Origin of the sequence: Stenotrophomonas bentonitica (assembly GCF_002887735.1) — a bacterium.
Lineage (GTDB): Bacteria > Pseudomonadota > Gammaproteobacteria > Xanthomonadales > Xanthomonadaceae > Stenotrophomonas > Stenotrophomonas bentonitica_A.
The window spans coordinates 1-56,659 of sequence record NZ_PKQP01000005.1 but is presented as its reverse complement, the minus strand read 5'-3'; the positions used below and the strand labels follow the sequence as shown (position 1 = coordinate 56,659).

General features: G+C 66.8%; 50 protein-coding genes, 1 rRNA gene and 1 pseudogene (1 of these 52 cut by a window edge). 20 read left to right on the top strand and 32 right to left on the bottom strand.

Annotated elements, in window-relative coordinates:
* Positions 1-471, bottom strand: the 5' portion of a protein-coding gene (glnE, locus tag C0R07_RS11135) for a bifunctional [glutamate--ammonia ligase]-adenylyl-L-tyrosine phosphorylase/[glutamate--ammonia-ligase] adenylyltransferase (protein ID WP_102788925.1). Its footprint begins 2,370 nt before the window's first position; 471 of the gene's 2,841 nt are visible here — the first part of the coding sequence; the start codon lies at positions 469-471; its stop codon lies off the left edge, out of view.
* A gap of 319 nt (positions 472-790) precedes the next feature.
* Between glnE and C0R07_RS11130 the strand changes: the two genes are divergently transcribed.
* A complete protein-coding gene (locus tag C0R07_RS11130; protein ID WP_102788924.1) occupies positions 791-2,305 on the top strand; it encodes an acetyl-CoA hydrolase/transferase family protein in 1,515 nt (504 codons plus the stop codon).
* Between the two features lie 40 nt (positions 2,306-2,345).
* On the opposite strand, the gene hglS is transcribed toward C0R07_RS11130, so the two are convergent.
* The 9 genes from hglS to C0R07_RS11085 all read right to left on the bottom strand — a co-directional run bounded on the left by hglS (position 2,346) and on the right by C0R07_RS11085 (position 13,229).
* Positions 2,346-3,713: a 2-oxoadipate dioxygenase/decarboxylase HglS gene (hglS, locus tag C0R07_RS11125; RefSeq protein ID WP_102788923.1), complete on the bottom strand. Its 1,368-nt coding sequence runs from the start codon at positions 3,711-3,713 to the stop codon at positions 2,346-2,348.
* 142 nt (positions 3,714-3,855) lie between these two features.
* A complete protein-coding gene (locus tag C0R07_RS11120; RefSeq protein WP_102788922.1) occupies positions 3,856-4,407 on the bottom strand; it encodes a hypothetical protein in 552 nt (183 codons plus the stop codon).
* Entirely contained in the window at positions 4,404-5,156 is a 753-nt protein-coding gene (locus C0R07_RS11115; RefSeq protein ID WP_019185962.1) for an HAD family hydrolase, read from the bottom strand. Before C0R07_RS11115 ends, C0R07_RS11120 begins: the two co-directional genes overlap by 4 nt.
* 109 nt (positions 5,157-5,265) lie before the next feature.
* Entirely contained in the window at positions 5,266-5,682 is a 417-nt protein-coding gene (locus C0R07_RS11110) for an EF-hand domain-containing protein (protein WP_102788921.1), read from the bottom strand.
* Positions 5,683-5,901: 219 nt separating this feature from the next.
* Positions 5,902-6,279, bottom strand: a complete 378-nt coding sequence (locus C0R07_RS11105) for a hypothetical protein (protein ID WP_070471525.1) — start codon at positions 6,277-6,279, stop codon at positions 5,902-5,904.
* A 43-nt stretch (positions 6,280-6,322) separates the two neighbouring features.
* The gene (locus C0R07_RS11100) at positions 6,323-7,060 is read right to left on the bottom strand and encodes a M15 family metallopeptidase (RefSeq protein WP_102788920.1); all 738 of its coding nucleotides are present in this window, start codon (positions 7,058-7,060) and stop codon (positions 6,323-6,325) included.
* A complete protein-coding gene (locus tag C0R07_RS11095) occupies positions 7,014-8,591 on the bottom strand; it encodes a serine hydrolase domain-containing protein (protein WP_254427823.1) in 1,578 nt (525 codons plus the stop codon). Before C0R07_RS11095 ends, C0R07_RS11100 begins: the two co-directional genes overlap by 47 nt.
* A gap of 95 nt (positions 8,592-8,686) precedes the next feature.
* Positions 8,687-11,713 carry a TonB-dependent receptor gene (locus C0R07_RS11090; RefSeq protein WP_102788919.1) on the bottom strand — a complete coding sequence of 1,009 codons (3,027 nt, stop codon included), beginning with the start codon at positions 11,711-11,713 and terminating at the stop codon, positions 8,687-8,689.
* Between the two features lie 43 nt (positions 11,714-11,756).
* Positions 11,757-13,229 (bottom strand): transglutaminase-like domain-containing protein, encoded by a 1,473-nt coding sequence (locus C0R07_RS11085; protein ID WP_428991901.1) that lies wholly within the window; start codon positions 13,227-13,229, stop codon positions 11,757-11,759.
* A gap of 145 nt (positions 13,230-13,374) precedes the next feature.
* Between C0R07_RS11085 and C0R07_RS11080 the strand changes: the two genes are divergently transcribed.
* The 7 genes and pseudogenes from C0R07_RS11080 (at position 13,375) to C0R07_RS11050 (ending at position 20,709) form a co-directional block, all read left to right on the top strand.
* Positions 13,375-14,820 carry an SH3 domain-containing protein gene (locus C0R07_RS11080; protein ID WP_254427822.1) on the top strand — a complete coding sequence of 482 codons (1,446 nt, stop codon included), beginning with the start codon at positions 13,375-13,377 and terminating at the stop codon, positions 14,818-14,820.
* The gene (locus C0R07_RS11075) at positions 14,821-15,927 is read left to right on the top strand and encodes a dipeptide epimerase (RefSeq protein ID WP_019185970.1); all 1,107 of its coding nucleotides are present in this window, start codon (positions 14,821-14,823) and stop codon (positions 15,925-15,927) included.
* Positions 15,928-16,048: 121 nt separating this feature from the next.
* Entirely contained in the window at positions 16,049-16,897 is an 849-nt protein-coding gene (locus tag C0R07_RS11070) for a MurR/RpiR family transcriptional regulator (protein ID WP_019185971.1), read from the top strand.
* Positions 16,898-16,914: 17 nt separating this feature from the next.
* Positions 16,915-17,673, top strand: a complete 759-nt coding sequence (locus C0R07_RS11065; RefSeq protein ID WP_102788916.1) for a L,D-transpeptidase family protein — start codon at positions 16,915-16,917, stop codon at positions 17,671-17,673.
* Positions 17,637-18,971 carry an amino acid permease gene (locus tag C0R07_RS11060; protein WP_102788915.1) on the top strand — a complete coding sequence of 445 codons (1,335 nt, stop codon included), beginning with the start codon at positions 17,637-17,639 and terminating at the stop codon, positions 18,969-18,971. The genes C0R07_RS11065 and C0R07_RS11060 overlap by 37 nt, the downstream gene beginning before the upstream one ends.
* A 105-nt stretch (positions 18,972-19,076) precedes the next feature.
* The gene (locus C0R07_RS11055; RefSeq protein ID WP_102788914.1) at positions 19,077-19,424 is read left to right on the top strand and encodes a hypothetical protein; all 348 of its coding nucleotides are present in this window, start codon (positions 19,077-19,079) and stop codon (positions 19,422-19,424) included.
* A gap of 136 nt (positions 19,425-19,560) precedes the next feature.
* Positions 19,561-20,709, top strand: a pseudogene (locus C0R07_RS11050) (PQQ-dependent sugar dehydrogenase).
* A gap of 68 nt (positions 20,710-20,777) precedes the next feature.
* Here C0R07_RS11050 and C0R07_RS11045 read toward each other — a convergent pair.
* The 4 genes from C0R07_RS11045 to folB form a co-directional block, all read right to left on the bottom strand.
* On the bottom strand, positions 20,778-21,437 hold the full coding sequence (locus tag C0R07_RS11045) for a hypothetical protein (protein ID WP_390329240.1): 660 nt from the start codon (positions 21,435-21,437) through the stop codon (positions 20,778-20,780).
* Positions 21,438-21,553: 116 nt separating this feature from the next.
* The gene (locus tag C0R07_RS11040) at positions 21,554-23,728 is read right to left on the bottom strand and encodes a glycoside hydrolase family 3 N-terminal domain-containing protein (protein WP_102788913.1); all 2,175 of its coding nucleotides are present in this window, start codon (positions 23,726-23,728) and stop codon (positions 21,554-21,556) included.
* A 138-nt stretch (positions 23,729-23,866) separates the two neighbouring features.
* Complete coding sequence (locus tag C0R07_RS11035) at positions 23,867-25,141, bottom strand: mechanosensitive ion channel family protein (RefSeq protein ID WP_019185978.1); 1,275 nt, start codon at positions 25,139-25,141, stop codon at positions 23,867-23,869.
* Between the two features lie 26 nt (positions 25,142-25,167).
* Positions 25,168-25,536 carry a dihydroneopterin aldolase gene (folB, locus tag C0R07_RS11030; protein WP_019185979.1) on the bottom strand — a complete coding sequence of 123 codons (369 nt, stop codon included), beginning with the start codon at positions 25,534-25,536 and terminating at the stop codon, positions 25,168-25,170.
* Between the two features lie 394 nt (positions 25,537-25,930).
* Here folB and C0R07_RS11025 point away from each other — a divergent pair, with 394 nt between their 5' ends.
* The gene (locus C0R07_RS11025) at positions 25,931-26,584 is read left to right on the top strand and encodes a hypothetical protein (protein WP_167390360.1); all 654 of its coding nucleotides are present in this window, start codon (positions 25,931-25,933) and stop codon (positions 26,582-26,584) included.
* A 24-nt stretch (positions 26,585-26,608) separates the two neighbouring features.
* Here the strand turns inward: C0R07_RS11025 and tsaD are convergent, their stop codons facing one another.
* Positions 26,609-27,634, bottom strand: a complete 1,026-nt coding sequence (gene tsaD / locus C0R07_RS11020) for a tRNA (adenosine(37)-N6)-threonylcarbamoyltransferase complex transferase subunit TsaD (RefSeq protein ID WP_070471538.1) — start codon at positions 27,632-27,634, stop codon at positions 26,609-26,611.
* A gap of 167 nt (positions 27,635-27,801) precedes the next feature.
* On the opposite strand from tsaD, the gene rpsU reads away from it, so the two are divergent.
* Both rpsU and C0R07_RS11010 read left to right on the top strand, forming a co-directional pair.
* Positions 27,802-28,017, top strand: a complete 216-nt coding sequence (gene rpsU / locus C0R07_RS11015; protein WP_002808376.1) for a 30S ribosomal protein S21 — start codon at positions 27,802-27,804, stop codon at positions 28,015-28,017.
* Positions 28,018-28,153: 136 nt separating this feature from the next.
* Positions 28,154-28,600, top strand: coding sequence for a GatB/YqeY domain-containing protein (locus C0R07_RS11010; protein ID WP_102788912.1), 447 nt, complete (start codon positions 28,154-28,156; stop codon positions 28,598-28,600).
* A 69-nt stretch (positions 28,601-28,669) separates the two neighbouring features.
* Here C0R07_RS11010 and C0R07_RS11005 read toward each other — a convergent pair whose 3' ends face one another.
* Positions 28,670-29,605 carry a hypothetical protein gene (locus tag C0R07_RS11005; protein ID WP_235318883.1) on the bottom strand — a complete coding sequence of 312 codons (936 nt, stop codon included), beginning with the start codon at positions 29,603-29,605 and terminating at the stop codon, positions 28,670-28,672.
* A gap of 147 nt (positions 29,606-29,752) precedes the next feature.
* Here C0R07_RS11005 and C0R07_RS11000 point away from each other — a divergent pair, with 147 nt between their 5' ends.
* From C0R07_RS11000 to C0R07_RS10985, 4 genes are all read left to right on the top strand, one after another.
* Positions 29,753-30,667: a YihY/virulence factor BrkB family protein gene (locus tag C0R07_RS11000; protein WP_019185984.1), complete on the top strand. Its 915-nt coding sequence runs from the start codon at positions 29,753-29,755 to the stop codon at positions 30,665-30,667.
* Between the two features lie 63 nt (positions 30,668-30,730).
* Positions 30,731-32,461: a DNA primase gene (dnaG, locus tag C0R07_RS10995; RefSeq protein WP_102788911.1), complete on the top strand. Its 1,731-nt coding sequence runs from the start codon at positions 30,731-30,733 to the stop codon at positions 32,459-32,461.
* Between the two features lie 73 nt (positions 32,462-32,534).
* Positions 32,535-33,005: a beta-lactamase hydrolase domain-containing protein gene (locus C0R07_RS10990; protein WP_026070218.1), complete on the top strand. Its 471-nt coding sequence runs from the start codon at positions 32,535-32,537 to the stop codon at positions 33,003-33,005.
* A gap of 52 nt (positions 33,006-33,057) precedes the next feature.
* Positions 33,058-34,056 (top strand): bile acid:sodium symporter family protein, encoded by a 999-nt coding sequence (locus C0R07_RS10985; RefSeq protein ID WP_102788910.1) that lies wholly within the window; start codon positions 33,058-33,060, stop codon positions 34,054-34,056.
* Positions 34,057-34,109: 53 nt separating this feature from the next.
* Here C0R07_RS10985 and C0R07_RS10980 read toward each other — a convergent pair whose 3' ends face one another.
* Genes C0R07_RS10980 through C0R07_RS10960 form a run of 5 tightly spaced genes read right to left on the bottom strand, consistent with a single transcriptional unit; the run spans position 34,110 to position 38,459 of the window.
* Positions 34,110-34,940, bottom strand: coding sequence for a calcium-binding protein (locus C0R07_RS10980; protein ID WP_254427821.1), 831 nt, complete (start codon positions 34,938-34,940; stop codon positions 34,110-34,112).
* 60 nt (positions 34,941-35,000) lie between these two features.
* Entirely contained in the window at positions 35,001-35,894 is an 894-nt protein-coding gene (cyoE, locus tag C0R07_RS10975) for a heme o synthase (RefSeq protein ID WP_046272851.1), read from the bottom strand.
* 4 nt (positions 35,895-35,898) lie between these two features.
* Entirely contained in the window at positions 35,899-37,110 is a 1,212-nt protein-coding gene (locus C0R07_RS10970; RefSeq protein ID WP_102788908.1) for a COX15/CtaA family protein, read from the bottom strand.
* An 11-nt stretch (positions 37,111-37,121) separates the two neighbouring features.
* Entirely contained in the window at positions 37,122-37,697 is a 576-nt protein-coding gene (locus C0R07_RS10965; RefSeq protein WP_102788907.1) for a hypothetical protein, read from the bottom strand.
* 27 nt (positions 37,698-37,724) lie between these two features.
* The gene (locus tag C0R07_RS10960) at positions 37,725-38,459 is read right to left on the bottom strand and encodes an SURF1 family protein (protein ID WP_102788906.1); all 735 of its coding nucleotides are present in this window, start codon (positions 38,457-38,459) and stop codon (positions 37,725-37,727) included.
* A 57-nt stretch (positions 38,460-38,516) separates the two neighbouring features.
* On the opposite strand from C0R07_RS10960, the gene C0R07_RS10955 reads away from it, so the two are divergent.
* Complete coding sequence (locus C0R07_RS10955) at positions 38,517-38,735, top strand: twin transmembrane helix small protein (protein ID WP_019185993.1); 219 nt, start codon at positions 38,517-38,519, stop codon at positions 38,733-38,735.
* A gap of 40 nt (positions 38,736-38,775) precedes the next feature.
* On the opposite strand, the gene C0R07_RS10950 is transcribed toward C0R07_RS10955, so the two are convergent.
* The 6 genes from C0R07_RS10950 to C0R07_RS10930 form a co-directional block, all read right to left on the bottom strand.
* Positions 38,776-39,651: a cytochrome c oxidase subunit 3 gene (locus C0R07_RS10950; protein ID WP_019185994.1), complete on the bottom strand. Its 876-nt coding sequence runs from the start codon at positions 39,649-39,651 to the stop codon at positions 38,776-38,778.
* 20 nt (positions 39,652-39,671) lie between these two features.
* Positions 39,672-40,262, bottom strand: a complete 591-nt coding sequence (locus C0R07_RS10945; protein WP_019185995.1) for a cytochrome c oxidase assembly protein — start codon at positions 40,260-40,262, stop codon at positions 39,672-39,674.
* Positions 40,259-40,393 carry a hypothetical protein gene (locus C0R07_RS20225; RefSeq protein WP_261798216.1) on the bottom strand — a complete coding sequence of 45 codons (135 nt, stop codon included), beginning with the start codon at positions 40,391-40,393 and terminating at the stop codon, positions 40,259-40,261. Before C0R07_RS20225 ends, C0R07_RS10945 begins: the two co-directional genes overlap by 4 nt.
* Before the next feature lie 8 nt (positions 40,394-40,401).
* Positions 40,402-42,012 (bottom strand): cytochrome c oxidase subunit I, encoded by a 1,611-nt coding sequence (gene ctaD / locus C0R07_RS10940; RefSeq protein ID WP_019185997.1) that lies wholly within the window; start codon positions 42,010-42,012, stop codon positions 40,402-40,404.
* 64 nt (positions 42,013-42,076) lie between these two features.
* Positions 42,077-43,018: a cytochrome c oxidase subunit II gene (gene coxB, locus C0R07_RS10935; protein ID WP_102788905.1), complete on the bottom strand. Its 942-nt coding sequence runs from the start codon at positions 43,016-43,018 to the stop codon at positions 42,077-42,079.
* 11 nt (positions 43,019-43,029) lie between these two features.
* On the bottom strand, positions 43,030-43,506 hold the full coding sequence (locus C0R07_RS10930; protein ID WP_019185999.1) for a DUF2244 domain-containing protein: 477 nt from the start codon (positions 43,504-43,506) through the stop codon (positions 43,030-43,032).
* A gap of 276 nt (positions 43,507-43,782) precedes the next feature.
* Between C0R07_RS10930 and putA the strand changes: the two genes are divergently transcribed.
* Entirely contained in the window at positions 43,783-47,022 is a 3,240-nt protein-coding gene (putA, locus tag C0R07_RS10925) for a bifunctional proline dehydrogenase/L-glutamate gamma-semialdehyde dehydrogenase PutA (protein ID WP_070471545.1), read from the top strand.
* A 92-nt stretch (positions 47,023-47,114) separates the two neighbouring features.
* Here putA and C0R07_RS10920 read toward each other — a convergent pair whose 3' ends face one another.
* Positions 47,115-47,759, bottom strand: a complete 645-nt coding sequence (locus C0R07_RS10920) for a hypothetical protein (protein ID WP_102788904.1) — start codon at positions 47,757-47,759, stop codon at positions 47,115-47,117.
* Between the two features lie 184 nt (positions 47,760-47,943).
* Positions 47,944-49,287, bottom strand: coding sequence for an outer membrane protein transport protein (locus C0R07_RS10915; protein ID WP_102788903.1), 1,344 nt, complete (start codon positions 49,285-49,287; stop codon positions 47,944-47,946).
* Between the two features lie 226 nt (positions 49,288-49,513).
* Here C0R07_RS10915 and C0R07_RS10910 point away from each other — a divergent pair, with 226 nt between their 5' ends.
* Entirely contained in the window at positions 49,514-50,206 is a 693-nt protein-coding gene (locus tag C0R07_RS10910; protein WP_070471546.1) for a rhomboid family intramembrane serine protease, read from the top strand.
* Between the two features lie 156 nt (positions 50,207-50,362).
* On the opposite strand, the gene C0R07_RS10905 is transcribed toward C0R07_RS10910, so the two are convergent.
* Positions 50,363-51,883: a S41 family peptidase gene (locus tag C0R07_RS10905; protein ID WP_102788902.1), complete on the bottom strand. Its 1,521-nt coding sequence runs from the start codon at positions 51,881-51,883 to the stop codon at positions 50,363-50,365.
* A gap of 127 nt (positions 51,884-52,010) precedes the next feature.
* Positions 52,011-53,336, bottom strand: coding sequence for a murein hydrolase activator EnvC family protein (locus C0R07_RS10900; RefSeq protein WP_428991903.1), 1,326 nt, complete (start codon positions 53,334-53,336; stop codon positions 52,011-52,013).
* Positions 53,337-53,433: 97 nt separating this feature from the next.
* Between C0R07_RS10900 and C0R07_RS10895 the strand changes: the two genes are divergently transcribed.
* Together C0R07_RS10895 and C0R07_RS10890 are read left to right on the top strand one after the other, a co-directional pair.
* Positions 53,434-54,096 (top strand): hypothetical protein, encoded by a 663-nt coding sequence (locus C0R07_RS10895; RefSeq protein WP_046272917.1) that lies wholly within the window; start codon positions 53,434-53,436, stop codon positions 54,094-54,096.
* 54 nt (positions 54,097-54,150) lie between these two features.
* Positions 54,151-55,881: a M28 family metallopeptidase gene (locus C0R07_RS10890; RefSeq protein WP_102788900.1), complete on the top strand. Its 1,731-nt coding sequence runs from the start codon at positions 54,151-54,153 to the stop codon at positions 55,879-55,881.
* A 594-nt stretch (positions 55,882-56,475) separates the two neighbouring features.
* On the opposite strand, the gene rrf is transcribed toward C0R07_RS10890, so the two are convergent.
* A 5S ribosomal RNA gene (rrf, locus tag C0R07_RS10885) occupies positions 56,476-56,590 on the bottom strand.
* Positions 56,591-56,659: the final 69 nt, after the last annotated feature.

Below are 56,659 nucleotides of genomic sequence, written 5' to 3'. Positions count from 1 at the left end.
GCTGCCGTCGGCCGCGCGGACCACGCCATGGCGGCCGGTGAATTCCTGCTCCAGCGCGGAAAGCGCGAGCTGCAGGCATTCCTCCGCCAGGCGGGTGGCACCGGCGAGCGTGGCCGGAACGTCATCCAGCCCGGTCAGGTCGCGCCAGATCAGGCGGGTGGAGGCGGCGGTGCGATAGCGGCGCAGGCGCTGCTGCCATTCGCTGGGCTGCAGTGGATCCAGTTCCGGCAGCGGCAGCGGGGGGCAGCCGTCCTGGGTGAGATGCGACAACAGGGCCGGCTGGCGGCACAGGGTGTCGATGGCGAAATCGCTGGTGACGGCCAGCGCGCGCACGGTGTCGAGTACCGGCGCCGGGGGCGGCCAGTGGCCGCCATCGGTCAGCGACAGGGCCAGGCGGGCCAAGGCGCGATCAACCAGGGGAACAAGGGCGTCGGGGACGCGCGCGGGCGCGGCAAGGTCGGAAATCGGCATGGGGGGATTATGCCGGTCGCGTGTCGACACGGGAGACCCCATCGGCACCCCGGTACTCCGGAGGCGAGACATAAAAAAGCCCGCTTGCAGCGAACTGCCAGCGGGCTCTGCTCCCTCCCCCACGTCGGGATGCAGGTCGATCTTCTAGGGTCGGCGACGAACTTGCACGCTGCACTGCAAAACAATACTTGCGGGTACAGAAGAAGGTGGAATACCTGAACAGGGAGGCAGTGGCGTGAAAACGCCATCCCACCAAGGTAGAACCCCTGCCACTGCGCGGATCGCCGATAATGGAGATCCCCCCAAAAACGTTGTCGTCATGTCTGTCGATCGCATTGCAAACGCGCATCTGCGTGACCGCGTTGTCTCCGCCGAAGCTGCCGCCGCCCTGATCCAGCCGGGTGAAACCGTCGCCATGAGCGGCTTTACCGGTTCAGGCTACCCCAAGGCGGTGCCGGTCGCGCTGGCGCAGCGCATCGAGGCGGTGCACGCCCAGGGCCTGCCCTTCCAGATCAGCCTGATGACCGGTGCCTCGACCGCGCCGGAGCTGGATGGCGCGCTGGCCAAGGCCGATGGCATCGCGATGCGCATGCCCTTCCAGAGCGACCCGGATGCGCGCAACCGCATCAACGAGGGCAAGCTGGATTACATCGACATCCACCTCAGCCATGTCGCCCAGCACGTGTGGTTCGGCTTCTACGGCGATATCGACACAGCGGTGATCGAGGTCTCGGCGATCCGCGAGGACGGCTCGCTGGTGCCCTCCACCTCGGTCGGCAACAACAAGACCTGGCTGGACCTGGCCAAGAAGGTGATCGTCGAGGTCAACGAATGGCAGCCGGCCGGCGTGGACGGCATGCATGACATCTACTACGGCACCGCGCTGCCGCCGCACCGCAAGCCGATTCCGCTGGTGCACGCCAACGACCGCATCGGCGAGACCGCGCTGCGCTGCGACCCGGACAAGATCGTGGCCGTGGTGCGCACCAACGGCCCGGACCGCAACAGCCCCTTCAGCCCGATCGACACCACCAGCGAGCAGATCGCGCAGTACCTGATCGAGTTCCTCAAGCACGAAGTGGCCAAGGGCCGCCTGCCGGCCAACCTGCTGCCGCTGCAGAGCGGCGTGGGCAACATTCCGAACGCCGTACTGGCCGGGCTGGCCAAGAGCGGCTTCCGCGATCTGAGCGCGTTCACCGAGGTGATCCAGGACGGCATGCTCGATCTGCTGCGCGATGGCGTGCTGAGCTACGCCTCGTGCACCGGCTTCGCGCTGAGCCCGCAGGCGAACGAGACCTTCAAGGAACACATCGATTTCTACCGCGAGCGCATCATCATGCGCACACAGGAAATCTCGAACCATCCGGAGCTGGTGCGTCGCCTGGGCTGCATCGGCATGAACGGGATGATCGAGGCCGACCTGTACGGCAACGTCAACTCGACCCACGTGATGGGCAGCCGGATCATGAACGGTATCGGCGGCTCGGGCGACTTCGCGCGCAACGGTTTCCTGTCCGCGTTCCTGAGTCCTTCGACGGCGAAGAACGGCAGCATCTCGGCGATCGTGCCGATGGTCAGCCATGTGGATCACACCGAGCACGATGTGTCGGTGATCGTCACCGAACAGGGCCTGGCCGATCTGCGCGGGCTGACCCCGCGCAAGCGGGCGCGGGTGGTGATCGACAACTGCGCGCATCCGGATTTCCGCGATCAGTTGAACGACTACTTCGACCGCGCCAGCCGCGAGAGCTATGGCAAGCACACCCCGCACCTGCTGCCGGAAGCCTTGTCGTGGCACCAGCGCTGGCTGGATACCGGGACGATGAAGGCGTAATCGTCCAAGGGTAGTGCCGGCCGCTGGCCGGCACCTTCCGTCAGGCAGTACGCAGGCTCGCCAGCGACTCGGCCTGCAGCCGCTCGTAGATCGCGAACTCGTCCTCCACCTTCATGCCCAGCGCCTGCTCGAAGGCATCGCGGTTGGCATGCGCGGCATAGGCACGTTGTTCGTCGCCGCCCAGGTTGGACTGGAAGATGCCTGCGGCGCTGACCGGCAGGAAATCTTCGTAGACGATCGGATCGGCGCTGGCCAGGCCAGCGGCGATCAGCGCTTCGGCCGGCAGGTCGCCGACTGCGGCCGGGGTGGCGCGCCCAGCATCGGTCAGGGCGTACCGGTAGTAGCCCAGGCCTTCGCGGCGCAGGGTGTCGTGGTCATCCGGGAAGGCGCTGAATGCCGCCGCCAGACGCGTCGGATAGTCCTGGCCGGTACTGCCGGCGCCGCCGCTGTCGCGCGCCTGTGCAAGCAGCTGGTCATACAGCGCGCGGCCCTTGGGTGTCAGCGCGAGGCCGCGCTGTTCGATCTCACCGAAACGCGCGGTATGCGTGCCGGCGTCGCCTGCATCGCCAGAGGGGAACTGCACGGTTTCTTGCAGCGCCTTGAAGCTGGTCTGGCGCAGCAGGATCGGGCAGCGGCGCGGTGGCGGGCCTTCGATCACGGCCTTGGCATCGATGCCGCGTGCAAGCATGCCGGCCTGCGCAGCGTCGATGTCCAGCGTGCGCGGGGTCAGGTGGTTGATGTGCGGGCCGCGGAAGCTGACCACATCGGCGATCAGCCGGTGCGCGTCGTGCAGCGCGTGGTAGGTGGCGAGCGAAACCGTCGCATCGCCATGCCAGCGGAAGGTCTCCAGCGCTTCGATGACGAAGCGGCGCGCATCGGCTTCATCCAGGCCACCCTCGCGTTCTGCCTGTTCGATCAGGGCCAGCGCGGCATCGGTGAAGATCCGGCGCTGGGCAAGGATGGCAGCGGACTGCTCACGCAGCGCGACATTCTCGATCAGCTCCAGGCGCAGCAGCGAGGTGAACACGCGGAACGGGTTGCGCGCCAGCGCCTGCGCGGTGCGTGGGCGGAAGGCGGTGGAATGCACCGGCACGCCGGCCACCGAGAGGTCGTAATACCCCACCGGGTACATGCCCATCAGCGCGAACAGGCGTCCCAGCGTCGCCAGTTCCCCGGCAGTGCCGACCCGGATCGCGCCATGGCGCTCCTGGTCGAGGCGGGCGCGTTCGTCGGTGCGGTCCAGCTGTTCGGCCAGCGCCGGGTTGGCGGTCAGCACGGCGTCGTTGATCTCGGCCACCAGGTCGACCAGCGTGCCGTACAGCGGCACTTCGGTGCGGTACATGGTGGACATCGCCTGGGCGAACAGGCTGCGGATATCGTCGGGTGAAACGAAACGGTCGGCGCTCATGACGTACTCGGCAACGGATCACGGGGAGGGACAGCAGTCGGCCATTGTCGCCGAGGCGGTGGCGCGCGGCGATCTGCACAGCAGCAAAGGTGAGCGACAGGGTAGCGCCACGCCATGCGTGGCTGCGCGGTGCATCATTGCGTCAGCGCGTCGCTGCGGCCGGTTCCGGATTGGCCGCCGCACGCTGGCGCTGCTCGCGGTTGCCGAGCTGGCGCTGCAGCGTGGCATCAAGGGTTACCGGGCGATCCCAGTGATCGTGGCTGGCGACGATGGCATGGCGCAGCGCGCGCCAGTGCAGGTTGGTCGGCGTGACCGGAAGCTCGGCGACCACGGCTTCCCAGCGCTTGGCCTCGCCCTCCTCCGGCACCGCGCGCGACCATTGCTGCACGCTCTCGCGGCAGGAACGTTCGATCACGTGGGCCCAGAAACAGGCGAAGTAGATGTCGCCCGCCTGCCAGCCGTGGGTGTGCATCAGCGCGGCGATGTAGCCGCGCGAGACCCCGGCGTAGCGCGATACTTCATCCAGGAAACTATCCGGGTAGCGCTCGGCGTAGTGGTTGATGTCCTGCAGTTGGGTATCCACCCAGGCATCCCCGGTGTCCACCACGTAGGCGGCGGACTTCTCCGGGGTCTGCTCGGCCGCCGCCGCCCAGGGCAGCATCAACAGCAGCGCGAGCAGCCCGGCGCGCATCATCCGGCCTGCGCCGCCTTGGCTTCGATGGTGCGCAGCGCCTGCGGCCACTCGAAGGCGGTCGGTGCATCGACCATGCGCGGCTCATCGTCGGCGACGCCATGCTGGGTTTCGTGCGCCCAGGTCACCGCGTACGGGGTGTGGATGCCCCAGCCGCCCAGGGTGATGACCGGCTCGATGTCCGAGCGCAGCGAATTGCCGACCATCACGAAGCGCTCGATCGGCAGATCGAACTCTTCCAGCACGCGGGCGTAGGTTTCCGGGTCTTTCTCGGAGACGATCTCGATGCGCGGGAACAGGTCGCGCAGGTTGGCCAGCTTGATCTTGGCCTCCTGGTGGAACAGGTCGCCCTTGGTGATCAGCACGACCGGGTAGTCGCGGGCGATCTCGGTGACCGACTCACGCACGCCATCGATCAGCTCCACCGGATGGCGCAGGGTGTCATGGCCGATATCGAGCATCTGCTGCAGGTCGCGCGCGCTGATGGTCTGGTTGGTGATCTCGATGGCCGCTTCGACCATCGACAGGGTCATGCCCTTCACCCCATAGCCGAACACGCCGAGATTGCGCTGCTGCACTTCCAGCAGGTGGCGCGCGGTCTGGGTGTCGTGCACGTCGATATAGCGCGACAGGATGTCGAGGTAGTCCTGCTCGGCCTTGCGGTAGTAATCCTCGCTCTTCCACAGCGTGTCATCACCGTCAAAACCAACCAGGCCGATAGCGCCTTGCGGCGTGGGCAGGGAAGTCATCATCGGCCAAGGATACCAACAGCGGCGCAGCGGCCCCACCCCGGCGGCGCATAAAGAAAGGGCGGCCGAAGCCGCCCTTTCCCCCTCACTGCGCTACCGGTGTCCCCGGTCCTTACCTGCTCTGCTGGGCGCCCGTATCGGCGGCCTTGCCCTGCTGGGCAGCCACGTACGCCTTGTATTCATCCGGCGAGAGCTCGCCGTCCTTGTTGGTGTCGGCCTGGTCGAACACCTGGGCAAGACCCGCGTTCACCTGTGCCTCGGCCTTGCTGATGGTGCCGTTGCCGTCGGTATCAACGCTGGCCCAGGTCTGGCCACCGCCACCACCGGCCTGCGCGGAGGCCTGCGCTGCGGCGTTGGCCGCGGTATCGGCTGCGTCACCGGCCTGCGCTGCCGCCTGCTGTGCCTGGGCGGCCTGATTCTGCGCCTGCGCGGCACTCTGCTGTGCCGACTGGGCCATCGCCGGAATGGCCAGCACACTGCCTGCGGCGACGATCAGGGCGATCAGGGGCTTGCGGTTGCGAATAGTCATTGGGGTGGTCTCCTTGGTAGGTATTGCGCGGCCTGTTGTTTCCGCACGGCCCCACACTGCCACCCTGTTTGTGAATCGATATTGGGCCTCAACCGCCTTGCGCACGCGGTCTTAACCACCCCCACGAAAGGGTGCATTACCGCGGTGGTTAGCCGCAGGTGAGCGGTTGGTAATGCGCCCATTCATTGGCCCCGGATTTAACCGGATGCGAACGCAATCTCACGCGGTGTTGCTGTTTTTTTCGCCTGAGCGGGAACTGAATACAAGCCAGCCCAACGCAACACCACCGATCGCGCCGGCCACTTCGAGCACCACGCGCGAGCCCAGCTCGTTTGGATCATGAATACCGGCCAGGAACAACCGCGCATACAGCGGCGACTCCAGCCGCATCATGCCCATGTAGAAGAGATTCCACGCATCGATGCCGGCCGAAGCCACCACCGCGATCACGCAGGCCCAGCCGATCGCATGCCCGTCGGTCCAGCCTGCCCAGCGGCACAGCCGGTGCCACAGCGCATACACCAGCAGTCCGACCAACAGCGCGATCAGCCCTGCCTCCAGCGTTCCCAGCAATCCGAAGTGCAGTGGCAGGTTCATCGTGGTCCGATCAGGCGGTCAGCGCACAGTGTAACGGCGCGCCTCAGCGGACCGGCACGTCGTAGGCGGTGCTCGGCGCGGGCTCGGGCTGCAGGGTGAAATGCCACCACTCCATCGGGTAGTTGGCGAAGCCGCGGCGAGCCATTGCCTGGCGAAGCTGCTGGCGGTGGCTGCGCTGGGCCGCGCTGATCTCCGGCGCGTCGGTATGCGCGCGCGGGCCGAAGAAGTCGAAGTCGGTCCCCATGTCCACAGGGGCGCAGGATCCGCTGCGGCAATCGAGCAGGGTCAGGTCGACCGTGGCAGCCCGGCTGTGGCCGGAGGTCTCGGCGATGTAGTCGCCGAGCAGGGCCGGCTTGTCGATGTCCGGGTACTGCTGCGCCTTGCGCGACCGCTCCGTGGGATCATGTGCCCAGGCGACGAAGGCCGTCACGGCGTGGGCCGGCCGGTAGCAATCGTAGATCCGCAGCGCGAACCCGTCGGCACGCAGGTCGGTCTCCACCTGCGCCAGCGCGGTGGCGGCCGGAGCGAGCAGATAGCACTTGGGCGCGTCATAGCCGGGCACGCGCTGGCCGGTGAAATTGTCCGGGCCGGCGTAGCGGATGTCCTGCTCGATCGCCGGTGCCAGTGTGCGGATGTCGACCAGCCCGGCCTCGGCGACATCGCGTGCGGGCGAGACCGTGACCGCCGGCGCCGCGGCGTGGGCACTGCCGACCAGCAGCGCCAGCAGCAGCGCGCTACGGACAATCGCCGATGCGGGTGAAGTGCAGGTCCTGGTAGTCATAACTGAAGTCGATCTCCGGATCGATCGCGGCCAAGGTCAGGGTGGGTGGCGTACCTGGCTGCAGCTGCAACCAGGGCTCAGCATCGGCCCCGAGCGTATCCCACTGCACCAGCCAGCGCGCGCCGAGCTGCATGACCTGGCCGCGCAGCCTCGGCGACTTGGCCACGCTGAAGCGCAGCGTGCCCTGCTGCGGGCAGAGCAGGGCCTCGCCCAGCCATGGATCGCGATAGCGGCCCTGCGCGGCCGCCGTGGTGCGAAGCGGGGCCGGACGACGCGCACGGGTATCCGGGCGCACCTGCCCGGCCTCGCGGCGCCCGGCGCGCTCCTGCGCGAGCAGGGACAGATAGTGCTCCACATCTGCACCGTCATCCGGCGCGGTGTAGTGCTTCAACGCCGCCTGCATCAGCGCGGTGCGTGCATCTTCGGCGTCGCTGTTGATCAGGATCACCACGCCCACCTTGCGGTCCGGCAGCAGCGCGAGCGAGGAGTACATGCCCGACAGCGTGCCGGTATGGGCCACCTTCCACTGCCCGTCCATGTCCGACAGGCGCCAGCCATAGCCATAGGCGGAGACGTGCGCGTCGTCCCAGCGGCGCTGCCGCTCGCCCAGTGGCATCGGCATGTGCGCGGTCCACAGCGCGCGGCGCTGCACCGCGCCCAGCCACCCGGGTACGCGCGCGGGATCGAGCAGCACCTGCATCCAGCGGGTCATGTCGCGCAGGCCGCAACGGATGCCGCCGGCGGCCATCGAAGTCAGATCGGGGCTGAGGTCGCCATCGGCACCGCGCACCACGCTGCGACCGTCCTTCCGTGTATGCGGCTGGGCAACATTGCCGACCGCCGTGACCGACCACGCGCCGACCTGGCAGCGATCCATCCCCAACGGCACGAAGACCTCCTCGCGCAGCAGTTGATCGTAGGGCTTGCCGCCGGCGGCAGCAGCGACTTCACCCGCCACCACATACATCAGGTTGTCGTAGGCATAGCCGCTGCGGAAGCTGGTGACCGGCTTGAGGTGGGCCAGCCCGGCGATGATGTCCTGCCGGGTAAAGCGGTTCGGCTCGGGCCACAGCATCAGATCGCCCGCCCCCAGGCCCAGGCCGCTGTTGTGGATCAGCAGGTCGCGCACCTGCATCTGCTGCGTCACCCACGGGTCATGCATGCGGAACTGCGGCAGGTACTTGATGACCGGGTCGTCCCAGCGCAGGAGACCGCGGTCGACCAGCCGGGCCAGCAGCGCGGCGGTCATCGCCTTGCTGTTGGAGGCGATCTTGAACAGGGTGTCCGGGTTGATGGCCTCGCCCTGCCCGGCCTGGCGATCACCACGGGTGCCGGTGAAGACAACTTCCCCGTCTTCGACCACGGCCATGGCGATGCCGGGCAGGTGTTCATGGGTGACAGCCTGATCGAGCAGCCGATTGAAGGTGTCGGCCGGATCGGCTGCCCATGCGCTGGGCGCGATGGCCAGGGTGCAGGACAGGCCAAGCGTGAGGAGGCGGGATGGGATACACGGTGAGGTGCGTGACTGCATGGAGTCCCTCGTCATGACCGGAGCGCGTGCAACCGAAGCCGCCCGTGGAAGGCAGGTGCCGACCCACTGTCGGCACCTGCCACGTACGCGCCGGATCAGAAGTTCCAGGTCACCATCAGCTGCGTGTAGCGCGGTGCCTGCCAGCGGGTGCCGGTGTTGAAGGTGTTCTCGCGCACCTGGCCCGGCTGGGCCTCGTAGCGCTGGTGCACGTTGATGACGGTCTGGTTGTTGAACAGGTTGTAGACCGACAGGCGTGCGCTCAGGTCGATGCCCTCCACCGGCAGGCGCCAGGTGACGTTGGCGCCCATGGTCCACGTCCACGGCAGGCGACCGAAGGCACCACGGGGGCTGTACTCGAACTGGCGCTGGTCATACGGCCCCGAACAGTTCGCCACGCACAGCCAGCCTGTGCCGCCGCCGCTGCCTTCGCTGGAGGTGCTGCCACCGGCGACCGTATCGTTGGGCCACATCACGCCGAACGCCGTGATCGGGCCACCGGACAGTACCTGCAGCGTGGTGCCGAACGACCACTGCTCGTTCAGCGCATAGGCGGCGCGGAACTTGAACTGATGGCGGAAGTCGTTGAACAACGGCCCGTAGCGCTGGTTGTTGGACGGATGATCCCAATGCTGGACCATGCCGGTGTCGCCGTAGTTGGTGTCCGAGTTGACCGGGCCTTCGAAGTTGCCGTCGCTGCGCGACCACAGGTAGGACGCGTTGAACAGCCACTTCTCGTCCCACGCGCGATCGATCTGGAACTCCAGGGCCTTGTAGGTGCGCTTGGGCTTGGAGTAGCCGACCACCTCCAGGCTGCCGCCCTTGCGGTAGCCATCCTTGGAGGTATCGATGGTGATCCAGCCCTCGGTGGCGCAGCCGATGCTGGAGTCGCCCCAGATCGTCAGGCTCTCGCCCGGGTTGGCGATCGGCCACAGGGTGGTGCCGGTCGGCCCGCACGGGGTGTGGTTGATGCGCATGTCATCCAGCGCGCGGTCCATCTTGCGGTAGGTCGCGTTGACGCCCCACGACCACGCCTGGTTGATCATGGTCTGGAAGCCGAGGATGTACTCATCCTGGTAGACCGCCTTCAGGTCCTTGTCCACGCTCTGCCGCAGGTCGGCCGCGCCGGTGTTCATGCGGGTATCGACCGGGCCGATCTGCTGGCCGATGACCGGCGCCATGTACGGTGCGCCGGTGACCGGGTTGGCCTGCTGCTGCCAGCCGTTGAGCACGTAGTAGGAGTACTCGTCGGTGAGGCCACCGGCGAAGTTGACGTTGATGTTGTTGGTCACCGGCAGGTAGTAACGGCCGGCGTTGCCGAACAGCTTGGTGCTGCCATCGCCCTTCATGTCCCAGGAGAAGCCGAAGCGCGGTGCGATCAGGTCATCCATCTTGATGAAGGCGTCGCCATCGGCGGTGCGGTTCTCGAAGCGGTCCCAGCGCACGCCGAGGTTCAACATCAGGTTCGGGGTGATGTTCCAGATGTCTTCCAGGTAGAAGGCGTTGGCCTCGGTCTCGAAGGTGCCACCGGAGACGCGGTTGCGCGCGCGCAGCATCTCGGTCACGCCTGCGGGAACATAGGCATTGGCGCCGTCCCATACCTCATCACCCGGGCGGGCCACGTAGGCGGTATAGCTGAGCTGGGTCGGGCCCGGGTAGCGGGTGGACTGCTCGGTGGTCATCAACTCACGGTCCACGCCGAAGCGCAGCAGATGCGTGCCCAGCTGCCATTCGAAGTCCAGGCGGGCCACCTCGCGCGTGTCGTCGCGCTCGGCAACCGCGGCACCGGTAGGATGGCAGCCCGCGCGCAGGCCGTTGAGCTTGCCCAGGCGGGAGGCATAGCTGGCATCGGTGAACACCGGGCTGCACGCCTCATCGAGCGAGGAGTTGGTGAAGGCCCGCTGGTTGTTCTCGCCCACCATGGCGCGCGCGGTGAAGGTCTCGCCGAAGTGACCGGTGTACGTCGCCGACCAGTTCTTGCCGCCGGTCTCGGTGACCGAATCACCACCCCACGCGCCGATCTGGTCGTCATCCCAGTCGTAGTTGTACGCGCCGTTGGTGATCTCGCCTTCGTCGGAGAAGGCCAGCAGTGCCAGGCTGTGGTTGTCGTTGATGTTCCAGTCCAGCTTGGCGCCCCAGAAGCCGTTGTCGCTCTTGTTCTTGAACCAGCTCAGCGCATCGGAGGAGGTGTTGTGGCCGGTGTCGTTGCGGTCCTCATACATCGCGAACAGGAACAGCTTGTCCTTGATGATCGGACCGGCCCCCCACACGTTGGTCTTCAGGAACGAGTTGTTGTCGCGGCTTGCGTAGGAGTGCGGGGTGCCATCGCGGTGGAAGTGATCACGCGGGCTGGACCGCCATGCGCTGGGCTCGGCCGTCACCTCCACACCGCCCTGGAACTCGTTGGTGCCCGAGCGGGTGACCGCGTTGATCACACCGCCGGTGGAGCGGCCAAATTCGACCGAATAGCCGCCGGTCTTGACCTGGAATTCGTTGAAGAAGCCGAATGGCGCGCTGGAGAAGCCGCGGCGGGTATACATGTCGGTGACGTTCAGGCCGTTGATGAAGACCGCGTTCTCGGCCACCGAGGAACCGGCGAAGGACAGCCCCCCGAACGAGGAATTGCCGCCCACCACGCCCGGCGCCAGCAGCGCCACCGCCGACAGATCCTGCGCGACCGGCAGGCGCGAGAGCTCCTGGCGGTTCACGTTGAACGAGGTTTCCGTGGAATACACGTCCACGCGATTGACGACGCGGGTGCCGACCACCTGCAGCGCATCGAGGTTGACCACGCCGCCACTGCTGGCCAGGTTGACGGTGGTCGTACCACCGACCGCAACACTGACCGCGAACGGCTCGCCGAGCTTCTGGCCATCGCGGCTCACCTGCAGCTGGTAGTCGCCCACCGGTAGCTGGCCCAGGCGATAGCTGCCGTCGGCGCTGGCCGTCACTGTCCGGGTCAGGCCGGTCGCGTTGCTGACGACCGTGACCTGGTCACCGGCAGTGGCACGCCCCGCGACGGCACCGCTGACATTCTGTGCCGAAGCACTCATCGGTACCAGGCTGCCCAGACACGCCCCGAGCGCAACGCACAGCGCTGCCCGCTTCAATCGATTTACGTTCATTCCCTGCTCTCTCCTGCAGATGTGGAATCGTGGATACCGCCGTTTACCGCTTGGCCTCCAGTGGCACCACGTGCGACTGGACGTCGTAGTTCCATTGATCGAAATACAGGTTGCCGCCGGACCACTCGGCCTCGCCGCGCTGGGAATCCACCGTGTCCGACCGGAAGTGCTGCTTGGCCGGCACCAGTGGCTGGGCGTAGTCGTCGTTGAAGGCGATGCGATAGGCATCCAGCCCACCCAGATAGAAATCGCGCAGCGCGGGCTGCGGGCTGTCCAGGCGCCCGGTGGTGACATCCATCGGTACCCAGCCGTAGGGCGCCAGGTACAGCGCGCCCCAGTCATGCAGGTTGTTGTAGCCGACCGCATCGTCGGAATAGACCATGCCCGACTGCCAGCGCGCGGGGATGCCGTTCAGGCGCAACAGCGCAATCAGCAGCAGCGTCTGCTGCCCGCAGTCGGCGTGACCGGCGTGCAGCGCGTAGTCGCTGATGTTGGAGATCGTGGCGTACTCGCGGGCGCCGGCCCATGGAATCCGGTCCACGGCGTCGAACAGCTTCTGGACGATCTGGTAGGGATCGGTTTCGGTGCCGACCACCTGCTGCGAGAACGCGCGCAACGCCGGGGTGAACACCACGTGCGGCGCCTGCTCGGCGAGGTACGGCTTCAGCGCGGGATCGTCCGGCGTGGGCTGGACCCTGGCAGGATCGATCGTGATGTGCCGCGCGTACACGGTGACCGCGTAGCGGATCTGGAACTCGGTCGGGGTGCCGGCCACCGCCTTGCGTTCTAGGTAGGCGGTGCGTTGCAGCGCACTGTCAGGCGCCACCTGCGCGCCGGCAGGCGTACTCGCGACCCAGGTGATGTCTTCCTGCTGGCCGGCGATGGCACGCGGGTAGGGAATCCATGCGCGGATGGTTTCCCCGGCCGGCACGGCATCGGGCTTGACCACCAGCGACTGGGTCACCTCGATGCGGCGCGGCACCAGGCTGGTCGCGCCCGTAGCACGGGCGGCCGCGACGATCTCCTCATGGTGCGGGTGCAGATGCTCATAGGGGCCCTCCTTCGGCAGCGGGGCTTCGGGTGCCCGCCGGGCGCGCGCCTCGGCGCTGATCCGGAACAGGTTGGACGGCGCGCGCTTGAAGTAGCGGCGCTGGCCATCGATATCCAGGTGTTCGATCAGGCCGGCAGAATCCCAGCGCGCGAATTCGTCATCGCGAAGGTCCGGAATCTGCTTGCGCAGCTGCGCCTTGGCCGCCGCCGCGTCCAGGGTGAAGTCCAGTCGCATGCGGCGCATCCGCTCGCGCTCGAAGGCATAGGCCTGACGCTCGGCATCCGACAGGCTCGGATCCTGCAGGGCCGTGGCGATGTCGGCCTCGGCCTGCGCGAACGCACCGCGGTCGATGCCGGCGATCACGGTCGGCAACGCGAGCGGCGCGGCGGCCAGCCCCCACGGCATCGCCAGCAGACCAGCGCACAGGCACCAGACAGCAGGCAGAGGCAATCGCGGTTTGCGCATCACAGGATCCACGGCGACACTTCCCAGGTGCGGGTGGGGTAATCGCTGTGTAACACGGGCCTGATAGCCGGTCAATAATTTATTCTTGCTTTCGCCGAAAAAAGGAATAAATATTCCTGACGCTTCCGAGGAGGGTGACCGCGTGATGATCAAGGCTTCCCCCCACCGCCCCGTGCGGTCCCGCTGGTTGCCGCGCGCCGTGCTGGCGGCGGTCCTTGCGGCCACGCTGGCACCTGCGTGGGCCGAGGCGCCGCGTGCCGCACCCGGCGCCGACTTCGGCGGGGTGATCGCCCTGCGCGAGGCCTATCTCGCGCCCGGCTTCTGGGCCGACCGCCTGCCCGATCCGGACCGCGTGATCCTCGATCGCGCCGGTATCGCCGCACAGAACGCCCGCATGCGTGCCGAGGACACCTCGATCCACGATCTGCGCGCGTTGCCGGCGCAGCTGCCGCGCGAGCAGGTGCTGGGCAGCATCCAATCGCTCTCCAGGTGGCCCGAGCGCAGCTTGTACGGCCAGGATGGCAAGACCATCAGCGACCGGCAGCGCAGCGAGACCCTGGCCAACCTGGCACTCGCCGCGGTTCCGGCGCAGCGCCCGCTGCAGTATGGCCTGGTCACCCATCGCGCCGCGCTGCGCGCGTTCCCGACCGCGCTGCGGGTGTCCACCAGCCAGGGCGACACCGACATCGACCGCTTCCAGGAGTCGGCCCTGTTCCCCGGCGACGCGGTGGCGGTGCTGCATGAAAGCGCTGACGGGCGCTGGCTGTTCATCACCAGCGAACGCTACTCGGCGTGGATCGAGAAGCGCTTCGTCGGCATCGGCGACGCTGACACCGTGTTCGGTTACGGCCAGCATGGCCCGTACCGTGTGGTCACCGGGGCCACCGCGTTCACCGTGTACACGCCGGAGGAGCCGCGCGTGTCGCGGCTGCAGCTGGACATGGGCGTGCGCCTGCCGGTGATCGCCGACTGGCCGCTGGAGAAGACCGTCAACGGCCAGCAGGCCCACGCCGCGCATGTGGTGCAGTTGCCGGTGCGCGAGGCTGATGGCCGCCTGTCACTGGTGCCGGCACTGCTGCCGCGCTCGCAGGACACCGCCGACGACTATCTGCCGCTGACCCCGCGGACGCTGCTGACCCAGGCCTTCAAGTTCCTCGGCGAGCGCTACGGCTGGGGCCACGACTACGACACCCGGGACTGCAGTGGCTTCGTCTCTGAGATCTACCGCAGCGTCGGCGTGTTGATGCCGCGCAATACCAGCGCACAGGCGATCAGCCCGGCGCTGGACCGCATCGCCTTCAGCGCGAAGGACGGGAAAGCCACGCGCGACACGGCCGTCAAGCAGCTGCAGGTCGGCGACCTGGTCTACATCCCCGGCCACGTGATGATGGCGATCGGCCACATCGACGGCCGCACCTGGCTGATCCACGATACCGCCGGCGGTGGCTGGATCGGCGCGGATGGCAAGCGCGTGCAGGCCCACCTCAACGGCGTGTCGGTCACTCCGCTGGAGCCGATGATGGCCAGCGATACCGTGAGCTACATCGACCGCATCACCAACATCCAGCGCCTTCGGCCACAGACCCCCTGAATGAAGATCACCGACATCGAACTCGGCATGCTGCGCGTGCCGTTGAAGACCCCGTTCAAGACCGCGCTGCGCACCGTGGACACCGTCGAAGACGTGGTCGTGCTGATCCGCACCGACAGCGGCCATACCGGCTACGGTGAAGCGCCGGCCACGGCAGTGATCACCGGCGACACGCACGGCTCGATCATCGAGGCCATCGACGGCTTCATCAAACCGCGCCTGATCGGCGAGGACGTGGCCAACCTCAATCGGCTCTGCGGCCTGATCCAGACCTCGATGGAGCGCAACACCAGCGCCAAGGCCGCGGTGGAGATCGCGGTCTACGATCTGTGGGCGCAGCTGCACAACGCGCCGCTGTACCGGATGCTGGGTGGCGGCGACCCGGTGATCACCACCGACATCACCATCAGCGTGGACTACATCGACAAGATGGTGGCCGACTCGCTCTCGGCGATCGAGCGCGGCTTCGAGTCGCTGAAGATCAAGGTCGGCAAGGACATCGGCCTGGATATCGAGCGGGTCAAGGCGATCCATGCCGCCGTGCAGGGTCGCGCCCTGCTGCGCCTGGATGCCAACCAGGGCTGGACCGCCAAGCAGGCCGTGCACGCGATGCGCGCGCTGGAAGAAGCCGGCGTGGTGCTGGAACTGCTCGAGCAGCCGGTCAAGGCCGCCGACATCAGTGGCCTGAAATACGTCACCGACCGCGTCAACACCCCGGTCATGGCCGATGAAAGCGTGTTCAACCCCGGCCAGGTATTCGACCTGATCCAGCAGCGCGCCGCCGACATCATCAACATCAAGCTGATGAAGACCGGCGGGTTGTCCAACGCGATCCGCATCGCCGACATCGCCGCGATCTACGGCGTGCCGTGCATGATCGGCTGCATGATCGAATCGAGCATCTCCGTGGCCGCCGCCGTGCACCTGGCCGTCGCCAAGAGCGACATCATCACCAAGGTGGATCTGGACGGGCCGTCACTGGGCCAGTTCAACCCGGTCACCGGTGGGGTCAACTTCAACGAATCGGAAATCACCATCAGCGATGCGCCCGGGTTGGGCATCACCGAGGTGCGTGGGCTGGAGATGATCACGCCGCGGCGGTGGTGACCGTTGTGTCCGCCTCGCCGGTCGCCTACGGTAGAGCCACGCCATGCGTGGCTGCCGTTCGCGCAATCCCACCTGCCGCAGCCACCCATGGGGTGGCTCTACCGGATCTGACGCCCTCCCCATGCCGCCCCTGGTGAAAATCCGCTCCGAGCGTGACCACATGTCGGCGATCGAACGCCGCATCGCCGACTTCATCCTCGACAACGCCCACCTCCTGCGCGATTACTCCTCCCAGCAGCTGGCCAGCGCCTTGGGCATCAGCCAGTCCAGCGTGGTCAAGTTCAGCCAGAAACTGGGCTTCAAGGGCTATCCGGACCTCAAGTACTCCATCGGCGAAGCCGTCGCCCGCGCCGGCAGCGACCCGCACAGCCGCCCGCCGCTGCCCGAGGCCGCCAACGACTACACCCAGATCGCCGAGCGCCTGCGCGTGAGCAAGGCCGCCGCCGAGGAAGAAACCTGGCTGGCCAATCCCCAGGCCGACATCGAAGCGATCGTGCAGCTGATCGATGGCGCGCCCAAGGTGTTCGTCTACGGCCTGGGCGATGACGGCCTGTACGCCCGCGAGTTCGCCATGCGCCTGTCGCTGCTGGGCATGCTTACGGTGCACCACGCCGACCCGATCCTGATGATGGCCAACCTCTCGGCCGCACGGCCCGGGGACGCGATGCTGGTGTTCTCCGAGTTCGGCAAGCTGCCACAGCTGTTCCAGCTGTCGCGCCAGTTCCAGGACATGGGCGGCAAGGTGGTGTCGATCACCCGCCACAGCGCCAACCCGTTGCGCGCCCATGCCGATGCCAGCCTGGTGCTGTGCGCGCATGACCCGGCGCCGCACGTGGCGCAACTGCTGTACCGTTCTTCTCTGCAGGCGCTGCTGGATTTCGTCTTCGTCCTGCTGTGCCACGCCAACCCGGACCGCCACCGCCAGCTCGGGGTGAACCTGGAACGGATCGAACATTTGATCGACAGCTGATCCTGGAGTCCGCCACGATGATGCCGCTGTTCCGCTCCGTCACCGCCGCCGTGATGCTGGTCATCGCCGCCCCCGTGTTCGCCGCCGCGCTGGAGGGCAGCACACAACTGGTCGTGGTCACCACCGAGGGCTGGGATGCCACCCAGGGCAAGCTGCAGGCCTTCGAGCGCACCGCGAAGGGCTGGCAGCCGCAGGGCGCCGCCTTCGATGTCGCCGTGGGCCGCAGCGGCAGCGCGTGGGGCGAAGGGCTGCACCCGGCCCAGTCCGGGACGCCACGGAAGCAGGAAGGCGATGGCCGCAGCCCGGCCGGCATCTTCGCGATCGGCCCGGCCTTCGGCTATGCGCGCGGCGTCACCAGCGGCCTGCCCTACCAGCCGATGCGCGACACCAGTTACTGCATGGATGTACCGGACTCGCCGTACTACAACCGCATCGTCGATGCCGAGGTGGTCGGTGCCGAAGCGGTGGAAGGCTCGACCGAGCCGATGCGGCTGGACCTGCACAACAAGGGCGACGTACGCTACCGCGAGGGCTTCGTCATCGAGCACAACCCGAAAGCGATGCCCGGCCGTGGCAGCTGCATCTTCGCCCACCTGTGGCGCACGCCCGGTGAGGCGACCGCCGGTTGCACCGCGATGGACCCGGCGCGCATGACCACGCTGCTGGCGTGGCTGGACGCCAGCGCGCGGCCGCGCTTCGTACTGTTGCCGCGCGCGGAATACCAGCGCCTGCAGGCCGAATGGCAGCTGCCCATGCTGGCCGGGAGCGTGCATTGAGCACCGCGCCGCCCGACCCGCAACTCGAACGCGCGGTCAGCCGCTGGCAGATCGTCGGCCTTTCGATCAACGATGTGATCGGCAGTGGCATCTACCTGCTGCCGGCGGCCACCGTCGCCCTGCTCGGTCCTTTCAGCCTGTGGGGGGTGGTCGCGGCCGGCATCGTGGTCGCCCTGCTGGTGCTCTGCTATGCGCAGGCGGCCAGCTATTTCGACGAGCCCGGCGGCAGCTATCTGTATGCGCGCGAGGCATTCGGCCGGTTTGCCGGGTTCGAGATCGGCTGGATGATCTGGCTCACCCGCATCAGCTCGGCGGCGGCGCTCAGCAACGCACTGGCCGATGCGGTCGCGCGCTTCTGGCCCTGGGCCGGGCATGACATCGGCCGTATCGCGGTCATCGTGGTATCGCTGGGCTTCCTCACCGCGGTGAACGTGGCCGGGGTGCGCTCGGCCGCGCGTACCGGTGTGATCCTGGTGATCGGCAAGCTGCTGCCGCTGGTGCTGTTCGTGGCGATCGGCGCGTTCTACGTGGATACCGACCTGGCCTTCTCCGGCTTGCGCCCGGACCCGCACGATCTGCAGCGCATGGGCGAAGCCGCACTCCTGCTGCTGTATGCCTACGCCGGCTTCGAGAACATCCCGGCCGCCGCCGGCGAGTACAAGAACCCGCGCCGCGATATTCCGTTCGCGTTGATCACCATGATCATCACCGTCACCGTGATCTACGGCGCGGTGCAGTTCATCGCGCAGGGCACGCTGGCCGGATTGGCCAGCTCGCCGACGCCGCTGGCCGATGCCGCCGCCAGCTTCGGTGGTCTGACGCTCGCCTTGATCCTGACCGTCGGCGCGACCATCTCCATCCTCGGCACCAACAGCAACACGATGATGATGGGGCCGCGCTTCCTGTTCGCGTTGGCGCGCGATGGCTACGGGCCGAAGATCCTGGCCCAGGTGCACCCGCGCTTCCGCACCCCGGCGGCGGCGATCATCGCGCAGGGCCTGATCGCCCTGGCGCTGGCCTTGTCCGGTTCGTTCGTGCAGCTGGCGCTGCTGTCGATGACCACGCGCCTGTTCGCCTACATCGGCACGGCCGCGGCGGTGCTGGTGCTGGCGCGCCGGTTCCGTGATCGCCCTGGCGCGTTGAAGCTGCCCGGCGGACCGCTGATCCCGATCCTCGCACTGCTGTTGTGCCTGGCCTTGTTCGCCAGCGCGAGCTGGCAGAACATCGCGGCGGCAGGCATCGCCTTCGCGGTAGGCGCGGTCATCTATAAATTCCCGCGCCGCGATCACCAAGCCTGAGCAGGTGTGCAGGTGAATGGCACTTGATGTGTCATTCACCTCGCCGGTCCATCGCGTTAACCCGGCTTTGGGTACGGTGAAGCCTCACCCAACCGGAGCCAACACATGAGCACTGACTATCAGATTCCCGGCCGGGTGCCGGAAGACGGTGTCCCGCGCCAAGCCGTATCGGATTACTGGCGTGAGCGCTTTCCAAGCGAACCGTACTATGACAACAACCAGTTCTTCGATGACTACGAGCCGGCGTACCAGCTCGGCCATCGCACCCGCGCTGACGACATGATCCGCGCGTATGAAGAAGTGGAAGCCGAGCTGCAGGCCCGCTGGGCGCAGGAACATGGCCAGAGCAAGCTGAGCTGGGAACAGGCCCGCAATGCGGTGCGCCGCGGCTGGGATGAGTCCACTGCGCTGCGCCAGGCGCACCTGGACAAGGGCGTCCCGCGCGGCGCCTGACGCGCACTCCCCGATTCACCTCCAGCGGCGGCCCTCGGGTCGCCGTTATCGTGTGGGCAGGACCTCTGGTCCACGCGGCGTTGATGGGCATGGTGTACAACAGGGGTTGGCCATCGCCTCCCCGACGGAGACTTCCATGACCCGCAAGCTCTTGCTTACCCTCGCCATCAGCCTCACCCCCGCCCTGTTCACCACCGCCTGTGTTGCTGCCGACAAGGCCGCCGCCCCGGCGGTGGAAAAAGCGCACTGGCCGTTCGCCGCCACCGAATTCGCCCGCTTCAACGAGCCCTGGGCGATGAGTTTCCTGCCCGACGGCAGCCTGCTGGTCACCGAGAAGAAAGGCGCGCTGAAGCACTTCAACGTGCAGACCCGCAAAACCGCCACCATCACCGGCGTCCCTGACGTCGCCTACGGCGGCCAGGGCGGCTTCGGCGATGTGCTGCCGCACCCGGACTTCGCGAAGAACCAGTGAATCTATCTCAGCTACGCCGAAGAAGGCGACGGTGATACCCGTGGCGCTGCGGTTGCACGTGCGCGGCTGGCGCTGGCGGCCGATGGCAGCGGCACGCTGGAAGACCTGAAGGTGATCTGGCGCCAGACCCCGAAAGTGAGCGGCAAGGGGCATTACGGCCATCGCCTCGCGTTCGGTCCGGACGGCAAGCTGTGGATCACGTCCAGCGAGCGCCAGAAGTTCGATCCGGCCCAGGACATGGGCGGCAACCTCGGCAAGCTGGTCCGCCTCAATGACGACGGCAGCGTGCCCGCCGACAACCCGTTCGCCTCGCAGGGCGGCGTGGCCACGCAGGTGTGGTCGCTCGGCCACCGCAATGCGCTGGGCATCGCCTTCGATGCGCGCGGCAAGCTGTGGGTGCATGAGATGGGCCCGGCCGGCGGCGATGAGCTGAATCTGATCGAGCGCGGGGCCAACTACGGCTATCCGATCGTCTCCAACGGCAATCACTACGACGGCCGCGACATTCCCGACCATTCCACCCGCCCGGAATTCGCCGCGCCCAAGGTGACCTGGACCCCGGTAATCTCGCCGGCCGGTTTCATCATCTACAACGGCAAACAGTTCCCCAAGTGGGACGGCAGTGGCTTCATTGGCGGCCTGTCCTCCAAGGCGCTGGTGCGCGTGGCCTTCGACGGCGACAACGCCCGCGAGGCCGAGCGCTTCGACATGGGCGAGCGCATCCGCGAGATCGAACAGGGTCCGGATGGCGCGATCTGGCTGCTCGAAGACGGCAGCAACGGCAAGCTGCTCAAGCTCACGCCGAAAGCCTGAGCCAGACAGGCTGCCGGCGCATCGCCGGCAGCCTGCCCACCTCACGTGCGTTCAAGCGCTGCACGTGCTTACTGGATGGTCACGACCTTGACTTCGGTGCGGCTGCACGCCTGATCCAGGCACGCGCCGTTGAGCCAGACCTGGCCGTCGCCGATCATCACGCCCTGCTGGTTGACCATGACGTCGTCGAACTTCTGCGCGGCGATGGCCTTGCGCACGGCCGGGGTCAGGATGCGCTCGTAGTTGCGCTGGAACTCGCCGGGGCCGGTGATCCTGGCGCCATTGGCGATGTTCAACGGGAAACGCACTTCCTCGACCACGGCCGCGCGATCGCCGCCGTTGACCGCCTTCTGGAAGGCATTGAACACAGCTTCGTACTGGGCCGCGTCGCCAAGCACCTGATCGATGCGCTGGCGGACATCGCCGGTGCCAGCGCTGGTCGGCGCGGCAGGTGTGGCGGCGGCGTCCGCAGCAGGTGTCGTTGCACCGCCAGCGGAAGGCGCGTCGGCATCCGGCGCGGGGCTGCCGGCCGTGACCGCATCCGGCGACAGGCCCGAGGACGGCACGGTGTCACCCGGCGTCGGGCGGCCTTCGGGAATGGCGGTGGCCGGGCCTTGGGCGGGATCCGCAGCGGCGGTGTCAGCCGGCGGCGGCGACGACGGGCTGCAGGCGGCCAGCCACAGCGGGCTGGCCAAGGCCAGCAGCAAAGGAGTACGGGACAGGCGCATGGGTGGCTCCATCGGGTTCACGGGGGAGCCAGCGTACCCGCCGGAACGTCAGCCGCCGATGATGGATACGGTAGTGCCGGCCGCTGGCCGGCACTACCGGGTGAAGCGAGGCCGGCTCAGGCGGCCAGCAGCTCGAAGATCACCGGCTCGCCGCTGACCGACGAGGCGCACACCCACAGCTCGAACTGGCCCGGCTCGGCGCGGAACACGCCATCGCGGCCGGTGAAGCCCAGTGCATGGCGATCCAGGGTGAAGGTCACCTCGGTGCTCTGTCCCGGCTGCAGCGCGATCTTGTCGAAGCCCTTCAGCTCGCGCACCGGCCGCACGCGGCTGGCCACGCGATCGTGGATGTACAGCTGCACCACTTCCTCACCTGCCACCGCACCGGTATTGGTCAGCGTGGTGGTGATGGTCAGGGTGTCGTCCCAGCCCAGCTGCGCGTTGCTCAGCTGCGGCACGCCATAGGCGAAGGTGGTGTAGCCCATGCCGTGGCCGAACGCGTATGCCGGCTCGTTCGGAATTTCGCGCCAGCGCGCCTTGAACTCCGACATGGTCGGCAGTTCCGGGCGACCGGTGCGCGGGTGGTTGTAGAAATACGGCTGCTGGCCCGACACCTGCGGGAAGCTCACCGGCAGGCGGCCGGACGGGTTGTAATCGCCGAACAGCACATCGGCCACGGCGTGCCCGGTCTGGGTGCCCAGGTACCAGGTAATCGCCACGGCATGGGCATTGCGCACCGCGCCCTGCAGGGCCAGCGCGCGGCCATTGCGCAGCAGCACGACCAGCGGCTTGCCGGTCATCGCCACCGCTTCGGCCAGCGCCTGCTGTGCCGGCGGCAAGGTGATCTCAACGCGCGACTGCGCCTCACCGCTGTAACGCTGCGGTTCGCCCAGGGCCAGCACCACCACGTCGGCACGCAGCGCGGCGGCCACGGCCTGTTCGATACCGTCCTGCACGGCCGCTTCCAGATCACAGCCCGGCACGATTTCCAGCAGTGCTTCATCGCTGATCGCCGCGCGTACGCCGGCTTCCAGGGTGACGTAGCGCGACTTGTCGCCGAACAGCGTCCAGCAGCCTTCGATATTGTCGCGGTCCTGCACGAACGGCCCGATCAGCGCGATCTTCTGGCCAGCCTTCTTGAGCGGCAGCACCGACTCGGCGTTCTTGAGCAGCACGATCGAACGGCGCGCGGCATCGCGCGAGAGTTCGTCATGCGCGGCGATATGCGAGGTGTCCGCTTCGCGCGCCAGATCCAGCGAACGGTACGGGTCGTCGAACAGGCCGATCGCTTCCTTCAGGCGCAGGATGCGGCGCACCGACTCGTCCAGCGTGGCCATCGGGACTTCGCCGCTCTCGATCAGGCCCGGCAGGTGTTCGGCGTAGAAGCCGCTCTGCATGCTCAGGTCCAGGCCCGCGGTGAAGGCCTTGGCGGTGGCGTCGCGGTCATCGGCGGCGTAGCCGTGTGCGACCAGTTCCATGTCGGCGGTGTAGTCGGAGATCACCACGCCCGGGAACTTCCACTCCCCGCGCAGGATGTCGGTCAACAGCTCGGCATTGGCGCTGGCCGGCACGCCGTTGATGTCGTTGAAGGAGGACATCACGGTCAGGGCACCGGCTTCGAAAGCGGCCTTGAACGGCGGCAGGTGCACGTCGCGCAGGGTCTGCGGCGAGATGTCGACCATGTTGTATTCCATGCCGGCCATCACCGCGCCGTAGGCGGCGAAATGCTTCGGGGTGGCCAGCAGTGCATCGGCGGCGCGCAGGTCCGGGCCCTGGAAACCGCGCACGCGGGCGGCGGCGAACGCACAGCCCAGCACCACGTCTTCACCGGCGCCCTCGGCGCCACGGCCCCAGCGCTGGTCACGGGCGATATCCACGGCCGGCGCATAGGTCCAATGCAGGCCGGCTGCCGTCGCTTCCACCGCGGTGGCGCGGGCGGTGCGCTCGGCCAGGTCCGGTTCGAAGCTGGCGGCCTCGCCCAGCGGGATCGGGAATACGGTGCGCATGCCGTGGATCACGTCCGCGGCCAAGATCACCGGAATCTTCAGGCGGCTTTCTTCCAGCGCGACCTGCTGGATGCGGCGGCCGGCTTCCACGCCCACGCCATTGAACAGCGAGCCCACCTTGCCCTCGCGCACCTGCTGCAGCACCTGGTCGGCATTGCTGACGTTGGCTTCCGGATTCACATCCGGCGCGAACGGGCGGACCATGTCGGCGAACACACCCAGCTGGCCGACTTTTTCTTCGACGGTCATCTGGGCAATGAGGGTTTCGATACGATCGGCGGCCACCGGCTGTCCTTATGAAAACGTTTACAAGCCCGGGATTCTAGCGTTCCCGAGGCCGTTGTGAATGACTTTTGCGTTCATTTTTCTTCCCCGGAGGGAAGACCCCCGCCACCGCACGGGCAGCGACAGGGGCACAGGAGCTTACTCCGCAGCGGCCAGGCGCTGCTGCCCCGCCATCAACATGGCGTCGCTGGATTCCTGGAAAACCCGCAGCCCGAAGGCCGGGAGGATCGCCAGCAGGTGATCGAACACGTCCGACTGCACGCCCTCGTACTCGCCCCACGCCGTGCTGCGGGTGAAGCAGTAGATCTCCAGCGGCAGGCCCTGGGTGGTGGGCTGCAGCTGCCGTACCAGCAGGGTCATTTCGGTATGGATGCCCGGATGGTGCTGCAGGTAGCGCTCGACATAGGCGCGGAAGGTGCCCAGGTTGGTCACCCGGCGCGCGTTGACGGCGGCGACGCCCTTGGCCTGCAGGTCGGCGTTGTACTGCTGCAGTTCGGCCTGCTTGCCGCGAAGGTAATCGCCCAGCACCGCGAACTGCTCCAGCTCGGCCAGCATCGGCGCATCGACGAAGCCGACACTGTGCTGGTCCAGGTACAGCGAGCGCTTGATCCGGCGCCCACCCGCTTCCTGCATGCCACGCCAGTTCTTGAACGACTCGGTCACCAGCTTCTTGGTCGGGATGGTGGTGATGGTCTTGTCGAAGTTCTGCACGGTGATGGTGTGCAGCGCGATATCGATCACATCACCATCGGCGTTCTGGCTCGGCATTTCGATCCAGTCGCCCAGCCGCACCCGGCCATCGCCGCTGATCTGCACGCTGGCCACCAACGAGAGGATGGTGTCCTGGAAGATCAGCATCAGCACCGCGGTGGCCGCGCCCAGGCCGGTGACCAGCGGGCCGAGCTTCACGCCCAGCAGGGTCGCCACGATCGACAGGCCGGCGATCACGAAGACGATGATCTTCACGACCTGCAGGTAACCCTTGATCGGCTTGTTGCGCGCATCCGGGCGCCGCTCGTACAGATCGTTGGCGGCATCCAGCGCATGCGAGACGGCCAGCGCCACGGTCAGCACCGCCCACGCCCGGCAGGCGCCGATCACGAACGCCACCAGCTCCGGCGGCAGGTCCGGCACGATCCGGATGCCGGCGGCGATGACCATGCTCGGCACCACGTTGGACAACCGCGAAATCACCCGCAGGTTGTTGCCGCCTTCATTGCCGGCGCTATGGCCAGGCAGGCGGCTGACCAGCTTGCGCAGGCCGCGCAGCAGGATCTTCTTGGTGACGAAGTTGGCCAGCCAGGCCGCCAGGGCCAGCGCTGCCAGCACCAGCAGGGTGTAGGCCCAGGGCCAGGGTTCCAGGGTCTGCTGGACACTGTCCAGCCATCGGGTTGCCACTACCGCATCCAACATCGTGTATCGATCTCCTAATCGGGGTATCAGGGCGTTGCCAGGTCCTGCGCGCTGCGCTCGATGATCACGCCCACGGCGCGCGCACCGCGCACCGCGCCGGGCTTGCTGAGCTTCAGGCGCAGCCATTGCACCTTGAATTCACGCAGCACGATCTCGGCGATGCGTTCGGCCAGGGTTTCGACCAGGCCATAGTCCGAGTCACGCACGAACTGCTCGATGCGCTTGCTCACGGCTTTGTAATTGAGGGTATCGGCGATGTCGTCGCTGGCCGCCGGACGGCGGTTGTCGAAGCCCATTTCCAGATCGAAACGCAGGGTCTGGCGGATCCGCCGTTCCCAGTCGTAGATCCCGATCAGCGCATCGATCTCGAGCCCCTCGATGAATACCTTGTCCATAGCCATGCCACGTGGAAGATGGCGACCATGGTAACGGGGCTGTCCGGAATGTGCCGGGAATCGGGCGTTGGCGGGCGTCCGCGCCGGTGCCGGAAAAGACAAAGGGTCCCGCGCGGGACCCTTTGCTTACCACCACTGTCCCCGGGGGAGATGGGCATACCCATCAGCTGATCCCGGTGGCACACGCGGCAACGGTACCGGTGTTGCCAAATAGGGTCAACGGTCTGAATCCGGATTTATGACGTAGTGCTCAGGCCCCTTGGAACTCGGTAGATCATTGATCCGATAAGTGTTTTCGATAGATCAAACCTGCCACGACTGACCGACTTCCCTGATACCGCGCGCGACAGCCACCCTCTACGGTGGAGGCCCATGGACCCCGCAAAGCTCTGACGTGCGCGATCAGCACCTGATTCACCGCTCGTTCTCCGCAGCACGCATGACAACGTATGAAGGAGCCGTCGCACACGCCCGACTTCGCACCCATCCATTCGAGCTGTATCGATGGAACATGAGGGTCAGCGGCGCGTTTTTACTGCCGCTCCATACCTGCGAGGTCGTCATCCGCAATGCGGTGGCTGAAGCGGTAGCCCAGCAGCATGGTGCACTCTGGCCATGGCAGGAAGGGTTCCGTACCAGTCTTCCCGGCGGCACAGCGCGCTACAACGCGCGCGAAGAGTTGCGCCGCGCAGCGTCGAAGCACACGTCAACGGCGGGCGTTATCGCCTCGTTGAGATTCGCGTTCTGGCAGCACCTGTTTACCCAACGATTCGACAGGACGCTATGGTCCAAGACCCTGAGGCGCGTCCTTCCAGGCGCGGATCCGGACGTACCCGGGCACCTTGTGCGCGCGCAGCTGCACGGCAACCTCGAACAGGTGAGGCAGCTGCGCAACCGGATTGCGCATCACGAACCGATCTTCGCGCGTGACCTTGCGCTGGATCTGGCCACGATTGGACGAATCGTCCAGATGCGCTGCGCCCATATCGAGCGGTGGATGAACCGGCATGAGTCGGTGACATCATTGCTGAAGCGGAGGCCGGTCTGAGTCGTTGCCGACGTTCGGTCAACCTCACACCGCCGGCAGCGTCGCCATGTCCCAACGTGGGGTGACCTGCACCTGCGGCGGGGTGTGCTGGCCCGCTTCCAGACGCAGGGCGCCGGCGAAGGCGATCATCGCGCCGTTGTCGGTGCACAGCGCCGGGCGCGGGAAGCAGGCGCGGCCACCGCGGCGGGCGGCCATCTGCTGCAGCTTTGCGCGCAGGCGCTTGTTGGCCCCGACGCCGCCAGCCACCACGATCACATCGGTGCCCGCCGCATCCAGCGCGCGTTCGCACTTGATCGCCAGGGTGTCGACCACGGCATCTTCAAAACCGCGCGCGATGTCGGCGCGGGTCTGCTCGCTCTGGTCGCTGTCGCGCCAGGCCAGCAGGACCTGGGTCTTCAACCCGGAGAAGCTGAAATCCAGCCCGGGGCGGTCGGTCATCGGCCGGGTGAACTTGAACCGGCCCGGCGTGCCGCGCTCGGCCAGGGCCGCCAACTGCGGGCCACCGGGGTACGGCAGGCCCATCAGCTTGGCGGTCTTGTCGAAGGCCTCGCCGGCGGCGTCGTCCAGGGTTTCGCCGAGCAGGCGGTACTGGCCGATCCGGTCCACCGCCACCAGCTGGGTATGCCCGCCGGACACCAGCAGGGCCACGAACGGCGCCTGCGGCGGGTCGTCTTCCATCAGCGGGGCCAGCAGATGCCCTTCCATATGGTGGACCCCGACCGCCGGCACCTCCAGCGCCCAGGCCAGCGAACGGGCCACGCCCGCCCCGACCAGCAGCGCGCCGACCAGGCCGGGCCCGGCCGTGTAGGCCACCCCGTCGATGTCGGCCACGGTCATGCCGGCTTCGGCCAGGGTCTGGCGGATCAGCGGCAGCAGCTTGCGCACGTGGTCGCGGCTGGCCAGCTCGGGCACCACCCCGCCGTACTCGGCGTGAAGGGCGATCTGGCTGTAGACCGCGTGGGCGCGCAGGGCGTCGATCCCGGACAGGGAGGTGTCATACACCGCCACGCCGGTCTCATCGCACGAAGATTCGATACCAAGGACTCGCATAACGGGTATTATGGACCTCTTCAGGCCCCGGCAGACGTACGCTGGCCTGTCTCAGCATCACCCGTGGCCAAGAAGTTCGCCGGGGTGGGTTGCAACTTCTTTTCTCGCCGCTATAATGTGCGGCTCTCACCGGGCGTGACCCGGTTCTACTGTGTCCCGGAGATTCCATGCCCAGCGTTAAAGTCCGCGAGAACGAGCCCTTCGAGTTTGCGCTCCGTCGCTTCAAGCGCACCTGCGAAAAGGCCGGCGTGCTGGCCGAAACCCGCAAGCGCGAGTTCTATGAAAAGCCGACCCAGGAGCGTAAGCGTAAGGCTGCCGCTGCTGTGAAGCGTCAGCTGCGCCGTTCGTCGCGCGACGTTACCAAGCGTCAGCGCCTGTACTGATCGGACGCAACTTCGATACGGCGGGCCCTGGCCTGTCGTGACGGAGCCGAAGCCGGAACGCGCGAGCGTTACCGGCTTTTTGCGTTCCAGCGCTTCGGCGCCCCGCTTCCCATTTCCACCGACACGAGGTGTTCCCATGAGCCTGAAGCAGCAGCTCACCGATGACATGAAGGCCGCCATGAAGGCCGGCGAGAAGCACCGCCTGGGCGTGATCCGCCTGATGAACGCCGCGATCAAGCAGCGCGAAGTCGATGAGCGCATCGAGCTGGACGACGCCGCCGTGCTCGCCGTGCTGGAAAAGATGGTCAAGCAGCGCAAGGACTCGGTCACCCAGTTCGAGGCCGCCGGTCGCGAAGACCTGGCCGTGATCGAGCGCGAGGAAATCGTGGTCATCGACCAGTACCTGCCGGCCAAGCTGGGCGTAGCCGAGATCGTGGCCGCCATCCAGGCCGCCATCGCCGAAACCGGCGCGACCACCCCCGCCGACATCGGCAAGCTGATGGGCGCGCTCAAGCCGCGTCTGGCCGGCCAGGCCGACATGGGCCTGGTGTCCAAGCTGGTCAAGCAGCAGCTGGCCGGCTGATCCCGCCGCCACGCCGCCTATGAAAAGGCCCGCATTTCGCGGGCCTTTTCAGTTTCAGCAGGTCCGCTGTCAGGAGGCCTGGCGGCAATTGCGCAGTGTCATCGAGCTTTCCTCGATCGAACTGATCTCGCCTTCCAGCTTGGCCCAGTCGCGCTCGCGCAGCATGGTGAAGTTGGCGGCCTGGTCGGACGCGAATTCGCAGCGGATGGTGTAGTTGTTGTTGTTGTAGCTGTCGCTCTGGCGGACGCGCAGCAGGCCGCGGGTTGGCGTGACCAGATAGTTGATCGAGCCGATGTCACCAGGCTTGGTCGAGTACGTGTTGGGATTGACGGTATAGATCTGGCCGTCGATCTGGTAGCGCCGCCCCACATACTTGGCGTATAGCGGCAGGAACGTGGCCGAACGGTCGCCCTTGTCTTCCTTGTTGGTGGTGGTACCCAGCATCAGGTCCTTGAAGGCACCGGCACTGCGGTACAGGGCCATCGTGTCTTTGACTTCCTTGCCCATCATCTTGGACAGATCCGGGGCCGCCACGGCCTCCATGGCCGGCATGGGGTACTGGGTGCGTCCCGCTGCAGCAACCGCGTCGCCCTGGCTGCCCGCCTTGAGCTTGTCCAGCATCCCGCACATCGACTGCTTGGCCGCCGCCGGCTCGACCGACTGGCCCCGGGCCAGCTTGGTCGCCAGGGTGACCCGACCGGTACGGTCGGCGGTGCCCACCAGTACCAGCGGGGTGCGCAGCCCTTTGCGCTGGATCAGGTACTGGTCGCCGGTATCGCCCTGCACCAGCTGACCAGCGACTTCGAATTCGTCATCGCCGCCAATCTTGCGCAACTGGTCCAGCGCGCTCTGCACCTTCAGGCCCGGTACGGTGACATCGGCCATGTAAAGCGCACCGTTGCGCGCGTCCCCTACCGTCTTGAAGGCCTTGTCGCAGGCCCCGGCGGCCATCGCCGGACCTGCGGCCGCCAACAGCGCCATCGTCGTGTAGACCATTCCTTTCATGAAGCGTCCTTTCTGCTGTGAAGGTGGAAAACCGGGAAAAAGGATAGCGCGATATCCGTCAAGGTCACGCCGTGACCGGACCGCTTCACCCGGCGCACCCCGGCCATTTGCTAGAACAGGGGCCTCGCTCCCGACCCGACGCCGTCCATGCACCAACCGAGCCCCTCCCTGTCCAAGGTCCGCAAGCACATGGCGCGGCTGGAGAAGAGCTTTCCCGCCGTACTGGTGCGCCGTTTCATCGATGCGGACGTGATGACCCAGGCCGCCGCGCTGGCCTTCTATGCCCTGCTCTCGATGGCGCCGCTGCTGGTCCTGCTGCTGTGGCTGACGGCCTCGCTGTATCCCCCGGCGCAGCAGGCGCTGCTGGGCCAGATCAACGATGTGGCCGGCACCAGTGCCGCCTCGGTGGCCGAAACCGTGCTCAGCAACGCCAACAACCAGCCGGACATCGGCACGCTGGCGGGGGTCTGGAGCACCTTGTTGCTGTTCATCGGCGCCACGGCGGTGTTCGCCCAGCTGCAGAACGCCCTGAACCTGATCTTCAACACCAGCGGCGAGCGCCTGGATGGGATCGTGGCGTGGCTGCGCAAGCGCGTGTTCTCCTTCGGCGTGGTCCTGGCGCTGGGCTTCCTGCTGATCCTGTCGATGACCGCCACCACCATGCTGCAGGTGGTCTTCGCGCACCTGCCCTCGGTCCTGCCGGCGATCGGCTATCTCACCAGCCTGGCGCTGTACACGGTGGGCTTCGCCTTCCTCTACCACTACCTGCCCGACCGCCGCGTGGCGTGGCGACAGGCCTTCATCGGCGGTGCGATCACCTCGGCGTTGTTCGCGCTGGGCCGTTATGGCATCGGCCTGTACATCGCCACCGTCGCACCGGGCAGCGCGTATGGCTCGATGGGCGCCCTGGTGATCTCGCTGGTGTGGATCTACTACGCCACCGTGGTGTTCTTCGTTGGTGCACTGATGACCTCGGTGATCGATGAGCGCCTGCGCGCCCATGCCGTCCTCGCCCAGGCCGGTGTCGCGCCGCCGAAACCGGGCGAAACGGCCGGCAGCTAGTAGACTAGCGGCACCCCCGCTTCCGCGCGTGGCCGTGACCGGCCATGCCCCCGCCTGCTGCCCATGGCCCGTATCCCCGACGCATTCATCGACGATCTGCTGGCCCGCTCCGACATTGTCGAGGTGGTGGGCAGCCGCGTGCCGTTGAAGCGCCAAGGCAAGGAATACGCCGCACGGTGCCCGTTCCATGACGAGCGCTCGGCCTCGTTCACGGTCTCGCCGACCAAGCAGTTCTATCACTGCTTCGGGTGCGGCGCGCATGGCACGGCGATCAGCTTCCTGATGAATTACGACCGCCTCGAGTTTCTCGACGCGGTCGATGAGCTGGCCAAGCGCGTGGGCATGGAAGTGCCGCGCGATACCCAGCCGCGCACCGCCCAGCAGCAGGACGACAGCCGCGATCTGTACTCGGCCCTGGACGCGGCCACGCGCTTCTTCCAGACCGCGCTGAAGGGCAGCGACAAGGCGCGCGCCTACCTGGACCAGCGCGGTGTCGATGAAGAAAACCGTGAGCGCTTCGCCATCGGGTACGCACCGGACGGCTACAGCGCGTTGAAGGATGCACTGGGCAAGGACGAGCGCCGGATGAAGCTGCTCGACCGCGCCGGCCTGTTCTCCAAGAACGACCGCGGCCACGTCTACGACAAGTTCCGCGACCGCGTCATGTTCCCGATCTTCGACCGCCGTGGCCGCGTGATCGCCTACGGCGGCCGCGTGATGGAGAAGGACGACGGCCCGAAGTACCTCAACTCGCCCGAGACCGCGCTGTTCCACAAGGGCCGCGAGCTGTACGGCCTGTGGCAGGTACGCCAGGCCAACCAGAAGATCGAGCGGCTGATCGTCGTCGAGGGCTACATGGACGTGGTCTCGCTGTTCCAGTTCGGGGTTACCCAGGCAGTGGCCACGCTGGGCACGGCGACCACGCCGGACCACGCCGAGCTGCTGTTCCGCAACGCGCCGGACGTGTTCTTCTGCTTCGATGGCGATGCCGCCGGCCGTCGCGCCGGCTGGCGTGCGCTGGAGTCGGTGCTGCCGCGCATGAAGGACGGCCGCCAGGCATTCTTCCTGTTCCTGCCCGACGGCGAGGACCCGGACACGATCGTGCGCAAGGAAGGCCGCGAGGGCTTCGATGCACGCCTGCAGCAGGCCACGCCGCTGTCGCAGTTCTTCTTCGATGAGCTCACCCGTGAGGTCAACATGGGCACGCTCGACGGCAAGGCACGCCTGGCCGAACGGGCCAAGCCGATGCTGGCGCAGATTCCCGATGGCGCCTTCGGCGACCTGATGAAGCAGCAGCTGACCACGCTGACCGGCCTGGGTGCCAAGCTCAGCGCATCCGCGGCTCCTTCGCGGCCGCCACAGCGCGCGGTCGCACCGGCACAGCGCCGCAGCCTGGTGCGCGCGGCCATCGCGATCCTGCTGCAGCAGCCCTCGCTGGCGATGACCCTGGAAGGCCACCACTTCACCGGCCTGCGCCTGCCCGGCATCGAACTGCTGACCGAACTGCTGACCCTGGTCGAGCAGCGCCCGGACATCAGCACCGGCGCGCTGCTGGAGCACTTCGACGGGCGCGAGGAACAGGACGCGCTGCACAAGCTGGCCGCACAGACCCTGCCCGGCGACGAGGCGATGTGGACCCAGGAACTGCATGACGCCGTGGCCCAGCTGGAGAAACAGCTGCTGATGCAACGTCTGGATGAGCTTCAGGCAAAGCAGAGCCAGCAGGGTCTGGACGATACTGACAAGTACGAGCTGCGCGAACTGCTCAAGGCGCGCAGCACCCTCCGCTTCTGACGACGGAGCCGCCGTGGCATCCCACATCGCACGTTCCACCGCACCGATCGTCCGCTGGCTCCGCGCTGGCGTCATGGCCGCGCTGTTCGCACCGTGCCTGCCCACCTGGGCGGCGGAACTGCCATTCGCACAGCCACGGCCGCAGCTGTACACCGCCGGGCAACCCAGCGCTGCCGAGCTGCAGCAGGCGGCCGCGGCCGGGATCACCACCGTGATCGACCTGCGCCAGCCCGACGAGGCGCGTGGCTTCGATGAAACCGCCGCGGCCGAGCGCCTGGGCCTGCGTTATGTGCGCATTCCCGTTGCGGGTGCCGCCGGCCTGACCGACGCCAACGCGCAGGCGCTGCGTACCGCCTTGGCGCAGAGCCAGGGCCCGGTGCTGCTGCACTGCGCCTCCGGCAACCGCGCCGGTGCATTGCTGGCCGTGCTGGAGGCGCGTGACGGTGCCTCGGTGGACCAGGCGCTGCAGTTCGGCCGCGAGGCCGGCATGACCTCGCTGGAAGCGCCGACCCGTGTCCTGCTGGAGCAGGACGCCGCGCGTTGACCCCGCTCTTCTTCTCCCGCCCACTTCCCTGCTCTACAGGAGCCTGCCCACCATGACCCGCTGGTGGTCGCGCCTGCGACCGGACAACTTCACCCTCGCCCTGCTCTGCACCGTGCTGCTGGCGTCTTTCCTGCCGATGCACGGCGCCGCCGCGATGGTGCTCGACGATGTCACCGACGTCGCCATCGCCGCGCTGTTCTTCCTGCACGGCGCGCGCCTGCCGCGTGAATCCATCGTTGCCGGCCTGCTGCACTGGCGCCTGCACCTGACCATCCTGGCCTGCACGTTCGTGATGTTCCCGCTGCTGGGGCTGATGTTCAAACCGCTGGATGGCTGGCTGCTCACGCCCGAGCTGTACATCGGCGTGCTGTTCCTGTGCGCGCTGCCGTCCACCGTGCAGTCCTCGATCGCGTTCACCTCGATCGCCCGCGGCAACGTCCCTGCGGCGGTGTGCAGCGCCTCGCTGTCGAGCATTCTCGGCGTGTTCCTGACCCCGCTGCTGCTCGCCCTGCTGGCCGGCACCGAAGGCGGCATGCACAACCCCGGCCAGGCCATCGTCAGCATCATGCTGCAGCTGCTGGTGCCGTTCGTGGCCGGCCACCTGCTGCGGCCCTGGATCGCCCGCTGGGTCGAAAAGCAGCGCGCCCTGCTGCGCTACACCGACCAGGGCACGATCCTGCTGGTGGTCTATTCCGCCTTCGGCGAAGCGGTGAGCGAAGGGCTGTGGAGCAAGACGCCGCTGTTGTCGCTGCTCAGTGTGGCCGTGGTGGCAGCAGTACTGCTCGGCATCGCGATGCCGCTGATCCGCCTCATCGCGCGCCGGTTGGGCTTCAACCGCGAAGACGAGATCACCATCCTGTTCTGCGGCTCCAAGAAGAGCCTGGCCACCGGCGTGCCCATCGCCAAGGTGCTGTTCGCCGGGGGCAGCCTCGGTGCGATCGTGCTGCCGATCATGATCTATCACCAGATCCAGCTGATCGTCTGCGCGATGATCGCGCAGCGGTATGCGCGTGATCCAGTGGAACCGACGCCCGTCACCCGGCAGGACTGAGACGGCAATACTGCAGCCTGCGCGGCCTCGTCACGCAGGCCGCAGAGCCAGCCCTAGGGCGCCGTCAACGTGCCGACGCTGAGTCCGGGCAGGAACACCACCAGATCGTACTGCCGATCCTGGTCGGTACTGAGTTCGGGATCACGTGATGCGCGCTCGATCAGCGGCAGCGCGCGGCAAGGCTGCACGCAGGCCCAGAAATGACCGCGCAACGCCTCCAGGCGCACGCTGTACAGCGGCAGATCCAGCAGGTGGGAGGCCATCGTGCGCTGCTGCATCTCCGGTGGCGCATCTGCGGGCGGGCTGCGCATCGCATGCACGTTGCCGGTCAGCACCAGCATCCGGGCGCCGAGCGGCAGCGCGTTGAACTGCTGGTGCAGATGCGTGGCCATGGCGGCGTCGCGCGCCTCGTTGCCGTTGGACGCTCCGCTCTCCACGTCATAGCCGGCGACGCCCACATTGCGTCCCTGCGCGCGCAGCGATCGAATGGATTCGATCAGGTCGAGCATGTCGCGGCTTCGCCGTCCGTCATGCTGGTTATCCTTGACGGACCAGAACGGGGTGGTCCGCAGTGCTTCACGCGCATCAGGATCACCGTTGGAGCGCAGGTAGCGCGCGAGCGCGACGTTCTCGCTCATCGGCATCTCCAGTCCCAGCTGAACCGCGGCGTTGTCGCGGCTGTACCGCTCCACCAGATCGGCCACGAGCCGCGGCGTTTCAGCGGTGCCGTGGTACTCGCCGAGGACGATCAGGCGCGCATCGCCTGCATGCTGGATGATCTGCGCAGCCGTGTCCTCCACTGGTGCTACCGGTGCCGGTGCCGCATTGGCCGCACCCAACGCCAACCCGATCACCCACCCTGCCATCCAACGCCATCGCTTCATACCGTCACTCCCTGTTCGGTAGAGAAGCAATGGCGACGGCGAATCACCGATTCAAGGCGGTTACTGCAACCAGGGCAGCATCCAGTGGTCCACCATCAGGAAGGCGAACAGCGCCATCAGGTAGACGATGGAGTAGCCGAACATCTTCATCGAGAAGATCTCATCCGGCGGATTCAGCATGCGCCAGGCGTACCAGAGGAAGACCGCGTTGAGCACGATCGCGCCGCCGAGATAGAACATGCCGCTCATGCCGAACACGACCGGCAGGATGCTGACGATGGCCAGGGCGATCGAATAGACCATGATCGACTTGCGGGTGTACGCCACGCCATGGGTCACCGGCAGCATCGGGATCTCCGCCTTGGCGTAATCCTCGCGACGGAAGATCGCCAGCGCCCAGAAGTGCGGTGGGGTCCAGATGAAGATGATCAGCACCAGCAGCGATGCGTAGGCCCAGTCCCACGGGCCCTGCATGCCGGTGATCGCGGCCCAGCCGAGCATCGGCGGGGTGGCGCCGGCAAGGCCACCGATGACGATGTTCTGCGAGGTCGCGCGCTTGAGGTACACGGTGTAGATCACCGCGTACCCGATCAGCGAGGCGAAGGTCAGTACCGCGGTGATGACGTTGACCCAGACCACCAGGATCGTCATCGACAGCGCGATCAGCAGGCCGGCGAACACCAGCACCTGCCACGGCTTGACCTTGCCCACCACCAGTGGGCGCCACGAGGTGCGCGCCATCTGTGCATCGATGCGCGCGTCCAGCAGCTGGTTGATCGCCGCGGCGGCCGAGGCCGCCAGCCAGATGCCAAGGAAGCCGAGCGCGCCGTCCAGCGCCTGTTGCGCGGTCGGCAGCCCGGGGATGGCCAGGAACATGCCCACCAGCGCGGTGAACACGATCAGGGCGACGACCTTGGGCTTGGTCAGATCCCAGTACTGACGATAGCTGGCCATGCCGTCAGCCCGCCTGCACGGCAGGGGAAGCAGCGCTGGCCTTGCCGCCCTCGGCATCCGGCGCGCGCAGGCGCGCCAGCAGCGTCACCAGCACGAACAGCAGCGCCACCGCGCCACCGCTGTGCGCGACGGCCACTTCCAGCGGCACCGCCAGCTTCACGTTGAGGATGCCCAGGGTGATCTGCAGCACCACCAGCAGGCCCAGTGCGGTCGCCCAGCCGCGCATGCTCGGCAGGCGGAACAGACGAACGGAGAGCCACAGCAGATAGACGGCGACCACGATCGCCATCACGCGGTGCGCCATCTGGATCGCGATGCGCGAAGCACCATCCAGCACGCCCCCTTCGTAATCCACGCCGATGCCACGCCACAGGGTGAAGCCTTCCTTGAAATCATGCGGCGGCCACCACTGGCTGACGCAGCGCGGGAAATTGTCCAGCGAGGCGCTGCCGCCACCGCAGGCGAGTGCGGCGTAGTTGGCGCTGACCCAGCCGCCGAGGGCGATCTGTGCGACCAGCACGGCCACGCCGACGCGGATCAGCCACTTCAGCTTCGGCGCTTCGGCCAGGGTGATCGGCATGTGCGTGGCGCGCCACGCCATCCACACCAGCAGGCCGAACATCAGCATGCCGCCGAGCAGATGGCCCATGACCACGATCGGCTTGAGCAGCCAGGTGACCGTCCACATGCCGAGCAGCGCCTGGAAGATCACCACCGCCAGCGTCAGCAACGCGGCGCGGGCCAGGTCGATGTTGGTCCAGCGCAACGCGGCGATCAGCAGGATCGCTTCGCCGATCAAGGCGATGATGCTCGCGGGAACGTGCATGCCCATCATGTACAGCGGTATCCCGGTCGCCACCAGCACACAGGCGGTGATCACCGCGGTGCTGCCCCAGCGACGGCGGCGCGTGGCCAGCAGTGCCAGGGTGAGGATCTCGATGCCCAGCGCGCCGGCCAGGAAGCGGTGCACCTGTTCGCGCCATGCCTTGTGCGTTTCCAGCGGACGGATCTTGGCGGCCTCGTGCCCGATCACTTCCTCGGCATGCTGCGGCCAGGTGACACGGCCATAGCAGGTCGGCCAGTCCGGGCAGCTCAGGCCGGCATCGGACAGGCGCACGAACGAACCGAACATGATCGTGCTGGCCGTCATGATCAGCGCAAACCACGCCAGACGGTGGAAATTGCGGTGCAGCACCGGGCGTGCGGAGAGGCTCATCTAAACGGAACTCACTTCAGTTTCAGCAGCGTGGCCAGGTCTTTGCGCAGACCGGCCATATCGAATCCCGGCGCGTACCGCATGATCACGAATCCGTTGGGATCGATCACATACACAGGCGTGCCGGCGGCGTCATCCACGGCGGGCAAAGCGGCACGCAGGTCCGGTTGGGCGCGCAGCGCGCGCAGTGCGGGCATGCCCTGGACCTCGGCCGGCGGCGTGCCCAGCCACAGGATCTCGACATTATCGGCGTTATGGCCGAACAGCTGCCACACCTTGCCCAATCCCTGCGACAAAGTGACGCACTCGCTGGTACAGCTGGCAGACGGGGCCACCAGAATCCGCCAGGTGCGATCGTTGGGGTTCCACGGGTACGGCTGACCATCGGCCAGGGTGGGCGGCAGCGCGCGCAGATCGGCCGGCGGCTGCAGCAGCTGCCCGGTATTGCGGTGCGAGGTCGGCTGCCAGCCGGAGAAGCGCAGCACGCCCGCCAGCGCCATGGCGCCGAAGAACACGCCGAACAACGCGATCAGGGTCCAGCGGCCGCGTGAACGGGACGGCAGCCGGGCCGGGGAAGTGGCATTCATGGGCGGCATTTTCTCATGTTGAGCCGGTCAGCGCCGGGGAGTGCCACGCCGGCGGCGATGGCGACGGAATTCCAGGACCAGCGCGACCACCAGCACGGTCAACGCCAGCCCGAACCATTGCACGGCGTAGCCCAGATGGCGACTGGGCGGCAGCGTATTGGGCAGCAGCTCCAGATCGCGCGGGTAACCGCCTGGCAGCGCCGGATCGAGCCGCAGCACGCGCGCGGCAAGGCTGCCCGTCGGCAGTGACAGCGCGCGGGCCATGTCGTCGGGTGGCATCCGGCTGGCCAGCCATACGTTCGCCTGTGGCGCGGGCGACAGCGCCGGCCCCAGGGCAAGACCGGTGGCCGGCGGCGGCGCCAGCAGGCCGCTGATGGCCGTGTGGTCGGTGCGCGGGGTGATCGGCGGGATCACACGATCCGGCGGCATCGGCAGCCAACCCAGGTCGACCAGCACGCGTGCGCCGTCATCGCTCTGGAACGGCTGATACACCTTGAGGCCGGCGCGGCCTTCGCGGGTCTGGTTGTCGAGCAGGATGGTGCCGGGCAGGAAGCGGCCGCGGTCTTCCACCCAGCGCAGCAGCAGCGGTGCGGCCAGCGCCTGGCGCAGGCTGAGCGACTGCGCACGGGCCGGCACCTGCTGGGCCAGCAACGCTTCTTTGTCGTGCATGCGCTGCAGTTGCCAGCGGCCCAACTGGCAGAACGCGAGGATGACGAGCACCGCGGCGATCCAGCCGATCAGGCGTGTGTGCTTGCGCATCATGACAACGCCGGCAAAACGCGGTGATATAGGCGCACCCGCCACGCCATCGAGCCGCGCATGAATGATTCGTTGAAGACCCTGCTGGTAATCGCGTTTCTGATCGTCATCGTCTGGAATCTGGGCGCCGGGCTGTATTACCTGCTGGTCGATCGCGGCCAGACCAAGCGCACCGTCAATGCCCTCACCCGCCGCATCGCGGTGTCGGTGGCGCTGATCGTGCTGGTGGTCATCGGCATCTACAGCGGTTGGATCAAGCCCCACGGCATCGGCGGCTGAAGCCGCACCGGCGTCGATGCGGCAGGACGTCGCACCGACGCTACAGCACGTAGACGAACAGGAACAGCATCAGCCACACCACGTCGACGAAGTGCCAGTACCACGCGGCGGCTTCGAAACCGAAATGGTTGTCGCGGGTGAAATGCCCCTTCGAGGAACGCAGCCACATCACCGCCAACATGATCGTGCCGAGCAGCACGTGCACGCCGTGGAAGCCGGTGAGCATGAAGAACGTCGAGCCGTAGATGCCCGAGCCCAACGTGAGATTGAGTTCCTTGTAGGCGTGGATGTACTCCTCCGCCTGCAGGGTGAGGAAGCCCAGGCCGAGCAGCACGGTGATGCCCAGCCAGACCAGCAGCTGGCGCCGATGCCCAGCCTTGAGCGCGTGGTGCGCGATGGTCAGGGTGACACCGGAGGTCAGCAGGATCAGCGTGTTGATCAGCGGCAGGCCCCAGGCCGGAATGGTCTGGAAATGCCCGCCGATGGCCCCGGGGCCGTTGGTCGGCCACGCCGCCGAGTAGCCATCCCACAGCAACTCATTGGTCATCACCCCATCGCCTGCGCCGCCCAGCCACGGCAGGCCCAGGTTGCGGGTATAGAACAGCGCGCCGAAAAATGCGCCGAAGAACATCACCTCCGAGAAGATGAACCACACCATCCCCATCCGGAACGAGCCGTCGACCTGGCGGTTGTAGCTGCCGGCCTGCGATTCGCGCACCACGTCGCTGAACCACCAGAACAGGGTCAGCACCAGCATCGCGATGCCCGCGTAGAAGGTCCACTTGCCCCAGCTGGAATCATTGAGCCAGCTGGCCACGCCGACCATCGTCACCATCATCGCGATGGAACCGATGAACGGCCATTTGCTGTGCGTGGGCACGAAGTACACGTTCGCATCGGGGCTTTGCTGGGCCATGGTCTTGGGTCCGGTCCGGATCAGGGAGCTGCACGCGCGCCGGTCGGCAGGCTGGCCGGGGCCAACTGCGCGGACAAAGCGTCGTTCTTGTAGAAGGTGTAGGACAGGGTGATCGTGGTGATGTTGGCCGGCAGGTCGGGATCGACGATGAAGCGCACCGGCATGTCGCGTTTCTCACCGGCCTGTAGGGTCTGCGCGGTGAAGCAGAAACACTCGGTCTTGCTGAAGTAGCCCGACGCCTTGGCCGGGGCCACCGACGGCACCGCGCTGCCGACCAGCGCGCGATCGCTGTCATTGCGCGCGTAATACAGCGCTTCGTTGAGCTCGCCGGGCACCACGTCCATCGTCAGCTGTTCGGGATGGAACGCCCACGGCAGCTTGGAATTCACACCGCCATCGAACTCCACCCGCACCGTGCGCTTGCCGGTGGCGGCCGCCGTACCCGCCGCCGCGCCCGGGCCACGTTCCAGGCGCACGCCGAACACCTTCTCGCAGGCGATGCGGTACAGCGGCACCAGCGAGAAGGTCAGCACGAACACCGCCAGGGCTACCCCGATCAGGCGGGGCAGGCCCGCATGCCGTGCGGGCGGAGCCGGGCGCGGATCGCTCATCGCCCGATCACCCCGCTGAGGATGAAGCCGGCATAGACCATCAGCGCGACGATCCCGACCGCCCACGCGGTGCGGTGCGCGCGGCGGCGTTGCAGGGCCTGCTCATCGGGGGTGCGGAGCGTACTGGTCATGAGCGGCCTCAATGGGTGATGTCGTCATGCGCCAGATCACCCGGACGGATGGTCGGCGGCGTGGTGAACGTATGCGCCGGTGCGGGCGACGGGATCGTCCACTCCAGGCCACGTGCGCCTTCCCAGCAGCGATCGGCGGCCTTCGCGCCGTGGCGCAGGGAGTGCCACAGGATCGCGGCCATCATGAAGGGCGTGACGAACATGCCGAACGCACCGATCGAACTGATCAGGTTCCAGTCGGCGAAGGCCACGCTGTAATCCGGAATACGCCGCGGCATGCCGGCCAGGCCGAGGAAGTGCTGCGGGAAGAACAGCAGGTTCACGAACACGATCGACCACCAGAAGTGCACCTTGGCCCAGGTTTCGCTGTACATGCGCCCGGTCCACTTGGGCCACCAGTAGTACACCGCGGCGATCAACCCGAACACCGCGCCGGTGACCAGCACGTAGTGGAAGTGCGCGACCACGAAATAGGTGTCGTGGTACTGGAAGTCGGCCACCACGATCGCCAGCATCAGGCCGGAGAAGCCACCGATGGTGAACAGGATGACGAAGGCCACCGCCCACAGCATTGGCGCTTCGAAAGTGAGCGAGCCACGCCACATCGTGCTGACCCAGTTGAACACCTTCACCCCGGTCGGGATGGAGATGAGCATCGTGGCGAACATGAAGTAGATTTCGCCGCCCAGCGGCATGCCCACGGTGAACATGTGGTGGGCCCAGACGATGAAGGACAGGAAGGCGATCGCGGCGATCGCGTAGACCATGGCCTGGTAACCGAACAGCGGCTTTCGGCTGAAGGTGGGGATGATCTCGCTGACCACGCCGAACGCCGGCAGGATCATGATGTAGACCTCCGGGTGCCCGAAGAACCAGAAGATGTGCTGGTACATCACCGGGTCACCGCCACCGGCGGCGTTGAAGAAGCTGGTGCCGAAGAACTTGTCGGTGAGCAGCATCGTCACCGCGCCGGCGAGCACCGGCATCACCGCGATCAGCAGGAACGCGGTGATCAGCCAGGCCCAGCAGAAGATCGGCATCTTCAGCAGATCGATGCCGGGGGCGCGCATGTTGAGCACGGTGGCGATGATGTTGATCGCGCCCATGATCGAGCTGATGCCGGCCACGTGGATGGCGAACACGCTGAAGGCGACGTTGTAGCCGCCCTGCAGCGACAGCGGCGGATACAACGTCCAGCCACCGGCCGGTGCGCCGCCGGGCAGGAACAGGGTCAGCAGCAGCAGGCTGAAGGCCACCGGCAGCAGCCAGAACGACCAGTTGTTCATGCGCGGCAGCGCCATGTCCGGCGCGCCGATCTGCAGCGGGATCATCCAGTTGGCCAGGCCGACGAAGGCCGGCATCACGCCACCGAAGATCATCACCAGCGCATGCACGGTGGTCATCTGGTTGAAGAACTCGGGCTTGACGAACTGCAGGCCCGGTTGCGCCAGCTCAGCGCGGATGATCACGCTCATCGCCGCACCGATGATGAACATGATGAAGCTGAAAAGCAGGTAGAGCGTGCCGATGTCCTTGTGGTTGGTCGAGAAGAACCAACGCTCGAAGAACCCCTGCTGATGCCCGTGATGCCCGTCGTGGTCAACTGCGGAATGCGCCATCGCAACTACACCTCACTGTATCCGGTGGTACCCGCATCCGCCGGCTGGCGGACGCGGCTCGATTTCAGGCGTTGCTGTCTGTTGCTGCCGCGGCCGGCTCGCTGGCCGGTGACGGAGTGGTCTCGGCCGGGACGGCCGGCGCCGGTGCCGGTGCCGGGGCAGCCTCCGGTGCAGGGGCCGGCGCAGGCTTCTTGGAGGCGAGCCATTTCTGGTAATCCTCCTTGGAGACCGCCTCGACCACGATCGGCATGAAGCCGTGATCCTTGCCACACAGTTCGGCGCACTGACCGCGGTACACGCCGGGCTGCTCGATGTTGGTCCAGGCCTCGTTGATGAAGCCGGGAATCGCATCCTGCTTCCAGCCCAGCGCCGGCACCCACCATGCATGGATGACGTCGTCGGAGGTGATTACGAAGCGCACCTTGGTATCGACCGGCAGTACCAGGCGGTTGTCGACATCCAGCAGGTAATGCGGATGGCTGTCGCGGGTCGGCACCACGCCACTCTGGCGGACACGGTCGGACTCACGGTCCAGGCGGCTGGTGAAGCTGACGTTCTCGCCGAGGTATTCGTACTTCCACATCCACTGATATCCGGTGACCTTGACGGTCATTTCCGAATCGCGGGTGTCGTAGAACTTGATCAGATTGGCCGTGGCCGGCCAGGCCATCACCACCAGGATGATCACCGGGATCACGGTCCAGATGACCTCGGCCTTGGTGTTATGGCTGAAGGTGGCGGCGACCGCGCCCTTGGATTTGCGGAACTTGAAGATCGCGTAGAACAGCGCGCCGAATACCAGCACCCCGATCACGGTACAGACCCACAGCGAAAACAGGTTGGACTCCCACGCCAACCGCGAGCTCTGGGTCACCCCCTTGCCCATGTTCAATTGCCACGGTTTGGGGTCGGCCGCCTGGGCCCACGCCATGGCCGGCGCCAGCAGCGCGGCCCCGCTCAACACTGACTTCCCGAACGTCCTGCCCCACTTTCTGCATTGCTTCATTGCCTAGACCCTTAGCGTCGTCGGTTGCGGCCGTCAGTGGCCGCGAGCAAGCCTTCTAGTTTCTGAGCCAGTACCTGGCGTTCGGCCGGTGCGAGGAAGCTCCCCACGTCCACCTGCCTACCGCTGGATGCCAGCCGGACTCTGCGTTCGTCGGCGATCAGCCTCACCCAGTGCGGGTGGGCGCTGAACACCGGCGAATGCCCGGGTGCGGGAATCACTTCCACGCACGCCGGCACTACCCGGATCTCTTCCTGCCGTTCTCCACTGCGCCAAACCGTGCGCAGCGCCACTGCCAGCAACACGCTGTACAGCAGAGCAAACACGGGGGCGAATACGTTGCCGGTGAACCAGCCCAGGCCGGCCGCCAGCCACATCACCCCCGCCAACACTGCAAACAACAGGACGAACTGCCGGGCATCGAGCGCCCGTGGGGGACGCAGCCGCAGTTGCGTCCCTGATCCGTCCGGAGCGATGAGCACCTCGATCATGTCGCAACCGCGTTTTTCCTGCCGCGGGAAACGTCTCGATGGTAGCCCCGCTCTCCAGCGAGTAGCAAGGGTCCATTCACAGTTTCAGGAATGTTGCAACACAGCATCGTCTGCGGCGGCCGTTTTGACGAAATCGGCACAATAAATACCAGCCGGGTCGAATCCGCCGAATCCCCCTGTATGAAAGGCTATGCGCCGCATGGGCGCAGCCACGGAAAGCACTTGACTCCCCCAAAAAACGATTAAAATGGTCAAGTTCTCCACGAGCCGACCGGCATGACTGCATCCTCTGTCCTTCCCCCTGCCCCGGCATCGTCCGGCGCCGCCCGCCCGCCGCTGCTCTCTCCTGAGCTGCCAGCCGTTCCCAACGCGTTCCGCCAGGCGATCACCGATGCCTGGTTGAAGGACGAGGCCACCCATGTGCGCGAGCTGCTGGAGCAGGCGCGCCTGCCCGCCGCCGAACAGGCCAGGGTGCAGGCCACCGCCGCCGACCTGGTCAAGCGGGTGCGCGTGCGTGCCCAGGACCAGGGCGCGATCGAAGCCTTCATGCGCCAGTACGATCTGGGCAGCGAGGAAGGCGTGCTGCTGATGTGCGTGGCCGAAGCGTTGCTGCGCATTCCGGACCAGGAGACGGCCGACAAGCTGATCCGCGACAAGCTCGGCGACGCGGACTGGAAGAAGCACATGGGCGGCAGCGACTCGGTGCTGGTCAACGCCTCCACCTGGGGCCTGATGCTGACCGGCCGCCTGGTCCAGATCAACGATGCCACCCGCGCCGATGTGCCGGGCGCGTTCAAGCGCCTGATCGGTCGCGTGGGTGAGCCGGTGATCCGCCTGGCAGTGCGCCAGGCGATGAAGATCATGGGCCACCAGTTCGTCATGGGCCGCACCATCGACGAAGCGCTGTCGCGCTCGCACAAGGGCGACAACGCCAGCTACCGCTATTCGTTCGACATGCTCGGCGAAGGCGCGCTGACCATGAAGGACGCCAAGCGTTACCTGGAGGATTACCGTCGCGCGATCCACTCGATCGGCGGTGACCACAAGGCCCGCGGCGGCCGCCCGGACGGCGATGTCAATTCGGCACCGGGCATCTCGATCAAGCTCTCCGCGCTGTACCCGCGCTACGAGCATGCCAAGCGCGCACGCGTGATGGCCGACCTGGTGCCGGGCGTACTGGAACTGGCTCAGCTGGCCAAGTCCTACGGCATCGGCTGCACCGTCGATGCCGAAGAGACCGACCGCCTGGAGCTGTCGCTGGACATCATCGAGACGGTGGTCAGCGATGCCTCGCTCGCCGGCTGGGAAGGCTTCGGCGTGGTCGTGCAGTCGTACCAGAAGCGCACGCCGTACACGATCGACTACCTGGCCGATCTGGCCCGCCGCATCGGTCGTCGCCTGCAGGTGCGCCTGGTCAAGGGCGCGTACTGGGATGCGGAAATCAAGCGTGCACAGATCGAGGGCCTGCCGGCGTACCCGGTGTTCACCCGCAAGCAGAACACCGACGTGTCCTACCTGGCCTGCGCCAAGCGTCTGTTCACGCACAGCGATGCGATCTACCCGATGTTCGCCACGCACAACGCGCACACCATCGCCGCGGTGCGGGCGATCGCCAAGGGCGGCCAGTACGAGCACCAGAAACTGCACGGCATGGGCGATGACCTGTATGCCGAAGTGGTGCCGGCCGATCGCCTGAACGTGCCGTGCCGCGTGTATGCGCCGGTGGGTTCGCATGAAGACCTGCTGCCGTACCTGGTGCGTCGCCTGCTCGAGAACGGCGCCAACTCCAGCTTCGTCAACCGCATCACCGACGAGAACGTGGCCATCGACGACCTGATCCGCGATCCGGTCGAGGTGGTCTCCTCGTTCGCGTCCATCCCGCATCCGAAAATCCCGCTGCCGGTCGATCTGCTGCGCAGCCAGAACCATGACAGGAAGAACTCCATGGGCGTCAATCTCGCCAACGACAACGATCTGCGCGCCCTGGCCGAGCAGCTCAACGCGGCCGTGCCCGCGCCGGGTAAGAGCGGGTGGCATGCCGCGCCGCTGGTGCCCGGTGCCAACCCGAGCGCTGCGCTGTTGAACGTGACCAACCCGGCCGACACCCGCCAGGTCGTCGGCCAGTGGCAGCCGGCCGACAGTGCCACCGTGGAGAAGGCCCTGGCCAACGCCGTGGCCGCGCAGCCGGCCTGGAACCGCACCCCGGCCGCCAGCCGCGCCGCGATCCTGGAACACGCGGCGGACCAGCTCGAAGCGCGCCTGCCGGAGTTCATGGCACTGTGCGTCAAGGAAGCTGGCAAGAGCCTGCCCGACGGTATTGCCGAAGTGCGCGAAGCGGTCGACTTCCTGCGCTATTACGCCAAGCAGGCACGCGAGCAGTTCGGCCATGCCGAAAAGCTGCCGAGCCCGACCGGTGAATCCAACGAACTGCAGCTGCATGGCCGCGGTGTGTTCGTCTGCATCAGCCCGTGGAACTTCCCGCTGGCGATTTTCCTGGGCCAGGTCAGCGCCGCGCTCGCCGCCGGCAACAGCGTGATCGCCAAGCCGGCCGAACAGACCAACCTGATCGGCTACTACGCGGTGAAGCTGCTGCTCGACGCCGGCGTGCCCGAAGGCGTTGTGCAGTTCCTGCCGGGCGACGGTGCGACCGTCGGCGCTGCCCTGACCGCCGACCCGCGCGTGGCCGGCGTGGCCTTCACCGGCTCGACCGATACCGCCCGTGCGATCAACCGTGCGATGGCCGCGCGCGACGCCGCGATCGGTGTGCTGATCGCCGAAACCGGCGGCCAGAACGCCTTCATCGCCGACTCCTCGGCGCTGCCGGAACAGCTGGTCAAGGACGCGATCGGGTCGGCCTTCACCTCGGCCGGCCAGCGCTGCTCGGCCGCGCGCGTGCTGTTCGTGCAGGACGACATTGCCGACAAGGTGATGACCATGCTGTCCGGCGCGATGGCCGAGCTGAAGGTCGGTGACCCGGGCCTGCTCTCCACGGACGTCGGCCCGGTGATCGATGCCGATGCCCTGCAGATCCTCAAGGACCATGCCGTGCGCATGGAGAAGGAAGCGCGCCTGATCGCCGCCGCCTCGCTGAGCGACGAAGCGGCACACGGCACCTTCTTCGCACCGCGTGCTTACGAGCTGAAGAACCTGGATCAGCTGCACAGGGAAATCTTCGGACCGGTGCTGCACGTGATCCGCTGGAAGGGCGACCAGCTCGATGCGGTGATCGACCAGATCAACGCCACCGGCTACGGCCTCACCCTGGGCGTGCATTCGCGCATCGATGAAACCGTGGACCGCATTTCCTCGCGCATCAACGTGGGCAACGTGTACGTCAACCGCAACCAGATCGGCGCGGTGGTCGGCGTGCAGCCGTTCGGCGGCCAGGGCCTGTCGGGCACCGGCCCGAAAGCCGGCGGTCCGCACTACCTGCTGCGCTTCGCCACCGAAAAGACCGTCACCGTCAACACCACGGCGGCCGGCGGCAATGCCTCGCTGCTGACCCTGGGCGACTGATTCCCGGCGTCCCGTGTGGAACGAAAAACCCCGCGAAAGCGGGGTTTTTTGTGGCCTGGAAGCTGGCACAGATTGCCGGCCAGCGGCCGGCACTACTGCTCGATGGACTCGATCTCATCGCGCATCAGCAGTTCGCTGCCCATGTAGCGCTCGAACTTGATGCGGCCGAAGCCGGCGGCGTACCACGCCTCGATACGGTTGTCTTCGAAGGTCGCCGTGACATGGCAGGTATCCTTGAAGGTCCGCGGCTGGTCGCCGACTTCCGTCTCCAGATCTTCGACGCCGACGAAGGTGTAATCGGAGAAGCCGTCGTAGTCGATCGGCTCGACCGTCTCGTCGACATGGTTTGTGCGCTCGCCCTTGCCGTTGACCTCGAACCGATCGCCTGGCTTGGCGCTCTGCGGGAACGTCGGCGCAGGCTTGAAGATGTCGGTCATCACCGGCCTGGACGCGTCGCCACCCCAGGCGGAAATGCCCAGGCGCTCCTGGCCGAGAAGCTGGCGCCCGCTGGCGTCGTAATAGCTGGCCGTGCCAACCCCACCACCGGCGCTGCTCACCTTGATCGCCTCCTGCCCGGCGAACGTGGCCTTCTCGATGGTCAGCGTTTCATCGCTGCTGGACCACGACAGGCCCGGGGTCAAGGTAAAACAGGCGGCGAACTCCGGCGCGGCGATAGCGGGCAGCGAGAGACCAGCCAGGCCAAGAGCAAGCGTGGAGCGCAGCAGCAGAGACGACATATACAGATCCTTGTCAGTAGGCACGGGACGGCAGGGGCGCAGTCCGGGCGGGGATTGTACGTCGTGATCGCGGATCCCACCGTGCTGCGGCAGCCGATCCGCAAGCGCCTCAACGCGACCAACAAAAAACCCCGCTTTCGCGGGGTTTTCTGCTGCTGCGTTCAACCGTTCAGTGCTGCGTCGATCAGAACTTGTAGTTGAACGACGCGGCCAGCACGTCGCCACGGACCTTGTACTTGCCGTTGAGCGAGTTGCCCTGGTTGTTGGTGGTGCCACCGATGATCACGTCCGGATCCTTGGTGAACAGGTGGGTGTAACCGAAGTTGTATTCGGTGTTCGCCGACGGGGTCCAGCCCACGCCCAGCGACAGCCACTTGCGGCTGGTATCGGGCACGCGCACGTCGCGGTGAGCGTTGGTGGTCGGGGTCTGGTCCAGCGCGATACCGCCACGCAGGGTCACCGTGTCGCTCAGCTTGTAATCGGTACCCAGCGAGACGAAGGTCGTATCGCGGTAGCCGAACTCCAGCACCGAATCAGGCTGCGCCGACGCGAAGTCGATGGTGACCTGGTCGAACGCGGTCGACCAGGCAGTGCGGGTGACATCACCCATCACGGTCCAGCGGTCGTTGACGTTGTGGGTGACGCTCAGGGTGGCCGAGGCCGGCAGGGTCAGCGTGGCCTTGCCCGAGGTGCTCACGAAGCGGCCCGGCTGGGCGACGGCCAGCACGGCAGCAGCGTTCTGCGGCACATCGAAGGTGGCATCACCGCCGGTGATCTTGTGCTCGACCGTGGAACGGTAGCTGATGCCGATGTGGGTGTTCTCATCGGGGCTGAACAAGCCACCGACGGTCCAGCCCACGGCATTGTTGTCACCTTCCACGGTCAACTTGCCGTCGGCGCTGCCCGGGGCGAAGCCCGGCACGCGCGACTGCGCCAGCGCGGTGCCGAAGTCGATCTGGTTGCTCAGCTCGATGGTCAGGTGCTCGACGAACACGGACGCACCGAAGGACACGTACGGGTTGACGTCATACGAAGCCGCGAAGCCCAGGTCGATGGCCTTCATGTCGGTCTTCAGGCCGCTGTAACGGCCGACCCAGCCATTGTCGTAATCGGTCTTGAAGCCGAACGGGGCGGTCAGCGAGACGCCGAAGTGGGCCTTTTCGCCGATCGGCATATGGAAGTAGGCGGCCGGAACCGGGGCGATCATGCCGGCGTCGCCGCCGTCACCGCCGGTCTGCGGCTGGCCGGTCGGCTTGCGGCCGGTGCCCTTGAACTTGGCCGAGAAGCTGATGGCGCTCAGGTCGCCCTGGACCTGCATGCCTTCGAGCTGGCGCATGCCGGCCGGGTTGACGGCCATGATCGAGGCGTCGCCGGCGGCGCTGCCGGAACCGGCGAAGGCGCGGCCGAGGCCCTTGGCGCTGTTTTCCTTCAGCTGGAAGGCGGCAGCGTGGACGTGGCCCACGGCCAGGACACCGGCAATGCCGACGGCCAGGGCGGTGACGCGGGCAAGAGTGGAAGCGGTATGCATTGTTGGTTCTCTCCGGAAAGCGGTGATGTTGGCAACGCGCGCCTGCGCCGCCCCTCCCCTTGATGGGTCAGGACAACGCGCCGGATTCCCCTCCCGACATACGACGCCGTATGCGAGTATACCGAGAGCGGTTAATGAAACAATAACGTGCGTCGCCCTTGTGGCTATTCATGCTGAACACGACATATCCCCGTCAGGTCAGCCTCCGCGCTAGGCTAGTGCCCGCATGTTCGTGTCGACCCCCTCCCGCAAGAAAGCCGCCTACCGCTGGGCCACCCCCGTGCTGTTCGCGGCGCTGTGGGTCGCGTTCCTGTGGTCGATCTCCCGGCCGGACGACGCCCGGCGCAGCCTGTGGATGGACTGGGGCGCGCTTTCCACCGGCCTGACCCACCCGCTGGACTGGTGGGCGACCCTGCAGGACGGCAGCGTGCTGCGGCTGTTCACCGCGCTGTTCCTGCATGCGGACTGGTCGCACCTGCTGGGCAACCTGGTGTTCCTGCTGATCTTCGGGCTGCCGGCCGAGCGCGTGCTGGGCCCATGGCGGCTGATGCTGCTGTTCCTGGTCGGCGGGGCGATTTCGAATCTGACCGCGATCTACACCATGGGCAGCCCGGACCAGATCATCATCGGGGCCAGCGGCGCGGTGTCGGCCCTGATCGGCGCCTATCTGGCGCTGTTCCCGGGCGCGCGGCTGGGCGTGGTGATTCCGCTGGGCCTGTTCCTGGAATTCGTGCGTGCGCCGGCCTATCTGCTGATCGGTGTCTGGGCGGCGCTGCAGGTGGTCTTCGCCTACATCGGCCCGACCTTCGGCATGGTCGCCTGGTGGGCGCACATCGCCGGCTTTGTGTTCGGGCTCGGCTATGGCGTGTATGTGCGTGCAGCGATCGCGCGGCGGCTGCGCAAGCGGCATGGGTTTTGAGGGCATGACCGGAAGCGGGTCGGCCGACAGATCGGCCAACGGGTAGTGCCGGCCGCTGGCCGGCTCCACGCAGGGTTGGATTCGAGCAGAGCCGGCCAGCGGCCGGCACTACCTGGTGGGCTTCATGCAGAGCCGGCCAGCGGCCGGCACTACCGATCAGGGCTTGATCGGTGCCGTCGAGGCCGGGGCTTCCGGCTTGGCCGGTGCAGGCGTAGCCGGTGCAGCCGCAGGCTGTTCGGCCGGCTTGGTCTCTGCCGGCTTGGTCTCTGCAGGTTTCGTTTCTGCCGGCTTGACCGTTGCATCGGCAGGCTTTGCCACCGCTGCCCCTGCCGGCTTTGCCGCCGGCTTCTTCGCCGCCTCCGCCTTCTGCCTGGCCAGCACCGAACCCGGTTGCTTCAACTCGGCCAGGGCATCGTTGATCGGGCCATCGCCCGGCAGCACGTCACCGGCCTTGTAGCCTTCGGTGCCTTCTTCGTCACCGCGCAGGTGCCCGGGCAGCGTGGCTTCGCTGTAGTCGGTCAGGCTGGCCGGCAGGTCGTCATCGCCAGCACGCTTTTCCGGCTGCAGCAGCACATCGGGAATGATGCCGGTGGCCTGGATCGACTTGCCGCTCGGCGTGAAATACCGCGCGGTGGTGAGTTTCACCGAGTCCCCGTTGTCCAGCGGCAGTACGGTCTGCACCGAGCCCTTGCCGAAGGTGCGGCTGCCGACCACGCGCGCGCGGCCGTTGTCGCGCAGGGCGCCGGCCAGCACCTCGGAGGCACTGGCCGAGCCGGCGTCGGCCAGCACCACGACCGGCGCGCCCTTGAGCAGATCGCCCGGCGTTGCATCGAAACGGGCATCGCTGATCGAGATGCGGCCACGGGTACTGACGATGTTGCCCTTCTCGAGCAGGTCGTCGGCTACCTGCACCGCGGCGGTCAGCAGGCCACCCGGGTTGCTGCGCAGGTCCAGCACCAGCCCCTTGAGCTTGCCACCAGCCTGCTGCTGCAGCTGGGCAACGTGCTTCTGGAAATCGGCACCGGTGTCGGCCTGGAAGGTGCTCAGGCGGATGTAGCCGTAACCGGGTTCAAGCATCCGGCTGCGCACGCTGGTCACGCGGATGGTCTCGCGGGTGACGCTGACATCGAACGGCTTGGGCTTGCCTTCGCGCACCAGGGTCAGCACGACCTTGGTGCCGGCCACGCCGCGCAGCGGCTCGGTAGCCTCGATCGCACTGATCGGCTTGCCGTCGATGGCGATGATCAGGTCGCCAGCAAGGATGCCCGCGCGTGCGGCCGGGGTATCGTCGATCGGCGAGATCACTTTCAGGCTGCTGTTGTCGGGCTGCTGCTGCAGCTCCACGCCGATGCCGTCGTAGGCGCCGTTGGCCTGCTCATCGAAGGCTTCGGCGTCTTCCTTGTCGAAATAGGTGCTGTGCGGATCCAGATCCAGCAGCAGGCCACGGATGGCGGACTGCATGAGCTTCTTGTCATCGACCGGGTCGACGTAGGCGGCGCGCACCGCGTTGTACACGGCCACATAGCGGCGGATCTCTTCCAACGGAACCCGTGAGGTCACCGCTTCTTCCGTGGTGGCCGCATCGGCCCCGCGTGCCGGCGCTTCGGCGGTCTGCTGCGCCCAGGACACCGCGGGCAACAGGGCCAGCAGCAAGGTGGCGGAACGGGCTACGCGCATGAAGCACTCCAGGATGAGCGGGGGACGGTTGAGCCACGCACCGGGGTGCGTCGCCCGATTATGCGCGAAGCGACGATAAATTCCCGTTGAACCCCGCCCCTGGCGGTGCGCTGCTGTTGTGCGCGGTTTATCGCCGCTGCAGCCAGCTGCCGGGGTCGACCGGCTGGCCATTGCGGCGCAGCTCGAAGTACAGCGCGGTCACGCCCTGCCCACCCGAGTTGCCGACCTTGGCCACGGCCTCACCCTTCTTCACCGTGGCGCCGGCATCGCGCAGCAGGGTGTCGTTGTGGGCGTACAGGCTCATGTAGCCGTTGCCGTGGTCGACGATCAGGATCATGCCGTAGCCGGTCATCCAGTCGGAGAACACCACGGTGCCATCGGCGACGGCGGTGATCGTGCTGCCCGCTGGCGCACCGATCAGCACGCCGCTGCTGGTGCGGCCATCGGGCAGCTTGCCGCCATAGCGGGCGAGCAGATTGCCGGACAACGGCCAGCCCAGGCCGCCCACCTTCGGGGCCGGTGCGGAAGCGACCGCAGGGGGCGTCTTGGTCGCCCGCGGCGGCGGCCGCGTGCCACTGGCGGCAGCAGCGCGATCAGCCTTCTCCGCAGCGGCTTTTTCCGCAGCGGCCCGGCGCGCGGCAGCGCGACGTTCCGCCTCGGCACGTGCAGCGGCGGCACGCAGATTCGCGAGCAGCGTTTCCAGTGCCTTGGCGTCCTGGCCCAGCGCCTTCTCACGCTCGCTGCGGTCCTTGTAGCGCTCATCCAGCGTGGCAACCGTGGCCGCCCGCTCGCGGCGGTCATCGGCCAACGTGGCCACCTGCTGTTTCTGCTGTTGGCGGGTGCCTTCCAGCGCCTTGCGCCGTTCGACGATCTCCGTCTCCACGCGCTGCAGTTCGGTGAGGTCGGCCGTCAGCGACTGGATCCGCTGCGCGCGCTCGCGCTGCAGGTAGCGGTGGTAGGCCAGGCTGCGGTTCGCATCGGCAACACGGTCCTGCGACAGCAGCAGCTTCAGCGGTGCGTTGTTGCCGATGCGATAGGCCGCGCGCAGCAGCGAGGCCAGCTCCGTGCGCTGCTGTTCCAGCCCGGCCTGCAGCGCATCGCGCTTGGCCTGCAGTTCGTTCATGGCGCGGGTTTCGCGCTGCAGCGCGGTTTCGGTCTGGGCCAGTACGCGCCCGGTGCGGGCCACCTTCTCATCGGCTTCGCGCAGCTGGCGTGATGCCTGCCCACGCTGGCCTTCCAGCGTCCGCCGTTCCTGGGCCACGCCCTTGAGCTCGCTGCGCAGCTTCTGCAGCTTGCGCTCGGCCTCCTTGGACGACTGCGCGGCCAGCGGGCTGGCGCCGAGCACGGCCACTGCCAGCGCGAGGGCACGCAACGCCGGGCTCAGCCACTGCGTGCGACCGCGTCCATCGGTCGGATTGTTATCCCGGCGTGAGGAAAAGGCGTTGTGGCGCAAGGGCTTTCCAGTGACTTCAGGCAGATGCGGATTGCAACGATGCATGGTGACATTCCTGCAGGCGGCCTGCCAGCCGCGCTCCACCATCGAGGTTCCCATGAAACGCTCCCTGCTCCCGCTGCTGCTGGCCCTGACGCTGCCCTGTGCGCCGGCCTTGGCAAGCGACAACATCAGCAAGGTCAACGGCAGCATCTCCGCCGAAGCCGGTCAGACCTACGGCAATCTGGAGACCGTCAACGGCGGCATCAAGGTCGCCGAAGGCGCTGTGACGGGTCGTATCGAAACCGTCAACGGCGGCATCCGCGTGGCTGATCGCGCGCGCACCGGGGGTATATCCACGGTTAATGGCAGCGTGCGGGTCGGACGCGAAGTGATTGCCAGCGGCGGCGTGGACACCGTCAACGGCGGCATCTTCCTGGACCGTGGCACCCAGATCGACGGCAGCCTTGAAACCGTCAACGGCAGCATCGGCCTGGTCGAAACGCGCGTGGCGCGCGGCATCGAGACCGTCAACGGAGACATCACCGTTGGCGTGGGCTCGCAGGTGGAGGGCGGGATCGAGGTCAAGAAACCGAACTTCAACCTGTCGCTGACGCCCGGCCGCAAGCCGCGCGTGATCATCGGCCCGAACGCGTCGGTCAACGGACCGCTGCAGTTCGAGCGCGAGGTCACCCTGTACGTGCACCGCACGGCCCGCGTCGGACCGGTCAGTGGCGCGGTGGCTGTTCCCTTCGATACCGACACCGCACCGCAGGATTGATATTGTGGCTGCTGGTGCCGCGCGCACCCGCCTTTCCCGTTCCAGGAACCGATGATGCCCCGCAAACTTCTGTTGTGCCTTGCCGCTGCCGCTGCGTTGACCGCGTGCAAGGGCGAATCCACCGCGCCCACCGCAGCGCCCGCCACCGACGCGGCGCCCACCGCACCGGGCCACGCGTTCTCGCCCGAGATCAACGCCGACGACTTCGCCGAGCTGGTCAAGACCCTGGCCTCGGATGAGTTCGAAGGCCGTTCGCCGGGCAGCAAGGGCGAAGAATTGACCGTCAATTACATCCGCGACCAGATGCAGCGCATCGGCCTGCAGCCGGGCAACGGCGACAGCTGGTTCCAGGACGTGGCGATGACCGAGACCACCGCCGACGAATCGACCGTGCTCAAGCTGGACCAGGCGGGCAAAACCCGCGAGCTGACGTTCGGCACCGACATGGTGATCGGCACCCGCAGCGGCCAGCCGGAGGTGAAGGTCCAGGACAGCGATCTGGTCTTCGTCGGCTACGGCGTGGACGCACCGGAGCAGAAGTGGAACGACTATGCCGGCCAGGACTGGAAGGGCAAGACGGTCGTGATGTTCGTCAACGACCCCGGCTTCCACGTCAACGACGAGAAGCTGTTCGACGGCAAGCGCATGACCTACTACGGGCGCTGGACGTACAAATTCGAAGAGGCCGCGCGCAAGGGTGCCGCCGCCGCACTGATCGTGCACGACACCGCCGGTGCGTCGTACGGCTGGGATGTGGTCAAGAACTCGTGGGCCGGCCCGCAGTACGACCTGCCGGCCAAGGATGATCCGGAAGCGCGCCTGCCCGCACAGGGCTGGTTGAGCGCCGAGGCCGCGCGTCAGCTGTTCGCCGAGGCCGGCCTGGACCTGGACAAGGCCTACAAGGATGCCAGCAAGCGCGGCTTCAAGCCGGTCCCGCTGAAGGCCAAGGTCTCCTTCGACCTGAAGAGCACCATCGCCGAGAAGAAGTCGCGCAACGTGGTCGGCGTCCTGCCCGGCAGCAAGCGCGCCGACGAGGCCGTGCTGTACATGGCGCACTGGGATCACCTGGGCAAGCACGAGGGTGAGCAGGGCGACAACATCTACAACGGTGCCGTCGACAACGCGACCGGCGTGGCCGGCATCCTGGAAGTCGCTGACGCGATGGTCCACCAGCAGCCGGCACCGGAGCGTTCGGTGGTGTTCCTGGCGGTGACGCTGGAAGAGTCCGGCCTGCTGGGCTCGAAGTACTACGTCAGCCACCCGACCTTCCCGCTGGACAAGATCGCCGGCGTGATCAACATCGATGCGATGTCGGTGGCCGGCCGCGCCAAGGACATGACCGTGACCGGTTTCGGCAGTTCCGAGCTGGAGGACATTCTCAAGCCGCTGGCGGCCAATCAGGGGCGCACCCTGCGCGGCGAGACCGCGGTGCAGAGCGGCTTCTACTTCCGTTCGGATCACTTCAACTTCGCCAAGGCCGGTGTGCCGGCGCTGTATGCCGACGGTGGTGAGGATCTGCGCGAGGGCGGTGTCGAGGCTGGCCGCAAGGCGGCCGAAGACTACGGCAGCCACCGTTACCACGGCCCCAAGGATGAGTTCGATCCGGCCACCTGGAAGCTGGACGGCACGGTCGAGGACCTGCAGCTGCTGTACGGGGTTGGCAAGGAACTGGCCGGCGGCGATCGTTGGCCGAACTGGTACGAAGGCAATCCGTTCAAGGCGGCACGCGATGCGATGATGAAGGGCAAGGGCGCTGAGGCGCCGGCCGCGGAGTCTGCGCGCTGAGCGGTCGTTCTAGCTGATGTGATCTCTGTTTCATGAAAACGGCGCCTTTCGGGGCGCCGTTTTTTTTGCGGCGGCGGCTGGGTTGGTCGGGCGTTGGGACGCGATACCCTTGCCGGCGAATGTCCCCCGGGGTCGGCCTGTGGCCGCCCCCTCCTCCTTGATTTCGCCCACAAGGGCATCGCGACCCACGTGTGGAGACCACTGGCGCCGCCCAGCAGCAGCGCGACAGCGAGTGCCGGGATTGATCTGGTCAGTCCGCACACAGCACGCGAAGCCTCGTAGCGGCCGGTAGGCGCCTGGGCAAAATCAAGGAGGAGGGCGTCGTCGTCAGGCGGCGGCCGGGGGACATTTGCCGAGGGGCCTGCCGGTCGCTACGGGGGCCTTACGCTCGCGGAAGATGCGAGCGGAGACGCCACCATTCCCAAAACGCAGAACTGCCCAGCGAGACCCGCCGCACTACTGCTCAGCGAGACCCGCCGCACTGGCTGCATGACCGTGCTCATCTGCTGTGGCACGTGAAATGAGGCGCTCCCATCCGTTGGGAGAAGGACAAAAAAAACCCCGCTGCGTGAGCAGCGGGGTTTTGGGTGTAAACCCTGGCGATGACCTACTCTCGCATGGCTTAGGCCACACTACCATCGGCGCAGCTGCGTTTCACTTCCGAGTTCGGGATGGGATCGGGTGGTGCCACAGCGCTAATTTCACCAGGGAGACGGTTGGAGCAGCGCGTTGCGCCGGCTCAGCAGAGGTCTCTTCCGAGAAACAGATACCTGCAAAA

Bases quoted from the DNA above. Each gene is read 5' to 3' on its own strand.
- putA (WP_070471545.1), top strand. From the start codon at position 43,783: ATGACTGCATCCTCTGTCCTTCCCCCTGCCCCGGCATCGTCCGGCGCC.
- C0R07_RS11060 (WP_102788915.1), top strand. From the start codon at position 17,637: ATGGCAGCTGCCCATGCTGGCCGGGAGCGTGCATTGAGCACCGCGCCG.
- C0R07_RS11055 (WP_102788914.1), top strand. From the start codon at position 19,077: ATGAGCACTGACTATCAGATTCCCGGCCGGGTGCCGGAAGACGGTGTC.
- C0R07_RS11075 (WP_019185970.1), top strand. From the start codon at position 14,821: ATGAAGATCACCGACATCGAACTCGGCATGCTGCGCGTGCCGTTGAAG.
- folB (WP_019185979.1), bottom strand. From the start codon at position 25,536: ATGGACAAGGTATTCATCGAGGGGCTCGAGATCGATGCGCTGATCGGG.
- C0R07_RS10955 (WP_019185993.1), top strand. From the start codon at position 38,517: ATGAATGATTCGTTGAAGACCCTGCTGGTAATCGCGTTTCTGATCGTC.
- dnaG (WP_102788911.1), top strand. From the start codon at position 30,731: ATGGCCCGTATCCCCGACGCATTCATCGACGATCTGCTGGCCCGCTCC.
- C0R07_RS10970 (WP_102788908.1), bottom strand. From the start codon at position 37,110: ATGAGCCTCTCCGCACGCCCGGTGCTGCACCGCAATTTCCACCGTCTG.
- tsaD (WP_070471538.1), bottom strand. From the start codon at position 27,634: ATGCGAGTCCTTGGTATCGAATCTTCGTGCGATGAGACCGGCGTGGCG.
- hglS (WP_102788923.1), bottom strand. From the start codon at position 3,713: ATGAGCGCCGACCGTTTCGTTTCACCCGACGATATCCGCAGCCTGTTC.
- C0R07_RS10950 (WP_019185994.1), bottom strand. From the start codon at position 39,651: ATGGCCCAGCAAAGCCCCGATGCGAACGTGTACTTCGTGCCCACGCAC.
- C0R07_RS11095 (WP_254427823.1), bottom strand. From the start codon at position 8,591: ATGCAGTCACGCACCTCACCGTGTATCCCATCCCGCCTCCTCACGCTT.
- C0R07_RS11090 (WP_102788919.1), bottom strand. From the start codon at position 11,713: ATGAACGTAAATCGATTGAAGCGGGCAGCGCTGTGCGTTGCGCTCGGG.
- C0R07_RS11005 (WP_235318883.1), bottom strand. From the start codon at position 29,605: ATGAAAGGAATGGTCTACACGACGATGGCGCTGTTGGCGGCCGCAGGT.
- C0R07_RS10990 (WP_026070218.1), top strand. From the start codon at position 32,535: ATGGCCGCGCTGTTCGCACCGTGCCTGCCCACCTGGGCGGCGGAACTG.
- C0R07_RS10920 (WP_102788904.1), bottom strand. From the start codon at position 47,759: ATGTCGTCTCTGCTGCTGCGCTCCACGCTTGCTCTTGGCCTGGCTGGT.
- C0R07_RS10915 (WP_102788903.1), bottom strand. From the start codon at position 49,287: ATGCATACCGCTTCCACTCTTGCCCGCGTCACCGCCCTGGCCGTCGGC.
- C0R07_RS11035 (WP_019185978.1), bottom strand. From the start codon at position 25,141: ATGTTGGATGCGGTAGTGGCAACCCGATGGCTGGACAGTGTCCAGCAG.
- C0R07_RS10945 (WP_019185995.1), bottom strand. From the start codon at position 40,262: ATGAGCGATCCGCGCCCGGCTCCGCCCGCACGGCATGCGGGCCTGCCC.
- C0R07_RS10895 (WP_046272917.1), top strand. From the start codon at position 53,434: ATGAAACGCTCCCTGCTCCCGCTGCTGCTGGCCCTGACGCTGCCCTGT.
- C0R07_RS10905 (WP_102788902.1), bottom strand. From the start codon at position 51,883: ATGCGCGTAGCCCGTTCCGCCACCTTGCTGCTGGCCCTGTTGCCCGCG.
- C0R07_RS10890 (WP_102788900.1), top strand. From the start codon at position 54,151: ATGCCCCGCAAACTTCTGTTGTGCCTTGCCGCTGCCGCTGCGTTGACC.
- C0R07_RS10910 (WP_070471546.1), top strand. From the start codon at position 49,514: ATGTTCGTGTCGACCCCCTCCCGCAAGAAAGCCGCCTACCGCTGGGCC.
- C0R07_RS10985 (WP_102788910.1), top strand. From the start codon at position 33,058: ATGACCCGCTGGTGGTCGCGCCTGCGACCGGACAACTTCACCCTCGCC.
- C0R07_RS11130 (WP_102788924.1), top strand. From the start codon at position 791: ATGTCTGTCGATCGCATTGCAAACGCGCATCTGCGTGACCGCGTTGTC.
- C0R07_RS10960 (WP_102788906.1), bottom strand. From the start codon at position 38,459: ATGATGCGCAAGCACACACGCCTGATCGGCTGGATCGCCGCGGTGCTC.
- C0R07_RS10965 (WP_102788907.1), bottom strand. From the start codon at position 37,697: ATGAATGCCACTTCCCCGGCCCGGCTGCCGTCCCGTTCACGCGGCCGC.
- cyoE (WP_046272851.1), bottom strand. From the start codon at position 35,894: ATGGCCAGCTATCGTCAGTACTGGGATCTGACCAAGCCCAAGGTCGTC.
- C0R07_RS11070 (WP_019185971.1), top strand. From the start codon at position 16,049: ATGCCGCCCCTGGTGAAAATCCGCTCCGAGCGTGACCACATGTCGGCG.
- C0R07_RS11105 (WP_070471525.1), bottom strand. From the start codon at position 6,279: ATGAACCTGCCACTGCACTTCGGATTGCTGGGAACGCTGGAGGCAGGG.
- ctaD (WP_019185997.1), bottom strand. From the start codon at position 42,012: ATGGCGCATTCCGCAGTTGACCACGACGGGCATCACGGGCATCAGCAG.
- C0R07_RS11045 (WP_390329240.1), bottom strand. From the start codon at position 21,437: ATGCGCCTGTCCCGTACTCCTTTGCTGCTGGCCTTGGCCAGCCCGCTG.
- C0R07_RS10930 (WP_019185999.1), bottom strand. From the start codon at position 43,506: ATGATCGAGGTGCTCATCGCTCCGGACGGATCAGGGACGCAACTGCGG.
- C0R07_RS20225 (WP_261798216.1), bottom strand. From the start codon at position 40,393: ATGACCAGTACGCTCCGCACCCCCGATGAGCAGGCCCTGCAACGCCGC.
- C0R07_RS11085 (WP_428991901.1), bottom strand. From the start codon at position 13,229: ATGCGCAAACCGCGATTGCCTCTGCCTGCTGTCTGGTGCCTGTGCGCT.
- C0R07_RS11115 (WP_019185962.1), bottom strand. From the start codon at position 5,156: ATGATGACTTCCCTGCCCACGCCGCAAGGCGCTATCGGCCTGGTTGGT.
- C0R07_RS10980 (WP_254427821.1), bottom strand. From the start codon at position 34,940: ATGAAGCGATGGCGTTGGATGGCAGGGTGGGTGATCGGGTTGGCGTTG.
- coxB (WP_102788905.1), bottom strand. From the start codon at position 43,018: ATGAAGCAATGCAGAAAGTGGGGCAGGACGTTCGGGAAGTCAGTGTTG.
- C0R07_RS11010 (WP_102788912.1), top strand. From the start codon at position 28,154: ATGAGCCTGAAGCAGCAGCTCACCGATGACATGAAGGCCGCCATGAAG.
- C0R07_RS11065 (WP_102788916.1), top strand. From the start codon at position 16,915: ATGATGCCGCTGTTCCGCTCCGTCACCGCCGCCGTGATGCTGGTCATC.
- C0R07_RS11000 (WP_019185984.1), top strand. From the start codon at position 29,753: ATGCACCAACCGAGCCCCTCCCTGTCCAAGGTCCGCAAGCACATGGCG.
- C0R07_RS11080 (WP_254427822.1), top strand. From the start codon at position 13,375: ATGATCAAGGCTTCCCCCCACCGCCCCGTGCGGTCCCGCTGGTTGCCG.
- C0R07_RS11100 (WP_102788920.1), bottom strand. From the start codon at position 7,060: ATGACTACCAGGACCTGCACTTCACCCGCATCGGCGATTGTCCGTAGC.
- rpsU (WP_002808376.1), top strand. From the start codon at position 27,802: ATGCCCAGCGTTAAAGTCCGCGAGAACGAGCCCTTCGAGTTTGCGCTC.
- C0R07_RS11110 (WP_102788921.1), bottom strand. From the start codon at position 5,682: ATGACTATTCGCAACCGCAAGCCCCTGATCGCCCTGATCGTCGCCGCA.
- C0R07_RS11120 (WP_102788922.1), bottom strand. From the start codon at position 4,407: ATGATGCGCGCCGGGCTGCTCGCGCTGCTGTTGATGCTGCCCTGGGCG.